The organism is Malikia granosa (assembly GCF_002980595.1).
Taxonomy (GTDB): Bacteria; Pseudomonadota; Gammaproteobacteria; order Burkholderiales; family Burkholderiaceae_C; genus Malikia; species Malikia granosa.
On sequence record NZ_PVLQ01000053.1, the window covers coordinates 1 to 41,979 of the forward strand.

At 66.6% G+C, this 41,979-nt stretch carries 41 protein-coding genes and 4 pseudogenes; 22 read left to right on the plus strand and 23 right to left on the minus strand.

Annotation, left to right across the window (positions count from 1 at the left end; translation table 11 throughout):
- Positions 1 to 531 precede the first annotated feature (531 nt).
- The gene (locus C6P64_RS13115; RefSeq protein ID WP_105749014.1) at positions 532 to 1,464 is read right to left on the minus strand and encodes a LysR family transcriptional regulator; all 933 of its coding nucleotides are present in this window, start codon (positions 1,462 to 1,464) and stop codon (positions 532 to 534) included.
- A gap of 136 nt (positions 1,465 to 1,600) precedes the next feature.
- On the opposite strand from C6P64_RS13115, the gene C6P64_RS13120 reads away from it, so the two are divergent.
- The 7 genes from C6P64_RS13120 to C6P64_RS13150 all read left to right on the plus strand — a co-directional run bounded on the left by C6P64_RS13120 (position 1,601) and on the right by C6P64_RS13150 (position 9,538).
- Entirely contained in the window at positions 1,601 to 2,455 is an 855-nt protein-coding gene (locus C6P64_RS13120; protein ID WP_105749015.1) for a fumarylacetoacetate hydrolase family protein, read from the plus strand.
- 30 nt (positions 2,456 to 2,485) lie between these two features.
- Complete coding sequence (locus C6P64_RS13125; RefSeq protein WP_105749016.1) at positions 2,486 to 4,561, plus strand: hydantoinase/oxoprolinase family protein; 2,076 nt, start codon at positions 2,486 to 2,488, stop codon at positions 4,559 to 4,561.
- On the plus strand, positions 4,561 to 6,357 hold the full coding sequence (locus C6P64_RS13130) for a hydantoinase B/oxoprolinase family protein (RefSeq protein ID WP_105749017.1): 1,797 nt from the start codon (positions 4,561 to 4,563) through the stop codon (positions 6,355 to 6,357). The genes C6P64_RS13125 and C6P64_RS13130 overlap by 1 nt, the downstream gene beginning before the upstream one ends.
- A gap of 96 nt (positions 6,358 to 6,453) precedes the next feature.
- A complete protein-coding gene (locus tag C6P64_RS13135) occupies positions 6,454 to 6,825 on the plus strand; it encodes a hypothetical protein (protein ID WP_105749018.1) in 372 nt (123 codons plus the stop codon).
- Positions 6,826 to 6,837: 12 nt separating this feature from the next.
- On the plus strand, positions 6,838 to 7,932 hold the full coding sequence (locus tag C6P64_RS13140; protein ID WP_105749019.1) for a CobW family GTP-binding protein: 1,095 nt from the start codon (positions 6,838 to 6,840) through the stop codon (positions 7,930 to 7,932).
- Between the two features lie 78 nt (positions 7,933 to 8,010).
- Entirely contained in the window at positions 8,011 to 8,979 is a 969-nt protein-coding gene (locus C6P64_RS13145) for a Bug family tripartite tricarboxylate transporter substrate binding protein (protein ID WP_105749020.1), read from the plus strand.
- A 163-nt stretch (positions 8,980 to 9,142) separates the two neighbouring features.
- A complete protein-coding gene (locus C6P64_RS13150; protein ID WP_105749021.1) occupies positions 9,143 to 9,538 on the plus strand; it encodes a YkvA family protein in 396 nt (131 codons plus the stop codon).
- A gap of 75 nt (positions 9,539 to 9,613) precedes the next feature.
- Here C6P64_RS13150 and ccoG read toward each other — a convergent pair whose 3' ends face one another.
- Complete coding sequence (gene ccoG / locus C6P64_RS13155) at positions 9,614 to 11,011, minus strand: cytochrome c oxidase accessory protein CcoG (RefSeq protein ID WP_105749022.1); 1,398 nt, start codon at positions 11,009 to 11,011, stop codon at positions 9,614 to 9,616.
- 92 nt (positions 11,012 to 11,103) lie between these two features.
- On the opposite strand from ccoG, the gene C6P64_RS13160 reads away from it, so the two are divergent.
- Complete coding sequence (locus C6P64_RS13160; RefSeq protein WP_105749023.1) at positions 11,104 to 12,519, plus strand: aminotransferase-like domain-containing protein; 1,416 nt, start codon at positions 11,104 to 11,106, stop codon at positions 12,517 to 12,519.
- A 133-nt stretch (positions 12,520 to 12,652) separates the two neighbouring features.
- Here C6P64_RS13160 and C6P64_RS13165 read toward each other — a convergent pair whose 3' ends face one another.
- The 6 genes and pseudogenes from C6P64_RS13165 to C6P64_RS13190 form a co-directional block, all read right to left on the minus strand.
- On the minus strand, positions 12,653 to 14,158 hold the full coding sequence (locus C6P64_RS13165; protein WP_105749024.1) for a Do family serine endopeptidase: 1,506 nt from the start codon (positions 14,156 to 14,158) through the stop codon (positions 12,653 to 12,655).
- Between the two features lie 97 nt (positions 14,159 to 14,255).
- On the minus strand, positions 14,256 to 15,617 hold the full coding sequence (locus C6P64_RS13170) for an ATP-binding protein (protein WP_245911732.1): 1,362 nt from the start codon (positions 15,615 to 15,617) through the stop codon (positions 14,256 to 14,258).
- On the minus strand, positions 15,614 to 16,321 hold the full coding sequence (locus C6P64_RS13175) for a response regulator (RefSeq protein WP_105749025.1): 708 nt from the start codon (positions 16,319 to 16,321) through the stop codon (positions 15,614 to 15,616). Before C6P64_RS13175 ends, C6P64_RS13170 begins: the two co-directional genes overlap by 4 nt.
- A 106-nt stretch (positions 16,322 to 16,427) precedes the next feature.
- Complete coding sequence (arsA, locus tag C6P64_RS13180) at positions 16,428 to 18,188, minus strand: arsenical pump-driving ATPase (RefSeq protein WP_105749026.1); 1,761 nt, start codon at positions 18,186 to 18,188, stop codon at positions 16,428 to 16,430.
- 12 nt (positions 18,189 to 18,200) lie between these two features.
- Positions 18,201 to 18,569: an arsenite efflux transporter metallochaperone ArsD gene (gene arsD, locus C6P64_RS13185; RefSeq protein WP_105749027.1), complete on the minus strand. Its 369-nt coding sequence runs from the start codon at positions 18,567 to 18,569 to the stop codon at positions 18,201 to 18,203.
- Between the two features lie 10 nt (positions 18,570 to 18,579).
- Positions 18,580 to 18,756: pseudogene (locus tag C6P64_RS13190) on the minus strand (arsenic resistance protein); the annotation flags it as partial.
- 102 nt (positions 18,757 to 18,858) lie between these two features.
- On the opposite strand from C6P64_RS13190, the gene C6P64_RS13195 reads away from it, so the two are divergent.
- The 9 genes and pseudogenes from C6P64_RS13195 to C6P64_RS13230 all read left to right on the plus strand — a co-directional run bounded on the left by C6P64_RS13195 (position 18,859) and on the right by C6P64_RS13230 (position 26,026).
- Positions 18,859 to 19,902 carry an ArsJ-associated glyceraldehyde-3-phosphate dehydrogenase gene (locus C6P64_RS13195; RefSeq protein WP_105749028.1) on the plus strand — a complete coding sequence of 348 codons (1,044 nt, stop codon included), beginning with the start codon at positions 18,859 to 18,861 and terminating at the stop codon, positions 19,900 to 19,902.
- Position 19,903: 1 nt separating this feature from the next.
- Positions 19,904 to 21,142, plus strand: a complete 1,239-nt coding sequence (arsJ, locus tag C6P64_RS13200) for an organoarsenical effux MFS transporter ArsJ (protein WP_105749029.1) — start codon at positions 19,904 to 19,906, stop codon at positions 21,140 to 21,142.
- Positions 21,139 to 21,468: an ArsR/SmtB family transcription factor gene (locus C6P64_RS13205; RefSeq protein ID WP_105749030.1), complete on the plus strand. Its 330-nt coding sequence runs from the start codon at positions 21,139 to 21,141 to the stop codon at positions 21,466 to 21,468. Before arsJ ends, C6P64_RS13205 begins: the two co-directional genes overlap by 4 nt.
- 10 nt (positions 21,469 to 21,478) lie before the next feature.
- A complete protein-coding gene (locus C6P64_RS13210; protein WP_105749031.1) occupies positions 21,479 to 21,973 on the plus strand; it encodes an arsenate reductase ArsC in 495 nt (164 codons plus the stop codon).
- A gap of 75 nt (positions 21,974 to 22,048) precedes the next feature.
- Positions 22,049 to 23,077 (plus strand): ACR3 family arsenite efflux transporter, encoded by a 1,029-nt coding sequence (arsB, locus tag C6P64_RS13215; protein ID WP_105749032.1) that lies wholly within the window; start codon positions 22,049 to 22,051, stop codon positions 23,075 to 23,077.
- Positions 23,074 to 23,409, plus strand: a pseudogene (gene arsC / locus C6P64_RS18580) (arsenate reductase (glutaredoxin)); the annotation flags it as partial. The gene arsB and the pseudogene arsC, both read left to right, overlap by 4 nt.
- A gap of 84 nt (positions 23,410 to 23,493) precedes the next feature.
- Complete coding sequence (gene arsH / locus C6P64_RS18585) at positions 23,494 to 24,222, plus strand: arsenical resistance protein ArsH (RefSeq protein ID WP_245911734.1); 729 nt, start codon at positions 23,494 to 23,496, stop codon at positions 24,220 to 24,222.
- A gap of 90 nt (positions 24,223 to 24,312) precedes the next feature.
- Positions 24,313 to 25,758 carry a permease gene (locus C6P64_RS13225; RefSeq protein WP_211296847.1) on the plus strand — a complete coding sequence of 482 codons (1,446 nt, stop codon included), beginning with the start codon at positions 24,313 to 24,315 and terminating at the stop codon, positions 25,756 to 25,758.
- A gap of 28 nt (positions 25,759 to 25,786) precedes the next feature.
- The gene (locus C6P64_RS13230) at positions 25,787 to 26,026 is read left to right on the plus strand and encodes a thioredoxin family protein (protein ID WP_105749034.1); all 240 of its coding nucleotides are present in this window, start codon (positions 25,787 to 25,789) and stop codon (positions 26,024 to 26,026) included.
- A gap of 263 nt (positions 26,027 to 26,289) precedes the next feature.
- Here C6P64_RS13230 and C6P64_RS18590 read toward each other — a convergent pair.
- A pseudogene (locus C6P64_RS18590) lies at positions 26,290 to 26,415 on the minus strand (IS5-like element ISCARN85 family transposase); the annotation flags it as partial.
- A gap of 65 nt (positions 26,416 to 26,480) precedes the next feature.
- Here C6P64_RS18590 and C6P64_RS13235 point away from each other — a divergent pair.
- On the plus strand, positions 26,481 to 27,191 hold the full coding sequence (locus C6P64_RS13235) for a class I SAM-dependent methyltransferase (protein WP_105749035.1): 711 nt from the start codon (positions 26,481 to 26,483) through the stop codon (positions 27,189 to 27,191).
- Between the two features lie 70 nt (positions 27,192 to 27,261).
- Here the strand turns inward: C6P64_RS13235 and C6P64_RS13240 are convergent, their stop codons facing one another.
- The 8 genes from C6P64_RS13240 to C6P64_RS13275 all read right to left on the minus strand — a co-directional run bounded on the left by C6P64_RS13240 (position 27,262) and on the right by C6P64_RS13275 (position 31,962).
- A complete protein-coding gene (locus C6P64_RS13240; protein ID WP_105749036.1) occupies positions 27,262 to 27,531 on the minus strand; it encodes a cyd operon YbgE family protein in 270 nt (89 codons plus the stop codon).
- Between the two features lie 11 nt (positions 27,532 to 27,542).
- The gene (cydX, locus tag C6P64_RS18800; RefSeq protein ID WP_105749037.1) at positions 27,543 to 27,698 is read right to left on the minus strand and encodes a cytochrome bd-I oxidase subunit CydX; all 156 of its coding nucleotides are present in this window, start codon (positions 27,696 to 27,698) and stop codon (positions 27,543 to 27,545) included.
- A gap of 15 nt (positions 27,699 to 27,713) precedes the next feature.
- Entirely contained in the window at positions 27,714 to 28,856 is a 1,143-nt protein-coding gene (gene cydB, locus C6P64_RS13250; RefSeq protein WP_105749038.1) for a cytochrome d ubiquinol oxidase subunit II, read from the minus strand.
- A 13-nt stretch (positions 28,857 to 28,869) separates the two neighbouring features.
- Complete coding sequence (locus C6P64_RS13255; protein ID WP_105749039.1) at positions 28,870 to 30,426, minus strand: cytochrome ubiquinol oxidase subunit I; 1,557 nt, start codon at positions 30,424 to 30,426, stop codon at positions 28,870 to 28,872.
- Positions 30,416 to 30,607, minus strand: a complete 192-nt coding sequence (cydP, locus tag C6P64_RS13260; RefSeq protein WP_105749040.1) for a cytochrome oxidase putative small subunit CydP — start codon at positions 30,605 to 30,607, stop codon at positions 30,416 to 30,418. The genes C6P64_RS13255 and cydP overlap by 11 nt, the downstream gene beginning before the upstream one ends.
- Entirely contained in the window at positions 30,604 to 31,179 is a 576-nt protein-coding gene (locus tag C6P64_RS13265) for a cyclic nucleotide-binding domain-containing protein (RefSeq protein WP_105749041.1), read from the minus strand. Before C6P64_RS13265 ends, cydP begins: the two co-directional genes overlap by 4 nt.
- Before the next feature lie 85 nt (positions 31,180 to 31,264).
- A complete protein-coding gene (locus tag C6P64_RS13270) occupies positions 31,265 to 31,612 on the minus strand; it encodes a DUF2946 domain-containing protein (protein ID WP_170073105.1) in 348 nt (115 codons plus the stop codon).
- 140 nt (positions 31,613 to 31,752) lie between these two features.
- Positions 31,753 to 31,962: a hypothetical protein gene (locus C6P64_RS13275; RefSeq protein ID WP_105749043.1), complete on the minus strand. Its 210-nt coding sequence runs from the start codon at positions 31,960 to 31,962 to the stop codon at positions 31,753 to 31,755.
- A gap of 96 nt (positions 31,963 to 32,058) precedes the next feature.
- Between C6P64_RS13275 and C6P64_RS13280 the strand changes: the two are divergent.
- A pseudogene (locus tag C6P64_RS13280) lies at positions 32,059 to 32,289 on the plus strand (LysE/ArgO family amino acid transporter); the annotation flags it as partial.
- 107 nt (positions 32,290 to 32,396) lie between these two features.
- Positions 32,397 to 32,969 carry a flavin reductase family protein gene (locus C6P64_RS13285; RefSeq protein WP_105749045.1) on the plus strand — a complete coding sequence of 191 codons (573 nt, stop codon included), beginning with the start codon at positions 32,397 to 32,399 and terminating at the stop codon, positions 32,967 to 32,969.
- 106 nt (positions 32,970 to 33,075) lie between these two features.
- Here the strand turns inward: C6P64_RS13285 and C6P64_RS13290 are convergent, their stop codons facing one another.
- Positions 33,076 to 33,336, minus strand: a complete 261-nt coding sequence (locus tag C6P64_RS13290) for a DUF5710 domain-containing protein (protein ID WP_105749046.1) — start codon at positions 33,334 to 33,336, stop codon at positions 33,076 to 33,078.
- Positions 33,337 to 33,586: 250 nt separating this feature from the next.
- On the opposite strand from C6P64_RS13290, the gene C6P64_RS13295 reads away from it, so the two are divergent.
- A complete protein-coding gene (locus C6P64_RS13295) occupies positions 33,587 to 34,222 on the plus strand; it encodes an SOS response-associated peptidase (protein ID WP_105749047.1) in 636 nt (211 codons plus the stop codon).
- A gap of 165 nt (positions 34,223 to 34,387) precedes the next feature.
- On the opposite strand, the gene C6P64_RS13300 is transcribed toward C6P64_RS13295, so the two are convergent.
- The 5 genes from C6P64_RS13300 to mdlC form a co-directional block, all read right to left on the minus strand.
- Positions 34,388 to 35,044, minus strand: a complete 657-nt coding sequence (locus tag C6P64_RS13300; protein ID WP_105749048.1) for a Bug family tripartite tricarboxylate transporter substrate binding protein — start codon at positions 35,042 to 35,044, stop codon at positions 34,388 to 34,390.
- Positions 35,045 to 35,273: 229 nt separating this feature from the next.
- Positions 35,274 to 36,248 carry a Bug family tripartite tricarboxylate transporter substrate binding protein gene (locus tag C6P64_RS13305; RefSeq protein ID WP_105749049.1) on the minus strand — a complete coding sequence of 325 codons (975 nt, stop codon included), beginning with the start codon at positions 36,246 to 36,248 and terminating at the stop codon, positions 35,274 to 35,276.
- A gap of 37 nt (positions 36,249 to 36,285) precedes the next feature.
- Complete coding sequence (locus tag C6P64_RS13310; RefSeq protein ID WP_105749050.1) at positions 36,286 to 37,236, minus strand: ketopantoate reductase family protein; 951 nt, start codon at positions 37,234 to 37,236, stop codon at positions 36,286 to 36,288.
- A gap of 13 nt (positions 37,237 to 37,249) precedes the next feature.
- Entirely contained in the window at positions 37,250 to 38,701 is a 1,452-nt protein-coding gene (locus C6P64_RS13315) for an aldehyde dehydrogenase (RefSeq protein ID WP_105749051.1), read from the minus strand.
- A 33-nt stretch (positions 38,702 to 38,734) separates the two neighbouring features.
- Positions 38,735 to 40,339 carry a benzoylformate decarboxylase gene (mdlC, locus tag C6P64_RS13320; RefSeq protein WP_105749052.1) on the minus strand — a complete coding sequence of 535 codons (1,605 nt, stop codon included), beginning with the start codon at positions 40,337 to 40,339 and terminating at the stop codon, positions 38,735 to 38,737.
- 101 nt (positions 40,340 to 40,440) lie between these two features.
- Between mdlC and C6P64_RS13325 the strand changes: the two genes are divergently transcribed.
- Positions 40,441 to 41,328 carry a LysR substrate-binding domain-containing protein gene (locus tag C6P64_RS13325; protein WP_105749053.1) on the plus strand — a complete coding sequence of 296 codons (888 nt, stop codon included), beginning with the start codon at positions 40,441 to 40,443 and terminating at the stop codon, positions 41,326 to 41,328.
- Positions 41,329 to 41,979: the final 651 nt, after the last annotated feature.

The following is a 41,979-nucleotide window of genomic DNA, read 5'->3' on the forward strand; positions in this document are numbered from 1 at the left end:
ACGTACAGGATGGCGTTGACCACCTCGAAGTTGTCCAGCCGCACGTTGCCCCGCTGGCGTGGCAGCAGTGGAGCGATCTGTTCGAATTGCTCGCGAGTCAGTTGCATCGCAACAGTTTCGAGCCAAGTCCACTGCCTTGTCAACTTGCGTTAACAGGCCCTAGTGAAGCGCTACTACAGCACTACTTGACCGCAACGCGATCGCATCGGATTGTCATTTCATCGCTGTCGGACGCCATTCCTGCTCACCCGAGGCGCATTCGATGCCATCCATCGAGCTGTTTGGCATTCCCTTGGCGTAGGAACTGCAGCAAAGCAAAGGGCAGGATAGGTGAAGTGGGCCCACCGCTGCGCGTTGACCCCACTTCACTGTCCCTTGTTCGCGCCCAGGGGCGCTCAACGGGCATCCTGCTCTGCGAGGCTCTCGGCTGCCGCCGGGAAGAAGTCGAACTCGATTGAGCCGAGCCACGTCATCCGCCTGCCCTGGTGCTGCATCGAGGCGATCAGGTGCCGCAGGTGAATCGGCTTGGGCTCAACAGGAGGCTCCGGCCTCGGGCTTGCTGAGTCGCCCGCCCCAGCAGTCGACGGTTTCCTTGATGAGCCGGGCCACGATGCGGCAGGCCTGGGTGATCTGGCCTTGCCTGGGCATGGCCAGGGTCACGTAGCGCTTGAGGTCCGGCTGGATCAGCTTGGCCGCCTGCAGCCGACCTGCACTGAGCTCCTCGTCCATCGAGAACGGGCCGAGCAGCGCATAGAGGCCGTATCTGTCGGCGATCAGTTCCTTTTGCACCCGCAGCGAGTCGGCCTCGACTGCCGCCTGCAGGCTGAAGCCCTGGCTGCGCGCGGCTTCATCGAGGATGGAGCGCCAGTGCGCCGGCCGGCGCGGCAGCACCAGTGGCAGGTTCTCGAGCTGGCTGAATTCCACCGTGTCGCCATCGGTCAGCGGCATGTCCGGGCCCGAGACCAGGTAGGTGCTGGCGGTCGAGAGCAGGACCTCGTCCTGGCTCCTGGGCTGCTCGTAGCGGAACAGGATCGCCATGTCGACGCTGCCGGTATCGAGCAGTGCGTCGAGTTCGCCGCCCTGGCCCTCGCGGATATTGAGCCGGATGCGGGGGAATTCCTGGCGCAGCTGCTTGAACACCTGGGTCATCAGCGGATGCCCGGCCGAAGGCAGGATGCCCAGCCTGACTTCTCCCATCGGGACCTTGGCGGTCTGCGTGATGTCAGCGAACAGGGCATCCGTGTCCTTGATCCAGGCGCGCACCCGGCGTTCGACATCGGCGCCGTATTCGGTCAGCACCACGCCACGGCCCGTGCGCCGGAACAGCGCGCTGCCGCAGGCCTGTTCGAGCTCGGCGATCTGGCGGCTGATGTGCGACTGCACCGTGTGCCGCTGCGCCGCCACCTTGGTGAAGCTGCCCATCTCGGCCACTTCCAGGAAAAGACGGAAGTCACTGATGTTCATGGCCTGGCTCCTGAAATGTCTTTTTTGGCATGTCTGAGATGCCTGTCTGCATTCTATCTGGATGGGTTTACCTTCCCTAGACTGCCTTCCATCTGTGCAGCTCCAGTGTTTGGCACAGGATTCGAGAGGAAGCAAGATGGGTTTTCTGAGTTTTGAATGGGATGGGCGCCAGACCTACGGCGTCCGGCAGGACGAGGGGTCTTACCTGGAGGCGCCAGCCGCCTTCCGCGAACAGTTCCCAGACCTGAAGTCGGTCATCGCGGCAGGCCAGCTCGCCGGGCTCAAGGCCGCCGCACTCGCGCAGGGTGCGGTGGTGCCGGCAGGTCAGGCTCGCCTGCTGCCCGTGATCCCCAACCCGGGCAAGATCTTCTGCGTCGGCCTCAACTACAAGAGCCATGTCGCCGAGATGAAGCGTCCCGACGCCGACCATCCGGCCATCTTCGTGCGCTTCGCCGACAGCCTGGCCGCTGCCGATGCTGCACTGCAGCGGCCGGCCTTTTCCGATCGCTTCGATTACGAGGGCGAGCTCGCCATCGTGATCGGCAAGGGCGGACGCCACATCAGCCAGGCCGATGCCTTCGACCATGTCGCGGGCTACGCCTGCTTCAACGACGGCACGGTGCGCGACTGGCAGCGGCATACCCACCAGTGGACGCCGGGCAAGAACTTCCCCGTCACCGGGGCCTTCGGTCCCTGCCTGGTGCCGGCCGATGAAGTGGGCGACGTCAACGCGCTCACGCTGCAGACGCGGCTCAACGGCCAGATCGTCCAGCAGGCCTCGCTGGACGACCTGATCTTCACCATTCCGGTGATCGTCGAGTATCTCTCGCGCTTCACGCCGCTGGCTGCCGGCGACGTGATCGCCACCGGCACGCCCGGTGGCGTGGGTGACAAGCGCAATCCGCCGCTCTACATGCAGGACGGCGACCTGGTCGAGGTCGAGATCACCGGCCTCGGCATCCTCCGCAACACCGTGGCGCAAGCCGCCTGAAGCATGGCCTCCAGCCCTACACCTACCACCATGGAACACAAACCCCAACTGCGAATTGCCGTCGACATCGGCGGCACCTTCACCGACATGGCGGCCTTCGACGAGGCCAGTGGCAAGCTGCTGTTCGGCAAGGCGCTGTCCACGCACGGCGAGCTCGTCAAGGGCATCCAGGCCACGATCGACAGTGCCGGCATAGACTGGCGCGACGGCCACCTGTTCCTGCATGGGTCGACCATCGCGATCAACACCCTGCTCGAGCGCAACGGCGCCAAGACCGCCCTGCTGATCACCGAGGGTTTCCGCGACATCTACGAGATCGGCCGCGTCAACCGCCCCGATGCCTACAACCTGTTCTTCAACAAGCACGAGCCGCTGGTCAGGCGCTCGCTGCGCTTCGAGGTGGCTGAACGGCTGCGTGCCGATGGCAGCCTGCACAAGCCGCTGGACGAGGAGGCCGTGCGCGAGCTGGCGCGCGAGCTCAAGGTCGAGGGCGTCGAGGCGGTAGCGGTGCTGCTGCTGCATTCCTACCGCAATCCGGCCCACGAGCAGCGCGTCAAGCAGATCATCCAGCAGGAGATCCCGAACGCCTTCGTCTGCGCCTCGCACGAGCTGTCGCAGGAATACCGCGAGTTCGAGCGCGTCTCCACCGCGGTGGCCAATGCCTATGTCGGCCCGCGGGTGTCCGAATACCTGGGGCAGCTCGAGGAGCATCTCGGCAGCAAGGGCTTCGACGGCGACTTCTACATCGTGCAGTCGACCGGCGGCCTGTTCCCGGTCGAGCATGCCAAGGTCGGCTGCGTGCGCATGCTCGAGTCCGGCCCCGCCGCTGGCGTGATCGGCGCGCAGGCGATCTGTGCCCAGCTCGGCATGGGCGACGCGATCGCCTTCGACATGGGCGGCACGACGGCCAAGGCCGGCGTCATCAGCGAGGGCCGGCCGCTGACCACCGGCTCGGCGCTGATCGGCGGCTACGAGCGTGCGCTGCCGATCCAGATCCCGATGATGGACATCCATGAGGTCGGTACCGGCGGCGGCTCGATCGCCCGCGTCGAGACCGGCAACGCCTTGCGCGTCGGCCCCCAGAGCGCCGGCTCGATCCCGGGGCCGGTCGCCTACGGCCGCGGCGGCACCGAGCCGACCGTGACCGACGCCAACCTGCTGCTGGGGCGCCTGGATGCCGAGCATTTCCTCGGCGGCGAGCTCAAGCTTGATCTGGCGGGCTGCCAGCGCCAGATGCGCGAGCGCGTCGCTACGCCGCTCGGGCTCGACCCGACCGAAGCTGCCGATGGCATCCTGCGCATCGCGGTGACGCAGATGTCGCATGCGGTCAAGGCCGTGACGACCGAGCGCGGCCTCGATGCCGGCAGCTTCACGATGGTGGTCTACGGCGGTGCCGGCCCGCTCCATGCCTCGGCGATCGCGCGCGAGATCGGCATCCGCAAGGTGCTGATCCCCTATGCGCCGGGCTATTTCTCGGCCTACGGCATGCTGTTCTCCGACCTGCGCTACGACTATGTGCGCTCGGTGTTCCGCAAGCTCGGCGATGTCTCGTTCGAGGAGATCGAGGCTGCCTACCAGTCGATGGAAGACGAGGGGCGCGCCGCGCTCGCGCAGTCTGGCATAGCGCCCGACGGGGTCGTGATCGAGCGCGCGGCCGACATGCGCTATGTCGGCCAGGAGCACGCCGTCACCGTCGACCTGCCGCTGGCCTTCTTCGAGTCCAGGGACCGTTCCGCGATCAAGCAGCAGTTCGACGAACTGCACAAGGTCCGCTACGGCACCTCGGCGCCCAAGGAGCCGGCCGACCTGGTGAGCCTGCGCGTCACCGTGCTGGGCACGATGAAGAAGCCGCCGCGCCACAGCGTCGAGTCGGGCCGCGCCACGCCCGAGCCGGACGCGCTGCGTGCCGTCAAGCCGGTCTACTTCCGCAACGGCGGCTGGGCCGAGACGCCGGTCTACCTCCGCGACCAGCTGCGCTCGGGCAACCGGATCGTCGGCCCGGCGCTGATCGAGGAGCATGCCTCCACCACGGTCATGCAGCCCGGCGACGAGCTGTGCGTTGATGAACTTGGCAACCTGCAAATTTCCATTGGGAGCGACCGCTGATGAATCCCGTCATCCACCCGGCCAGCAGCGCTGGCAACACCGTCGATCCGGTCACGGTCGAGATCATCCGCAACGGCCTCTATGCCGTGACGGAGGAGATGAAGACCAACCTGACCCGCACCGCCTACAACCTGATCATCTACGAGGCGCTGGACTTCACGGTCGGCCTGTTCACCAAGGAGGGCGACACGGTGTCGATCGGTCTGGGACTGCCGATGTTCATCCGCGGCATGTCCGAGACGGTCAAGGCCAAGATCCGCCATTTCGGCTACGAGAACATCCGGCCCGGCGACATCCTGGTCACCAACGATGCCTACACCACCGGCAGCCACCTGAACCACTTCACCTTCACCATGCCGGTGTTCCACGAGGGCAGGCTCGAGGGCTTCACCTGCTGCATGGCGCACTGGCTGGACGTGGGCGGCACGCTGGGCAACGTCACCACCGACATCTTCAGCGAAGGGATCCAGATCCCGATCATGAAGTACCAGCGCGAGGGCGTCGTCAACCAGGACCTGATCGACATCATCGCGATGAACGTGCGCCTGGCCGAGCGCGCGCTGGGCGACCTGCGCGCGCAGATCACGGCGATCACGACCGGCGAGCGCCGCTACGTCGAGCTGCTGCAGCGCTATGGCGCCGACGCCGTCAATGGCGCCATCCGCCAGATCATGGATTCGTCGGAAGCGGTGGCACGCCAGAACACGCTGTCGATCCCGGATGGCATCTACGAGGCCGAGTCCTTCATGGACGACGACGGGCTCGAGATCGGCAAGCGCATCCCGATCAAGGTCAAGGTCATCGTCCAGGGCGACGAGATGACCGTTGACCTGTCCGATGTCAGCAAGCAGGTGCGCGGCTTCTACAACTCGGGCTTCACCACCGGCATCGCCTGCGCCCAGGTGGCCTACAAGTGCCTGACCACGCCGACCGACTACCCGGTCAACGACGGGTCTTTCAGGCCGCTGAAGGTCATCATGCCGATGGGCACGGTGATCAGCGCCGAGCGCCCCTACCCGATGCGGGTCTGGATGACCTTCCCGATGACGGTGATCGACACCATCTTCAAGGCGCTGGCACCGGCCATTCCGGATCGCTCGATCGCCGGCCACCATGCCGACCTGGTGTTTCCCAACATCCACGGCATCTCGCCCGAGGACGGCCGGCTGTTCATCGTCGGCATCGGGCCGCTGGGCGGCGGCTGGGGCGCCAAGAGCCGCGAGGACGGTGTGTCGGTCACCGTCTGCATCAACGACGGCGACACCCACAACAGCCCGACCGAGCAGCTCGAGGCCAAGTACCCGGTGCTGGTCGAGAAGTACGAGATCCGCCGGGACAGCGGTGGCGCCGGCCAGTACCGCGGCGGCCTGGGCGCCGAGATGGTGGTGCAGGCGCTTGCGCCCTTCACCGTGACGACGCGCATCGACCGCGTGCACTGCAAGCCCTGGGGCCTGGAGGGCGGTGGCGACGCGATGGGCAACGGCCTGGCCGTGCGGCACAAGGGCGAGTGGAAGACCGACCACCCGAACGCCAAGATCTTCAACGTGCGCCTGGAGCGCGGCGATGCCTACAAGATGCTCTCGGGCGGCGGTGGCGGCTTCGGCAATCCGCTCGAGCGCGAGCTCGACAAGGTGGCCGAGGACGTGCGCGAAGGCTACGTGAGTGCCGAGGTGGCTCGCGAGGTCTACCAGGTCGTCGTCGACGAGCGCGGCCAGCTCGACCATGCCGCCACCGAGGCGCTGCGCACGGCGAAGCGCGACGGCGTGGCCGACGAGCTGGCCTGGGACGGCCAGTAAGCCAGGCAGCGGCGGCAGGGCGCGTCAGCCGCGCCGTCAGCCCGCCGCCTGCTGGCAAGGCCAGCCGGCCGCTTCAACCCATGACATGGAATCGAGATGTTAGCCGTGACCACCATGCAAGAACAGGCCGCACGCCTGATGGATCTCTGGAGTCGCCTGTCGGCCCAGCATATCGCCCTGGGCTGCTCCTGCAATATGGGAGGCATCAGCGTCACGCTGGAGGACTTCGAGCGTGACATTGCCGACTACCTGTGGGCCGAGAGCGAGCGCCTGGGCCGTCCGGACGTGGTCGACTTCCTGCTGCAGCCCGGTCCGATCGAGAGCCAGGACCGCGCGATTCGCCTGATCCTGGCGCGGATCGAAGAGGGCGAGGCAATCCCCGAGGTGGCCGACTGGCTGCTGCCGCGCATGAAGAAGACCCTGGAGTCCTTCGCCAGCCTGCACGGCCCCACCGGCGGGCTGACCTGAAAGGAGGTCGCGATGAGTCCGATATTTCCCGCCCTGGTGCCCCATGCGGCCGATGCCGGGCCACAGGTGCCCGTGACCGTGCTGACGGGCTTTCTCGGCAGCGGCAAGACCACCTTGCTCAACCGGCTGCTGCGCCTGCCCGACCTGGAGGGCGTCGCGGTGGTCATCAACGAGTTCGGCGCCGTCGGCCTCGACCATGACCTGGTCGACCATGCGCAGGAGGACATGGTGTTGCTCGCCAACGGCTGCATCTGCTGCACCATCCGCGGCGACCTGGTCGGCGCCTTCGAGCGGCTGGCCGACAGTCCGGCCGCCAGGCAGGGGCGGCTGCGCCATGTCGTGCTCGAGACCACCGGCCTGGCCGATCCGGCGCCTATCCTGCACACGCTGATGGGCGACCTGCGCGTCTCCAGGCGCTGGCGCCTGGCGGGCGTGGCCTGCACGGTCGATGCCGTCAACGGCATGGGCACCCTGGACCGGCAGCGCGAGTCCGTCAAGCAGGTCGCTGTCGCCGACGAGCTGCTGGTGACCAAGACGGACCTCGCCGATGGCGCTGCCCTCGACGGTCTGCTGGCGCGCCTGCGGACCATCAACCCGACCGCCAGCATCAGTCGTGCCGATCAGGATGCGCTGGAGTCGCTGCGCGGACTGCTGGACCGATCACCCTGTGCAGTCCGCGAGATCGTCGACCCGGACTATCAGCCCTTGTCGTTCCGCCCGGTCCCGGCGCCGCACCATCATGCTGTTCACGACGATGGCGTGCGGACCCATTCGATCGTGCGCGATCAGCCTCTGCCCCGGGAGGGCTTCCTTGCCTGGCTCGACCTGGTCGCTTCCATGCGCGGCGACGACCTGCTGCGCGTCAAGGGCCTGGTCAACCTGGAGGACTCCCCCGAGGGGCCCACGGTCATCCATGGCGTCCAGCATGTCTTCCATCCCCCCGAGCTGCTGGATCATTGGCCAAGCGATGACCGGCGCACCCGGATCGTCTTCATCACGCGCGACATCGATGTCGCCAGCCTGGAGGAAACGCTCAACGTGCTGACCAGGCGGCGCAGAAGACGCCCCGAGCAGCCCGTGACGGTCCCGCTGCCGCGGGATACCTGAGGAAGGATTACCCCGACCTTGCAGGCCCAGGCATGTGGCGGGGCCGGACGCCTATTCGTATTTTTCGAGGAGACAAGCATGAAATCAATCACCAGAATCCTGGTCCCGATGTGCCTGCTGCTGGGCACAGCCAGCAGCATGGCGCAGGGCAAGTATCCGGACGGGCCGATCAAGCTGATCGTGCCCTTTGCCGCTGGCGGCGGGGTGGACAATGCGGCCCGGCTCATCGCCAAGCAGATGCAGTCCAGCCTGAATGTCCCGATCATCATCGAGAACCGACCGGGCGCCAATGGCTCGATCGGCGGCAAGGCGGTGCAGACGGCAGCCGCCGATGGACAGACCCTGCTGTTCTCTGCCTCGACCCAGGTGCTGGCCCGACAGGTCATGGCCAGTCCGCCCTACGATCCGCTGACGGACTTTTCCTTCGTGGCCCGGGTGGGGCAGGCGCCCTTGCTGATGGTGATCTCGCCCGGCTTGCCGCAAGGCAAGCTCAAGGACGTGATGGACGCGGCAAAGCAGAATCCCGACAAATGGTCGGCCGGCCTGCCGGCGCTGGGGGCGGCCAGCCATCTGGCCACCTTGATGCTGGCCAAGCAGGGCAATCTGAAGCTGACCACGGTGACCTACCGCGGCACGGCGCCGGCCCTGACCGACGTGGCGGGTGGCCATACCCAGATCCTGATCGACTCCATCGTGTCGCTGCAGTCGATGGCCAAGACGGGGCGCGTCAAGCCCATCATCGTGACCTCCGCTGCCCGCAGCTCGGTGATGCCCCAGATACCGACGGCGGTCGAGAGTGGCTATCCGAAGTTCGTCGCCGAGTCCTGGTACGGGATCTGGGCCCCCAAGGGATTGGCCGACGACAGGGTGCAGCAGCTGAACCGGGCCGCCAACGACGCCGTCAAGGAGCTGGCCAAGTCGGGCGCCCTCGAGAAACTGGGCCTGGAGCCGGTCGTCGAGTCGAGCGCCGACTTCAGGAAATATGCGACCCAGTACCTGGCTGACAATGCCGAATTGCTGAAGGAGTCGGGCTTCAAGCCCGAGTGACCGGCTGGCGTGGCCGAGGGCCTGGGCCCGGCCCAGGCCCAGGCCCAGGCCCTTGCTGCTTCCTGTCGGCTGTCGGCATGGCCTGCGGCGGGAGCCGTCATGCCATTTCCGATCAGGCTGGGTAAACTCAGGCAGCTTCCTGCCCGACCGACTCGAGAGCCATATGGGATTCATCGACACCACGCGTGCCTGGGCGCGCCGCATCAAGCGAGATGCCATGACCTTGTGGTTTGCACGCGCGCACCCGCAGACGCCCTGGTATGCCAAGGTGATGGGCGGACTGGTGCTCGCCTACGCGCTCAGCCCGATCGACCTCATTCCCGACTTCATTCCGGTGCTTGGCTACCTCGACGACGTCATCCTGCTGCCGGTCCTGATTTGGCTGACGGTGCGGCTGCTGCCGCCCCAGGTCCTGGCCGAATCCCGTCACCAGGCCGAGCAGTGGATGGCCGAGCAGGGCGCCAAGCCGCGCAGCCGGGCCGGCGCCGTGGCGATCGTGCTGGTCTGGCTGGTCGTCGCGCTGATGCTGTCGCTGTGGGTCGCCACGGCGCTGGGCTGAGCAGCGGGCGTTCCAGTTGCAGCCTGGCCTGGGCTGTTGCCGGGGGGCCTGTCCCGGCTGGGACAGGGGGGCGGGTCAGCGAGGCACGAGGAAGCTGCTTTTTTCCCTCACCTGGGGACCTGCCTGCTCGCCCTCGAGCTGCTCGATCACGAACTGTATCGGGACGGTCTGGCCGGCCAGCGCCGCGGCCTGCTGGCCGGCCAGGCGCGCCGTTACCGTGACGGTCTGCTCGGCCACCGGTCCCAGCTCGATGCCGGGCGGGGTGGCCAGCGTCAGGCCTTGCGGACCGACGACGTCGATCCGGTAGCGCTGCACGCTTTCCTGGCTGTTCATGATCTGCAGGCGATAGACGTTCTCGACCGCGCCTTGCTCGACCAGCCGTGCCAGCACGCCCCGGTCGCGCATCACATCGACGCGGAAGGGGCTGCGCTGGGCCAGGCCGGTCACGAAGGCCGCGCCGATGGTCAGCAGCAAGGCGCCATAGACCAGCACCCGCGGCCGCAGCGCCCGCTGCAGCACCCGGTCCCGGCCCCAGCCTTGTTCCAGTCCGGTCTGCGAGGAGTAGCGGATCAAGCCGCGCGGACGTTCGATCTTGTCCATCACCGCGTCGCAGGCGTCGATGCAGGCGGCGCAGCCGATGCAGTCGCTCTGCAGGCCGTCCCGGATGTCGATGCCGGTCGGGCAGACCTGGACGCACAGCGTGCAGTTGATGCAGTCGCCGAGGCCGGCTGCCTGGGCATCGGTACCGCGCGGGCGCGAGCCGCGGGGTTCGCCGCGGGCGCTGTCGTAGCCGATGATCAAGGTGTCACGGTCGAACATCACGCTCTGGAAGCGGCCGTAGGGGCACATGTGCTTGCAGATCTGCTCGCGCAGGTAGCCGGCATTGCCGTAGGTGGCCAGGCCGTAGAAGCCGATCCAGAAGGTCTCCCAGGGCCCGGTGTCCAGCTGGGTCACGAGTCCGCCCAGGGTCTGGATCGGCGTGAAGTAGCCGACGAAGGTGAAGCCGGTCCAGAGGCCGATCGCGATCCAGGTCGCCTGCTTGCCAGTCTTGCGCGCCAGCTTGGCCGCCGTCCACGGCGCGGCATCGAGCCGGATGCGGGCGCTGCGGTCGCCCTCGAACAGCCGCTCGACCCAGAGGTAGATCGCGGTATAGACCGTCTGCGGACAGGAGAAGCCGCACCAGACCCGCCCGGCCACCGCCGTCACGAAGAACAGCCCGAGTGCGCAGATCACCAGCAGCAGCGCCAGGTAGATGAAGTCCTGCGGATAGAGCACCAGGTCGAACAGGTAGAAGCGGCGCGCGTCGAGGTCGAACAGCACGGCCTGGCGATCGTTCCAGTTCAGCCAGGGCAGGCCGTAGAACAGCAGCTGGGTCAGCCAGACCAGGGCCCAGCGCCATCGGCTGAAGCGTCCGTGGCTGGCTCGGACATGGATCTTGATGGGGGCGGTCTGTGGGGGCAAAAGCTGGGACATGGGGCAATCGACTCGGAAAAGCCTCACTGTGCCGCGCTTGCATCTGATCGGTAAGATTCAGTTTTCTGAAAAATTACCATATCAGTTCAAGCATGAAGCTGTACCAGCGCTACGCCGAAGAGATTGCCGACCTGATCCGAACCCAGGTGCTGCGTCCGGGCGATCGCCTGCCCTCGGTGCGCCAGGCGCGGCGCAGCCGCCAGATCAGCGCCTCGACGGTGTTCGAGGCCTATTACCTGCTGGAGGCGCGCGGACTGGTCCAGGCGCGCCCCCGCTCGGGCTACTACGTCAACGCGATCCAGCCGAGCAGCGAGCCGGGCACCGCGCTGCCCGCCGCGCAGTCGGCCGTGGTCGAGATCAGCGACCTGGTGTTCGAGGTGCTGGGCTCGACGCGCAACCCCGATCTGGCGCCGCTTGGTTCGGCCTTTCCGTCGCCGCTGCTGTTTCCGCTCGAGAAGCTCGCGCGCGGCCTGACCCCGGCGATGCGGCGCCTGGCGCCGGAGCGCCTGACCGAATACCTGACCATCGGCGACGAGCAGCTGCGGCGCCAGATCACCCGGCGCTACGGGGTCGAGGGCCTGGGCATCGACGCGCAGGAGCTGGTGATCACCAACGGTGCCATGGAGGCACTCAACCTGTGCCTGCAGGCGGTCACGGCGCCTGGTGACGTGGTCGCGGTCGAGTCGCCCACCTTCTACGCGGCGCTGCAGGCGCTCGAGCGGCTGAACCTGCGGGCGGTCGAGGTGGCGACCCATCCGCGCCACGGCATCGAGCTCGACTCGCTGGCCGAGGTGCTGCAGCGTCATCCGGTCAAGGCCTGCTGGTTCATGCCCAGCTTCCAGAACCCGCTCGGTAGCCTGATGCCGCAGCAGAACCGGCAGGCCCTGGTCGAGCTGCTGGCCCGGCATCAGGTGCCGCTGATCGAGGACGATGTCTATGGCGAGCTCTACTTCGGCCTGCACCGCCCTTTGCCGGCCAAGGCCTACGACCGGCAGGGCTGGGTCATGCACTGCAGTTCCTTCTCCAAGAGCCTGGCGCCGGGCTATCGCGTGGGTTGGGTGGCGGCCGGCCGCTTCGCGCGCCAGGTGCAGCGCCTCAAGCTGATGAGCACCCTCTCGACCGCCATTCCGCCGCAGTTGGCGCTGGCGGACTTCCTGCACAGCGGTGGCTTCGACCGCCATCTGCGCCAGATGCGGCAGACGCTGGCCGAGCGGCAGGCGCTGGCCTTGCAGCTGATCGCCGATCATTTCCCGCCCGGCACCCGGGTGACGCGGCCCGAGGGGGGTTATTTCCTCTGGGCGGAGCTGCCGCCCGCAGTCGATGCCCTGCGCCTGCAGCAGCTGGCCCTGGAGCAGGGCATCAGCGTGGCGCCCGGCCACCTGTTCTCGGCCGACCAGCGGTTCAGCCATCACCTGCGCCTGAACTACGGCCATCCGGACCTCGATCGCCTGAAGTCGGCCATGCCCGTCATTGGCCGGCTGGCATCCGGGCTCTGCGGCTTCGAGTGAGTTCGGTCGAAGCTGCCGCCTGCAGCGCTGGTTTCCCTATCTCCACCGCGTGGGCAACGACGGCTCCCAGCATCACCAGCAGCAGCTTGGCGCGCGGGGTGATGCGCAGCTCCGGCAATGCCGACGACATAGATCACGACAGCGCGACCGGCACGAAGATCTGCTGCTGCCCCCTCAGGATCAGCAGCGCGACCGTCTTCGGCTTCGCGCCCAGCGCCTGGCGCAGCGTGTCGATCGAGGCGGCAGGCTGGCCATTGACGGCCAGCACGATGTCGCCGCTGGCCACGCCAGCACGGGCCGCCGGCCCCGACACGCTCTCGACCTGCAGGCCTTGCGTGATGCCCAGCGCGCGCAGCTCGGTGCTCCTGAGCGGTCGCAGCGCCAGTCCCAGCTGCAGCCCGGACGTGCCAGCCTTGTCGCCCGCCAGGCTGGCCTCGGCCTGCTCGTCCATGCCGCCGAGCTTGACCTCCAGCGTCTTCCAGCCATGCTCGCGCCAGACCTTGAGCCGGGCCAGCTCGCCGGGGCGTGACATGCCGATCAGCGACGAGAGCTGTCCCGAGCGCAGCACCGGCTCGCCGTTGACCTCGGTGATCACGTCGCCGGCGTGCAACCCATGGCGCGCCGCCGCGCTGCCGGGCAGCACCTGCGACACCAGCGCACCGTCCGGCGCTGGCAGGCCGAACGACTCGGCCAGCGGCTGGCTCAGGTCCTGCACCGAGACGCCCAGCCGGGCATGCGAGGCCTTGCCGCTGGCCACGATCTGCTCCTTGACCTTCAGCGCGACATCGATCGGGATCGAGAAGCTCAGCCCCTGGAAGCCGCCGCTCTCGCTGTAGATCTGGGCATTGATGCCGACCACCTCGCCCTGGCCGTTGAACAGCGGGCCACCCGAGTTGCCGGGGTTGACTGCCGCATCGGTCTGCAGGAAGGGCACGACCACGTCGCCGGGCAGCGAGCGCCCCTTGGCACTGACGATGCCCTGGGTCGCGGTCTGTTCCAGCCCGTAGGGGGCGCCGATCGCCAGTACCCGGTCGCCGACCTCGATCCGGCCCGGGTCGCCGAGGCGAACGGTGGGCAGGTCCTGCGCATCGATGCGCAGCACCGCGATGTCCGTGACGGGATCGGCGCCCAGCACCCGCGCCGGGAATTCGCGCCGATCGGACAGGTGGACCGTGACCTCGCGGGCTTCGCGTACCACATGGGCATTGGTCAGGATCAGGCCGTCGGCGCCGACGATGAAGCCCGAGCCCTGGCCGCGGAAGGGCGTCGCCTGCGCGCCCCGGCCCGGCATGCGAAAGCCGGGCATGCCACGGAAGAACTGCAGGAAGGGATCGAGCTCGGGTGAGTCGGCCGGCTCGTCGGCCGACACCTTGTGCAGGCCGGAGACCGTGACGCCGACCACCGCCGGACCGTAGCGCTTCACGATGGCGCGATAGTCCGGCACCAGGCCCTGCGCATCCAGGGTGGGCACCAGCGGCAGACTGGCTTGCGCTTCGGCCGCTGCCGACGGGGCACTGCGGGCCGTGGCCGCCGGGTCGGTCCCGCCCAGCCAGTGGGGCAGGCTGAAGGCGGCGCTGACGCCTGTGATGCCGATGCTCAGTGCCGCGACACCGGCGGCCAGCAAGGTACGCTGTTTCATGGGGTTCCTCTCATCGTTCGATACGCGGAGCAGTCCGCACGCGATCGATGTTGGGCCAGCGAGCTGATGCCGGCATTAGGCCAGCATGAAGCGAGCGTTAAGGCGCGGCCGACGAGGAGTCGGACGCCGAGTGGGCGGCTGTCGGCCCGCCGAAGCGCACCGTGACGCGCAAGCCGCCCAGCGCCGAGGCATCGAGATCGACCCGGGCCTGATGCCGCTCGGCGACCGCGCGCACGATCGCCAGTCCCAGGCCGCTGCCGGGCACATCCGTGCCGGCGCGCCGGTAGAAGCGGTCGAAGGCACGCTCCCGCTCCTGCGCCGGAATGCCGGGTCCCGAGTCCTCGACCACCAGCGTCGGGGCCATGGTGCCGTCCGGCGCTGCGACACTGCCGAGCTGCACTTGCACCCTGGCTGCGGCCGGGCTGTGCTGGATCGCGTTCTCGACCAGGTTGCGCACCAGCGAGGCCAGGCTCGGGGCATGGCCCAGCATCTCCAGCGGGCCGCTCGAGAGCAGCTCGACATCGGTGCGCTTGACGCGGGCCATGGGAGCCAGGCTGGCGACTTCGCGTCGCACCAGCTCGTCCAGGTCCAGCGCCTGCATCGCCTGCGCCGGTGCGTCCGGCTCGTTGCGCGCCAGCAGCAGCAGCTGCTCGACCAGCCGGCTGGCGCGCTCGATGCCCTGCGCCAAGTCGTCCAGCGCTGCTTCGCGCTGCGGGCCTTGGTGGGCCTGGCGCAGCAGGTGCAGCTGCAGCTTGAGCGCGGTCAGCGGCGAGCGCAGCTCGTGCGCGGCATCGGCCACGAAGGAGCGCTGCGCCTGCCAGGCGGTCGCGAGCCGATCCAGCAAGTCGTTGAGCGCTTGCGCCAGTGGAGCGATCTCGCCTGGCAGCCCCGCGAGCGGGATCGGCTGCAGGCTGGCGGCATCGCGCGCATGGACCTCGGTGGCCATGCGCTGCAAGGGGCGCAGGGTGATGATGGCCAGCCACCAGGCAGCCAGGGCCAGCAGAGGGGCCAGCAGCAGCAGCGGCGTCACGCTGCGCAGCGCCGAGTCGGTCGCCATGCGGCGGCGCACCGCCTCGGGCTGGGCCACCTGTATCACTCGTCCCGGCGTAGCCACGCTGTAGGTGCGCCAGAGCTGTGAGCCGGCACGGATGTCGGCATAGCCGAGCTGGGCCCGGTTGGGCAGCATTTCGTGGGCCTGCGAGGCATAGATCACGCGCCCGTCCCGCGACCAGATCTGGATCACGAAGTCGAGCCGCTCGTCGCTGAGCAACTGTTCGCCAGGCGCAGCCACCTCGCCCTGGTCGCGCAGCGACAGCGCCATCTGGCGCAGCTGGTAGTCGAACAGGGCCTCGGCCTGTTCCAGCGTGTTGCGGTAGGCCAGGCTCCCCATGACGACGGCGGCGCAGGCCAGCAGGAACAGCAGGGCCAGCAGCAGGCGCGCGCGCAGCGAACGGATCACTGCGGCCCCGCTGCCGGCTCGCTGGCCAGGAAATAGCCCACCCCTCTCATGCTCTGGATGAAGTCGCTGCCCAGCTTGCGGCGCAGCTGATGGATGTAGACGCTGATGGCGTTGCTCTCGACCGCCTCGCTCCAGCCGTAGAGCCGGTCCTCGAGCTGGGCGCGCGTCAGCACCGCGCCGGGCCTGGCCATCAGCGCTTCCAGCACCGCGAATTCCCGCGCCGACAGCAGCACCGGGCGGCCGTCGAGCGTGACTTGCCGTGTTGACGGGTCCAGCCGGACCGCGCCGTGGCACAGCACCGGCTGGGCATGGCCGCCATGGCGCCGCGTCACCGCACGGATGCGGGCCGAGAGTTCGGCCACCTCGAAGGGCTTGGTCAGGTAGTCATCGGCGCCGCTGTCGAGGCCCAGTATCCTGGCCTCGGGTGCATCGCGCGCGGTGATCACGATCACCGGCGTCGGGTCGCGACGGTCGCGCAGTTCGCGCAGCAGCGTGATCCCGTCGACCTCGGGCGCGACCAGGCCCGATTCGGCGGATGCCGGCAGGCCGAGGTCGAGCAGGATCAGGTCGAAGCGCTCGCTCGCCAGCGCCGCGCGCGCCGCCCGGATGTCGCGCACCCAGTCGACGGCATGGCCTTCGGATTGCAGCACGGCGCGCAGGCCGCTGCCTATCATCCGGTCGTCTTCCACCAGCAGCAATCTCATGGGGCTTGCATTCCTTGTCCCAGCGCAACCAGACACCAGGGTGTCCAGGGATCGAATTCATCCGGCCGAGTTTAGCGGGCCCGTGGAGCAGGGCGGCACCGAGCCATCAGCCTCCTGTGCGCGAGACCAGATGCTCCAGCCCCGCGACGCCGACCGGGGACTCGGCCAGCCACGGGATCAGCGCGCAGCGGCGCGACAGCTCATCGGCCACGCGGCGGATGAACGGCACCTCGTAGCCGCCGCGCTGGCACAGCACGGGGTGGGTCGTGCCGCTGGCGAGCAGCGACTGGTTGATGACCCAGGCATGGGGCTCGATGCCGGCGCGGGCCAGGTCTCGGCCCAGGCGCTCGGCCTCGTGCACCGGCGTCGCTTCCGGCAGCGTGACGATGAGCACCCGGGTATAGGCGGGGTCGCGCAGCCGCGGCAGCAACTGGCGCACCGCGTCCGGCATGTCGCCCTGGGTCCGCATCACTTCGCGGTGATAGGCCTCGGCCGCGTCGAGCAGCAGGATGGTGTGCCCGGTCGGGGCCGTGTCCAGCACGACGAAGCCGTTCTTTCCCTCGTCCACGGTGCGGGCGAAGGCCCGGAACACCGCGATTTCCTCGGTGCACGGCGAGCGCAGGTCTTCCTCCAGCATGGCGCGGCCACCGGCGTCCAGCTGCGGCCCGGCCTTGGCGAGCACCTCCTCGGTGTACTGGCGCACCTCTTGCGCCGGGTCGATGCGCGTGACTGTCAGGCCCGGGACGGCGCCGTCGATGGTGGCCGCGATATGCGCCGCCGGGTCGGTGGTCGACAGCACGACCCGATGGCCCTGCCGGGCCAGCGCCACGGCAATGGCCGCCGCCACGGTAGTCTTGCCGACACCGCCCTTGCCCATCGTCATCACGACGCCATGCCCGGCAGCCGCGATGTCCTCGACCAGGCCGCTCAGGCCGGGAGGCAAGGCGGTCGCCGGCATCTCATGGCTTGTCGGCGCAGCCAGGGTTTTCGGGTGGGCCATCTCGCGCAGCGCGTCCAGCCCGACCGTGCCGCGTGGCAGGAAGGGGATGCTCGTGCGCGGCAGCAGCGCCAGGCCGGTCGGGACATGGGCCAATGCATCAGCCGCGCGCGTTGCCATCGCGCTCGCGATCGGGTCGCCAGAAGCCGCATCCGAGAACAGGCCGTTGACGACCAGGGTCTGGTTGCGGATTCCCAGCTCGGCCAGCTCGGCGCGCGTGCGCTCGGCTTCGCGCAAGGACGCGCTGTCGGCGCGCGCCACCAAGACGACGGTCGTCGCGTCGGCATCCGCCAGCCGCGCCACGGTCGCGGCATAGAGCGTCTTCTGCTGCTCGAGGCCCGCCAGCGGGCCGAGGCAGGAGGCGCCGCCCGTCGACGAGGAGATGAACTCGTCCCAGGCCGACGGCAGCGTCAGCAGCCGCAGCGTGTGCCCGGTGGGCGCGGTGTCGAAGATCACATGGTCGAAGTCGGCGGTGGCGGACGGGTCGCCCAGCAGCTTGGAGAACTCGTCGAAGGCCGCGATCTCGACCGTGCAGGCGCCCGAGAACTGCTCCTCCATGCTCTGGATGGCCGCCGCCGGCAGCAGGTCGCGATACGGCGCCACCATGCGCTCGCGGTAGGCGTGCGCCGCCGCCTCCGGGTCGATGTTGAGGGCGGACAGGCCGCTGGCTCCGGGTATCGGTGTCGGTACTTGGCCCAGCTCCACGCCCAGCACCTCGTCGAGGTTGGAGGCCGGGTCGGTGCTGACGATGAGCACCGATTTCCCGGCCTCGGCCAGGGACAGGCCGGTGGCGCAGGACAGCGAGGTCTTGCCGACGCCGCCCTTGCCGGTGAAGAACAGGAAGCGGGTCCGGATCGAGGGCAGGGCCATGGCGCCTCCCGCTCAGCAGCAGCCCGAGCCCGGCGTGCAGCAACTGCCCAGCTTGATGCGCGGCTTCTCTGCCGTCGTCAGTGCGATACCGAGCTTTTGCGCCAGTTGCTGGCGCGACGGGTACATGCCGGTGGAGGCGATGTGGCCGTCGATGGCGATGATGGGCAGGCGGTCCATGCCACCTTCCATCTCCTTGACCACGGCTGGGTTGGCCACGAAGGCTTGCGGCTGCTGGCCCAGGTTGTAGCGGGTCACGGCCACGCCATGTTCTTCGACCCACTTGAGGTCGGCGGCGAATTGCGCCAGTACCGGGTCCACGTCCACGCCGCAGACACCGGTCGAGCAGCACATCGCGGGGTCGAACACTTCCAGCTTTTTCATGACTTTCTCCTTATGCCTGTCGGATCTCATGCCAGCCCTTGAACTGGTTGACAAATTTCACCACCAGCAACATGACCGGCCCCTCGATGAGGACGCCGACCACGGTCGCCAGCGCAGCGCCTGACTCGAACCCGAACAGACTGATGGCGGCGGCCACGGCCAGCTCGAAGCAGTTCGAGGCCCCGATGGCCTCGCCCTGGACATTCGGGTCGATCGACATGTCCTTGTCACAAAATGCTGCAATAATTCAATAATATTCAAATTATAGCTCTCGTCCTGGAGTCAAGACATGAAAGTAGGTATCAATGGCATGGGCCGCATCGGCCGTCTGGCGCTGCGCGCCGCCCTCGGCGCGGCCGAGCGCCAGTCCGACGATCCGCGCGCTGGCAACCGGCTCGAGGTCGTGCACCTGAACGAACTCAAAGGTGGCGCTGCCGCCACCGCCCACCTGCTGGCCTTCGACACGGTGCAGGGCCGCTGGCGCGCCGACATCGAGGCCGAGGGCGACGACTGCATCCGCATCGGCGAGCGCCAGCTGTCGTTCAGCAGCCACGCCAATCCGGCCGACATTCCCTGGGGCGAGCTCGGGGTCGAGGTGGTGCTCGAATGCACCGGCAAGTTCCTGACGCCCGAGACCCTCCAGGGCCACCTGGACCGCGGCGCCAAGCGCGTCATCGTCGCGGCCCCGGTCAAGACCGGCGGCGTGCTCAACATCGTGGTCGGCATCAACGAGGGCCAGTACGACCCCGCCAGGGACCGGATCGTGACAGCGGCCTCCTGCACCACCAACTGCCTGGCGCCGGTGGTGAAGGTCATCCACGAGAACATCGGCATCAAGCACGGCCAGATCACCACCATCCACGACCCGACCAACACCAATTTGGTGGTCGATGCGCCGCACAAGGACCTGCGCCGTGCCCGCAGCGCGATGGCCAGCCTGGCGCCGACGACGACCGGCAGCGCGACCGCGATCGCGCTGATCTATCCCGAGCTCAAGGGCAAGCTCAACGGCCACGCGGTGCGCGCGCCGGTGCTCAACGCCTCGCTGACCGATTGCGTGTTCGAGCTCAAGCGCGAGACGACTGCCGAGGAAGTCAACGCGCTGTTCAAGGCCGCCGCCGAGGGCGAGCTCGCCGGCATCCTGGGCTACGAGGTCAAGCCGCTGGTCAGCGCCGACTATGCGCGCGACACGCGCAGTGCTATCGTCGATGCGCTCTCGACCCTGGTCACCGACGGCACCCTGCTCAAGGTCTACGCCTGGTACGACAACGAGATGGGCTACGCCTGCCGCATGGTCGACCTGGCCTGCCACATGGAACAGGTCGGCATCTGAGATGAGTGCCGCGCGCCACTACGCCATCGTCACCGCGGCCTACTGGGGCTTCACGCTGACCGATGGCGCCCTGCGGATGCTGGTGCTGCTGCACTTCTACCGCCTGGGCTATTCCTCCGTCACGCTGGCCTTCCTGTTCCTGCTCTATGAAGCGGCCGGCATCCTGGCCAACCTGATCGGCGGCTGGCTGGCGACCCGCTACGGCATCACCCGCATGCTGACGGTGGGCCTGGCGACGCAGATCACGGGCTTCACGCTGCTGTCGCTGCTCGACCCGGGCTGGACCGCCGCCATGTCGGTGGCCTGGGTGGTGGCGTCGCAGGGCATCTGCGGCGTGGCCAAGGACCTGACCAAGACCGCGAGCAAGTCGGCGATCAAGGTCACGCAGGCGCAGGCCAAGGAGCAGGGCGCCGGCCAGCTGTTCAAGTGGGTGGCCTGGTTCACCGGCAGCAAGAACGCGATGAAGGGCCTGGGCTTCTTCCTCGGCGGCCTGCTGCTGCAGACGCTGGGCTTCCAGGCTTCGCTGTGGGCGATGGCCGGGCTGCTCGCGCTGGTGCTGCTGGGCGTCGCGACCTCGCTGCCAACGATGATGGGCAAGAGCAAGGCCTCCAAGTCGGCCAAGGAGCTGTTCGCCAAGAACGCCGGCATCAACGCGCTGGCCGCCGCGCGCGTGGTGCTGTTCGGCGCGCGCGATGTCTGGTTCGTGGTCGGCCTGCCGGTGTTCCTGTATTCGCTCGGCTGGAACTTCACCGGCGTCGGTACCTTCCTGGCGGCTTGGACCATAGGCTATGGCCTGGTGCAGGCGGCCGCGCCCAGCCTGGTCAAGCGCAGCGCCGACGGCCTGAGCCGCGAGGTACCGGCGGCACGGCTCTGGTCGGCTCTGCTCGCGCTGGTGACGATCGGGCTGGCGGCTGCGGTCGCGCTCGAGCTGCCGAACCTGGAATGGATCGTGGTCGGCGGCCTGGGCCTGTTCGGCTTTGCCTTCGCGGTCAACTCGTCGGTGCACTCCTACCTGATCCTGGCCTATGCCGGCAGCGAGAAGGCGGCCGAGGATGTCGGCTTCTACTACGCCGCCAATGCGCTCGGGCGCTTCATCGGCACGCTGCTGTCGGGCCTGCTGTACCAGTGGGGCGGGCTGCTGTACGCGCTGGTCGGCTCGGCGTTGATGCTGGTCATCTGCTGGCTGGTGACGCTGGGCCTGCCGACCGTCCGCGCCCAGGCGCCAGGAGTGGCGGCATGAACGATACCGAAGTGGTCAAGGCGCTGGGCGCCTTGGCGCAGGAGTCGCGCCTGCGCCTGTTTCGCCTGCTGGTGGTCGCGGGTCGCGAGGGTGCTACGCCCGGTCGCATGGGCGAGGCGCTCGGCATCGCGCCGACCTCGATTTCCTTCCACATGAAGGAGCTGCTCAACGCCGGCCTGGTGAGCCAGGCGCGCGACGGCCGCCACATCATCTACCGCGCGCAGGTCGATGCCATGAACGACCTGCTCGGCTTCCTGACTGCCAACTGCTGTGGCGGCGAGCCCTGCCTCACTACCCCCCTCCCCGTGCAATGCACCTCCTGTTGAAAGCCTGACCATGACCCCCCGCACCTTCAATGTCCTGTTCCTCTGCACCGGCAACTCGGCGCGCAGCATCATGGCCGAATCCATCCTGCGCCTGCAGGGCATGGGTCGCTTCCAGGCTTACAGTGCCGGCAGCCAGCCGGCCGGTCAGGTCCATCCCTATGCGATCGAGCTGCTGCAGCGCAATCACTTTCCCCTGGAGAACCTGCGCAGCAAGAACTGGGATGAGTTCGCCGCTGCGGATGCGCCCAAGATGGACTTCGTGCTGACCGTCTGCGACAACGCCAAGGCCGAGCTCTGCCCGGTCTGGCCGGGCCAGCCGATCTCGGCGCATTGGGGCGTGCCCGATCCGGTGGCCGTTGAAGGCGACGAAATCACCAGGCGCAAGGCCTTCTCCGACGCTTTCCTGGTGCTGAACCGTCGCATTTCGCTGCTGGCGAACCTGTCCTTCGACAAGCTCAGCCGGCTGTCGCTGCAGACGGAACTCGACCGGATCGGTCAGGCCTGAAACGACCAGGTCTGAGACCACAAGGCCTGGGCTCGCATGAGTCCGGGCTTTCGACTTTTGCAAGAGGTAAGCCCCATGGGTCTGTTTGAACGATTCTTGACGGTCTGGGTCGCGCTCGGCATTGCCGCCGGCGTGGTCCTTGGGCTGGTTTTCCCTGGCCTGTTCCAGGCGGTCGCTGCGCTGGAGTTCGCCCAGGTCAACCTGGTGGTCGCGGTCTTCATCTGGGTCATGATCTATCCGATGATGATCCAGATCGACTGGCATGCGGTGCGCGATGTCGGCAAGAAGCCGCAGGGCCTGCTGCTGACGCTGGTGGTCAACTGGCTGATCAAGCCCTTCACGATGGCGGCGCTGGGCGTGCTGTTCTTCCAGCACCTGTTCGCGCCTTGGGTCGATCCTCAATCGGCCAGCCAGTACATCGCCGGCATGATCCTGCTCGGCGTGGCGCCCTGCACGGCGATGGTCTTCGTCTGGAGCCAGCTGGTCAAGGGCGATGCCAACTACACGCTGGTCCAGGTCTCGATCAATGACCTGGTGATGGTGGTGGCCTTCGCGCCGATCGCGGCCTTCCTGCTCGGCGTCACCGACGTGACCGTGCCTTGGGAGACGCTGGTGCTCTCCACCGTGCTCTACGTGGTGCTGCCGCTGGCTGCCGGCATGGCAACGCGCCATCTGCTTCAGCAGCGCTCGACGCAGGCGATAGCCGACTTCACCGCCCGCCTCAAGCCCTGGTCCATCGTCGGCCTGATCGCCACCGTCGTGCTGCTGTTCGGCTTCCAGGCCGGCACGATTGTCGAGCAGCCGGGCGTGATCGGCCTGATCGCGATTCCGTTGGTGCTGCAGACCTACGGTATCTTCTTCATCAGCTGGTGGGGCGCCAGGTGGCTCAAGTTGCCGCACGAGGTGGCGGGGCCGGCCTGCCTGATCGGTACCTCGAACTTCTTCGAGCTCGCGGTCGCGGTGGCGATCTCGCTGTTCGGCCTGAATTCGGGCGCGGCTCTCGCCACCGTGGTCGGCGTGCTGGTCGAGGTGCCGGTGATGCTGTCGCTGGTGGCCATGGTCAATGCCTGGAAGCCCAAGGCAGTCGCAGGAGTCATCCGATGAGCCTCATCACCATCTATCACAACCCCGGCTGCGGCACCTCGCGCAACACGCTGGCCCTGATCCGCAACAGCGGCGTCGAGCCCAACGTGGTCGAGTACCTCAAGACCCCGCCGAGTCGCGACGAGCTCAAGGTGCTGCTGCTGCGCCTGGGAATGACCGTGCGCGAGCTGCTGCGCCAGAAGGGCACGCCCTACGAGGCCTTGGACCTGGGCAACCCGAAGTGGAGCGACGAGCAGCTGCTCGACTTCATCGGCCAGCATCCGGTGCTGATCCAGCGCCCGATCGTCGTGACGCCGCTGGGCGTGCGGCTGTGCCGGCCGTCCGAGGCCGTGCTCGACATCCTGCCGAATCCGCAGCAGGGACCGTTCACCAAGGAGGATGGCGAAGTGGTCATCGATGCCGATGGCCGGCGCGTCCTGCCTGCCGCGCAGTCCTTGGCGGATCTGCCGCAGCTGGCTGCCGAGCATTTCCGTGTACCCGACCCACAGCAGTTGCGCCCGTTGACACCCTCCGCCCACGCGCCGCGTTTCCTGCTGCTCTACGGTTCGCTGCGCGAGCGCTCCTTCAGCCGCCTGCTGGTCGAGGAAGCGGCCCGCCTGCTGCAGGCCATGGGCGCCGAGACCCGGATCTTCAATCCGAGCGGGCTGCCGCTGCCTGACGACGCGCCCGAAACGCATCCCAAGGTCAAGGAGCTGCGCGAGCTGACCCAGTGGTGCGAGGGCATGGTCTGGTGCTCGCCCGAGCGCCATGGCGCCATGACCGGCATCATGAAGGCGCAGATCGACTGGATTCCCCTGAGCGTGGGCGCGATCCGGCCGACCCAGGGCAAGACGCTGGCTGTCATGCAGGTCTGCGGTGGCAGCCAGTCCTTCAATGCCGTCAACCAGATGCGGGTGCTCGGGCGCTGGATGCGCATGCTCACCATTCCCAACCAGTCCTCGGTCGCCAAGGCCTTCCTCGAGTTCGACGAGAACAACCGCATGAAGCCGTCGAGCTACCACGACCGGGTCGTCGACGTACTGGAGGAGCTGGTCAAGTTCACCCTGCTGACGCGCGATGTGGCCCCGTATCTGGTCGACCGCTACAGCGAGCGCAAGGAAAGTGCCGAGGCGCTGATGAAGCGCGTCAACCAGGCCGCAATTTGAAACAGTCAGTCTTGCTGCCCTGCAGTCCATGTCGGAAATGGCTTGCCCTGCGCATGGGCCAGAACTAGGATTCAAAAAAGGGAGCATCCAGTGGACTATTTTTGGCATCTGATGGGGGGCGGCGCTGGTAACCTGGCCGCCTATCTGGCGGCACATGTGTTGCTGTGCCTGCTGCCGGCCTTCTTCATCGCCGGCGCCATGGCCGCGCTGATCCCCAAGGCCAGCATCACGCGCTGGCTCGGGCGCAACACGCCGGCCCAGGTCTCGTATCCGGCGGCTGCCGCTGCCGGCTCGCTGCTGGCGGTCTGCTCCTGCACCATCGTGCCGCTGTTCGCTGGCATCTACCGCAAGGGCGCCGGCATCGGGCCGGCCATCACCTTCCTGTTCTTCGCGCCGGCCGGCAACATCATGGCGCTGGCCTATACCGGCAGCATCCTGGGGCCGGAGTTCGCTGCCGCCCGCCTGCTGCTCTGTCTGCTGTTTGGCGTCGGCATCGGTCTGCTGATGGCCATGCTGTTCTGGAAGGATGACGCCAGCCATGATGCCCAGACCGACACTCTGTTCGCCGAGCAGGCCAGCGTCGGGCGAGCAGCGACTGGCCTGCTGCTGTCGCTGGTCGCGGTCCTGATCGCCGGCACGCTCAAGCTCTGGCCGCTGACCGAGACCTTCGCCCGCTTCAGCTTGCCGCTGTCCTGGGCCGCTGACTGGCAGGCGACTCTGTCCGCCTGGGTGCCCTTCGATGCCGCCAAGGGCGAGGAGGGCGTGAGCTTCCAGGGCTCGGTGCTGATCGCGCTGCTGCTGCTGATTTCCATTACCGCCTGGAAGGGCATGGAGAACATCATCGAGGGCCCGAACCGCTGGACCTGGGTCACGCTGGGCCTGACCGCGACCACGCTGCTGGTCGCCGCGCTGCGCCTGGTGCCAGTCGCCAACGGGCTGGAAGTCGGACTGACCGGTCGCGTGCTGGCCGTGGCGGCTTCGCTCGGGGCCTGCTGGCATTTTGCGCGCCAACTCAACGCCGACGACTTCCAGGCCTGGATGTGGGAGGCATGGCGCTTCGTCAAGCAGATCTTCGTGCTGCTGGTGGTGGGAGTCTTCATCGTCGGCATGGTGCGCCAGATCATCCGGCCGGAATGGATCGAGTCGCTGGCCGGCAGCAACACGGTGCTGGCCAACGCGGTCGCGGTGTTCTTTGGCGTATTCATGTACTTTCCGACCCTGGTCGAGGTGCCGGTGGCGCGCATGTTCCTCGACCTGGGCATGCACCCTGGCCCGCTGCTGGCCTACCTGATGGCCGACCCTGAACTGAGCCTGCAGAGCATGCTGATGGTCGCGGCCGTGATCGGGCGTCAGAAGACCGCCGCCTACGTCGGCCTGGTGGCGCTGTTCAGCATCTGCGCCGGCCTGCTGTACGGTGCCTGGGTCGACGGTCTGGGCTGGCTGCCGCTGAGCCTGGCCCTGGGCCTGTTCATTGCCGTCCTGGCGGCCGGTCTGGCCTGGCTCCGCCAGCGTCAACGCAAATCGGCTCCCGTTTGAACCACCTGACCCATCGAAGGAGAACACCATGCTGACTGTCAAGATTCTCGGCCCCGGCTGTGCCAACTGCAAGAAGCTCGAGGCCGTGGCGCGCGAGGCTGCTACCAACGCCGGCATCGAGGTCGATTTCGTCAAGGTCACCGACATGAATGAAATCCTGAACTACGACATCCTGCATACGCCAGGCCTGGTGATCAACGAAAAAGTGGTCAGCAGCGCCCATATCCCGACCGTGGCCGAGGTGCAGGGCTGGCTGACCGGTGCCTGAGCCAACAGCGCCGGCCCCAGTTGCCGTGCCGCCTCCATGGCCTGTGCGTCACAGCTCAGTGGCGATGTCCATGGCCCAGCTGTGCAGGTCATGGATCCGGCTGATACCCGGCAGGCTCGTCAGGTAGCCGTGCATCGCCGGCGGGTCCGCGCTGTACGGACGCCGTCAAGCAGCAGGCTCACGGTCGAGCCAGTTCCAGTCCTGCCACGGCGCCAGGCCGCCAGCCTCCACCATGTCGGCCGAGACCCGCGCGTCGGTCTGATCGTCGAGTCCAGGCTCACCGCTTCAATGCGAACCTGCATCAGGCGCTGCCTCTGCAGGCGCTCGAACACGGCATCGAGCATACCGGCCTTGGTCCAACGGCTCATTCGCGTGTAGATGCTGTGCCATGGGTCTAAATACAGATGGGGGTATCATCCCAGGCCAGGAATCCTTGAACCTTCTTCATTCCCAGATGTACGCTGCCGACCAACTTCCCCTGCTGCAGAACGAACTGGAACTGCTGGCCGACCTGGTACCCCTGCCAGGGCTGCGCCTCATCGAGCTCGGCTGCGGCAACGCCAGGCTGGCACGCCAGCTGCTGCAACGCTTTCCCGCCTGCCATGTCACCGGGCTGGAGGTGGATGCCATCCAGCACGCCAGGAACCTCGCGCAGCCGCAAGCCGGGCTCGACTTCCTGTCTGCCGGCGCACAGGACATCCCTTTCCCGGCGGCCAGCTTCGACCTGGCGCTGATGCTCAAGTCCCTGCACCATGTGCCCCTGCCGCTACTGCCGCAAGCCCTGTCGGAAGTGGCCCGGGTCCTGAAGCCGGGCGGCCACCTCTATGTCTCGGAGCCGATCTACGACGGCGCCCTCAACGAGCTGGTCAGGCTGTTCAACGACGAGGGCGTGGTGCGAGCCGCGGCACAGGCCGCGCTGGATCAGGCGCTGGCCACGACGGGTCAGTGGGAAGCGGTGACCGAGCGCCGCTTCGCGCAGGCCGTGAGCTATCGCGACTTCGACGAGTTCGAGCAGCGCATGATGCGCCCCAGCTTTGCCCAGCATGACCTGAGCGACGCCGTGATCACCCGCGTGCGCGCGGCATTCGAGCCGCACATGGGCCCGCAGGGCGCCCGCTTCGTGCGCCCGATGCATGTCCGGCTGCTGCGTCGTACGGGTCACTGAAGCGCGGCCGGGATAGCCCTGCCCAGCTCCCCGCTCAGGGCGGCAATCCCAGCACCGAGCCGGCCGGTTCTCAGCCGGTCGACAGGCGCACCAGCAGGGCCGCTGCCAGGGCGATGGTGCAGGCCCAGCCGGAGAACAGCCAGCGCCAGAGCCTGGTCTGAGGTATGAAGCCGACCCCGCGCACGAAGCCCGCGCTCATGGCCCAGAAGGCCAGCGTCGCCAGGCCATGGCTGGCCTGGCCTTGTGCATCGGCCAGGTAGACCGGAGCGATCGAGCCCAGCAGCATCAGCACGATTGCTACCAGGAGGGAGGGCCAGTGCAGCCCGGCTTGCGTCGACATCGCAGTCAGCCTCAGTGCCCGACCGGACTGTCTGACACCGGATCGGGGGGCAGCCCCTGCGCTGCGAAAGCGGCCTCGCGCGCTTCCTCGTTCTCGCCCCACATCGCGTTCAGGATCGCGAACAGGATGGCGAAGCCCACCCCCAGCATCCAGGCAAAGTACCACATGGTTTTCTCCTCGTTTCAGTAGGCGCTGTGCTCGTTGGCGCGGATATGCGACTCGGTGACCTTGCCGCGCATGACGCGGTAGGCCCAGCTGGTGTAGATCACGATGAGCGGCATGAAGATCAGCGTGGCCACCAGCATCAGGCCTAGGGTCAGGTGGCTCGAGACGCTGTCCCAGACCGTCAGCGAGGCGTTGGGCATGGTGCTCGACGGCATGATGAAGGGGAACATGGCGGCACCCGCCGTGCCGATCACGCCCGTGATAGCCAGCGACGACAGGATGAAGGCCAGGCCGGTGCGGCGAGCGATCAGCAGCGCCATGGTCACCAGCGCCGAGCAGGTGGCCATCACCGGCAGCAGCCACAGCAGCGGTTGCTGCTCATAGTTGCGCCACCAGCCGTCGGCGGCACGCACGACGGTCTTGGCCAGCGGGTCGGGCATGGCCCCGCCATCGACCACCGAGGTGATGACGTAGCCTTCGATGCCGCCCAGGCGCAGCCAGAGCCCGGCCAGCAGGAAGCTGACCACCGTCACCATGGCGGCGATCAGCGCGCCGCTGATGGCCCTGTGCTGGATTCGGCCTTCGGTCCGGTGCGCCAGATAGACCCCACCATGCATCGTGATCATCGCGCTGCTGACCACGCCCGCGAGCAGGGCGAAGGGATTGAGCAACTGCCAGAAGCTGCCGGTGTAGGTGGAGACCAGGTAGTCGTCGAAATGGAACGGCACGCCTTGCAGCAGGTTGCCGAAGGCCACGCCGAAAATCAGCGGCGGCACGGCGCCGCCGATGAACAGGCCCCAGTCCCAGACGCTGCGCCAGGTGGCATTGTGGATCTTGCTGCGGTAGTCGAAGCCGACCGGGCGGAAGAACAGCGCCCACAGCACCGCCAGCATCGCCCAGTAGAGGCCGCTGAAGGCGGTCGCGTAGACCAGCGGCCAGGCGGCGAAGATGGCGCCGCCGCCGGTGATGAACCAGACCTGGTTGCCGTCCCAGTGCGGGCCAACGGTATTGATGACCACCCGCCGCTCGATATCGTTCTTGCCGACGAAGGGCAGCAAGGTGCCCACGCCCATGTCGTGACCGTCCATGATGGCGAAGCCGACCAGCAGCACGCCGACCAGCAGCCACCAGATGACCTTGAGGGTTTCGTAATCGAACATGGAAGCTTCTCCTTCAGGCGTGGACTTCGTTGTCGTAGCGGCCAGTTCCCAGGCTGCCAGGACCCTGACGAGCGAACTTGACCATCAGGTACATCTCGACGATCAACAGCACGGTGTAGAAGCCGACGAAGCCGGCCAGCGAACCGTACAGGCTCTCGACGCTGAGGGTCGAGACGCTCAGGTGCGTGGGCAGCACGCCGTAGATGGTCCAGGGCTGGCGACCATACTCAGCGACGAACCAGCCGAGCTCGCAGGCGATCCAGGGCGCCGGCAGCATCCACAGCGCCCACTTGAGCAGCCAGGGGCGCTTGATCATGCCGCCTGGCTTGAGCGTGCTCCAGAAGCTCAGGGCGAACAGGGCCAGCATCAGGAAGCCCAGGCCGACCATGACGCGAAAGCCCCAGAACATCGGCGCGACGCGCGGCACGGTGCTGTCGACCGCCCGCTGGATCATCTCGGGCGTGGCCTGGCGCACATCGACGACATATTTCTTCAGCAGCAGACCAAAGCCCAGGTCAGCCTTGTGTTGCTCGAACAGTTGCAGTGCTGCGGCGTCCTGGCGGTTCTTGCGCAGGGCCTCGAGCGCGACCACGGCGTGGATGCCGTTCTCGATGCGACGGCGATTCTCGGCCTTGATCTCCTTGATGCCCGGAATCTCCTTGTCGAGCGAGCGCGTGCCGATCAGGCCCATGACCCAGGGAATCTCGATCGCCCAGTCGTTGGCCTGCCTGGCCTCGTTCGGCCAGGCCACGACGTTGAAGCCAGCCGGTGCCGGCTCGGTCTCCCACATCGCCTCGATGGCGGCCATCTTGGTCTTCTGCGCCTCGCCGACCATGTAGCCCGATTCATCGCCGAGCACGATCACGCTCAGCACCGAAGCCAGTCCGAAGGCCGAGGCGACGCGGAAGCTGCGCTTGGCGAACTCGACGTTGCGGCCCTTGAGCAGGTACCAGGCCGAGATCGACAGCACGAACATCGCGCCCGTGACGTAGCCCGCCGAGACCGTGTGCACGAACTTGGCCTGGGCATCGGGGTTAAACACCACGGCCCAGAAATCGGTCATCTCCATGCGCATGGTCTGGAAGCTGAACTCGGCGCCGACCGGGTTCTGCATCCAGCCGTTGGCGATCAGGATCCAGAGCGCGCTCAGGTTGGTGCCGATCGCCATCAGCACCGTCACCAGCAAGTGCTGTGTCTTGGGCAGCCGATCCCAGCCAAAGAAGAACAGCCCTATCATGGTAGACTCGAGAAAGAAGGCCATCAGGCCCTCGATCGCCAGCGGCGCGCCGAATATGTCGCCGACATAGTGCGAGTAGTAGGCCCAGTTGGTGCCGAACTGGAACTCCAAGGTGATGCCGGTCGTCACGCCGAGCGCAAAGTTGATGCCGAACAGCTTGCCCCAGAAGCGCGTCATGTCCTTCCAGACGGTCTTGCCCGTCATGACATAGACGCTCTCCATGATCACCAGCAGCCAGACCATGCCGATGGTCAAGGGGACGAAGAGGAAGTGGTACATCGCGGTTGCGGCGAACTGCAGCCGCGACAGGTCAACCAGTTGATCAGAAATCATGACCTTGCTCCTTGCTTGACTCAGTGGTGGGGCGCAGCAGCAGATGGCTGGAAGCCTGCTCGGCATCCACCTTAACTTTCTGGTCGGCCAGGAAAGCCCACCAGATCGCGGTCAGCAGCAACAGCTTGATGACAATGGTCCAGGCCAGCTGACGCAGCAGCGGATGAGTTGTCGCCTTCATGTCGCCAGCTCCAGCGATGCCTTGGCCGCAGCGCGGCGCGGCCGGTTGCGGGGCAGCAAGCGGCCCAGCACGCGGCAGACGGTCTCCTTCTGGGCGTCGATCGCACGCGCCAGGTCACTGAGAACGGGCAGCTCGCAGCGGATCGCCTCGATGGTGCGTGGCGGCGCCGACTGCAGCTTACGCCAGTCATGGCCCAGCAGCTGCAGCATCTGCGACAAGCGGTCCGAGACCGCACCCGTGCGCAGCTCCGCCATGTCGATGCTGCGACTTTGCTGCAGCAGCAGCGCCTCGCGCATCAACAGTGACCGATCAGGCTCGCCATCCAGCCCGACCGGCTCGAGCCGGCAGGTGGTCAGCGCACAGGCCTCGAGCGCATAGGGGCGCTCGCACAGCGATTCGATCCCGATCAGGTCGCCAGCGACGGCAAGCTGCACCAGCCTACCACCTGCGGCAAGAGGGGTCTGAAGCGCGACCAGCCCCTGCGTCACGCGCCAGAGCGGGCCGGCTTCGCCTGCGGCAAACACCATGCTGCCGCGCGCATGATCGCGCGACAACCCATTGTCCTGAAACATTTGAAACTCCTGGATTGATCCGGGTCGTAGCGCTGAACTGGCAGCGAGCTCGACCCAACTGCCCTGTTGCCGGGGCGAAAATTGATCAGGACAGGAGGGAGGGCGGTCCGCGCGAGAGCGCGGTCAACCAGACGGCCGAGGTGCGCGCCGCCTGGTAGAAGGCGGGCGGCATGTCGGCATGGTGCTGGACCCGTGGCAAGGCGACGGGCACGGGTGGCAGCCAGGGCTGATCGTCGTGCAATTGGCAGAACGGGCAGTCCTGCATCTGGGCTGCGCGGGACTTGTCCGTGCCGTTGGAGCTGTCGGCCTTGTCGGTCGGCACTCGGACCATGCCGGTCGAGGTGCAGATCTCGATCGCATCTCCAGCTCCGGCCGATGCGCGCATGGCCTGGGCGGCCAGTGGCATCAGCGCGTTCAACACCAGCACCAGCATGGAAAGCCATGCGGTGAAACGCCGGGTCGAACAGTTTCGCAACATAGTAACGATTATAGATCCCAAGCTGCCAGCCTGGCCGGGCGCCGATGGCCTTCGATTCTGCGCGCTCCTTGACTCCTTGACCGACATGCCAAGGGTCAGTCCTGGATCAGCTCCGCTCTTGCCGAGCTGGCCACGGTGTGACTCAGCGAGTCCATCACCCGGGAGGCGATCCTGGCCTGCTGCCAGTACAACGGCACGTCCAGCGGAGAGCCAGGCACCAGCTCCACCATGCCACCACTGTCCAGATGGATCTGCGGATGCAGGGCCCAGCCCAGGCCTACCCAGGGTTGCCGCGACAAACGCATGGGGTTAGGGCAGGGTGTGGGAGTGCAGGTCGACTGGGCTACCGCAGTGCCGCTCGATCTAGCGCTGCTGCAATTCGTCCTTGGCATTGAACTTCAGGCCAGGGGCTGCGCCGAAGTGCCATCGTGCACCAGGCAGTGGCGTTCACGCTGCTCGACCCCCATGTCTATCTGGACATGGGGCTGCTGGTCGGCACCCTGGGTACCCAGCAGCCGATGCCGCTGCAGGGCTGGTTCGTCGTGGGTGCCGGCACCGCCAGCCTGTTCTGCTTCAGCTTGCTCGGCTTCGGTGCCCGCCGGCTGGCACCCTGGTTCGCCAGGCCGCGGGCAGGCCCCGCTGGCGGCCCACTGGCGCCAGCAAGCGCTGCGGGCTGATCGTGCGCAGACAGGACAGTGCCGGAACCGCTAAAGTCCTGTCCATGTCATCACCAGCCACCATGCCCGAACATTTCACGCCCGTCCCGCTGGACAAGTGCTACCGCCTGATGAACCACGGCCCCACGGTGCTGGTGTCAGCCCGCCACGACGGGACGGACAACGTGATGGCCGCCGCCTGGGCCGGCGTGCTCGACTACGGCGACGTTCCCAAGGTGACGGTGGTACTGGACAAGGCCACCCGCACCCGCGAGCTGATCGAGGCCAGTGGCTGCTTTGCGCTGCAGCTGCCCTGCGTGGCCCAGGCCCAGCTGACCGTGGCGGTTGGCACGCACAGCGCCAAGCAGATGCCCGACAAGCTCAGCCGGCTTGGCGTGCCCATCTTCAACGCTCCCGGGCATGAGCTGCCCCTGGTGCAGGGCTGCGTCGGCTGGCTGATCTGCCGCCTGCTGCCCGAGCTGCACAATCAGCAGGCCTACGACCTTTTCATCGGCCAGGTGGAAGCCGCCTGGGCCGACGAGCGGGTGTTCTGCCAGGGACGTTGGCATTTCGACGCGGCCCCGGACGAGCTGCGCACGCTGCACCATGTCGCCGGTGGCCAGTTCATCGTGGCCGGAAAAACCGTGCAGGGGTGAGCCTGCCGGGCGGCCGAAGAAGATGCACCAAACCCAGGCTGCAAACGCCTGGCTCCAAGCATGCATTGCGCGGGTGGTCCGGTGGTCCGCGCCGCGACCGGCTGGCTCAGACCTTGGCGCTGTGCTCGCAGTCTTCCCAAGGCAGCACCTGGCAGCCGCAGCCAGCGACAACCGGACCGCCCGTGACGACTGGCCCGTTCGACTGCCCCGAGCTGGGGGATCTGGGCGAGTCGCTGATCCAGCGCGCGAACGGCGTCAGATTGGCCACGTTCTGGATGTACCAGCATTTCTTCTTCGGGTCCCAGCGCGCGCCGAGCGCCTTGGCTTCGTCCTTCTCGGCGAAGGGAGTCTTGAGGTTGATCCGCATTCCGCTATTGTCGGGGGCAGATCGCATGGCTGATGGCCGGAGGTGGTCGCTGCTGCCAAACAACGGGGTCAGATTTCCAGTGGCGGCCAGCGCCGTGGTTGCATGACTGGGCCTGGTACCCGGTGAATCCCCAGCCGACGTGGCCAAGCTTGTGGAAAAGTACGGAAAAGATCAGGCAAGTCCTTGTTTCGATTCGCCTTTCATGCGGCGCTCAAAAAACAGGCAAGCATGGCCTTGCTAGGATGGCGGCATGTGCAGCCATTACCAAGCCACCATCGATCCCGAGCTCTACCGCCGGCACTTTGGCGTCGAACTGCCAGAGGGTGCCGAGCAGCATGACCTGTGGCCGGGCCATGGGGGCAGTTTCATCCGTCGGCCGCGCCCCGAGGATCATGGCGGCGCTCCACCCGAGCGCGAGGCGATGGCCGGCTTGTTCGGCCTGATCCCGCACTGGGCCAAGGATTCGACGATCTCGCGCCGCACCTACAACGCACGCAGCGAGACGGTAGCCGAGAAGCCCAGCTACCGGGACGCCTGGCGGCTTGGACGGCGTTGCATCATCCCGGCCGATGCAATCTTCGAGCCCGACTGGCGCAGCGGCAAGGCGGTAGCGACGCGGATCGCGCGCGCCGACGGCAAGCCGATGGGGTTGGCCGGCATCTGGACCGGCTGGCGCTCGCCCGATGGCCGCATCGTGCGCAGCTACAGCATGCTGACCATCAACGCCGACGATCATCCCTTGATGCGGCAGTTCCACAAGCCGCAGGACGAGAAGCGCATAGTGGTGATCCTGCCGGATGAGCGCCACCACGACTGGCTGCATGCGCCACTGGGGCACGCAGCCGGTTTCCTGCAGCAGTATCCGGCGGAATGGATGAGCTCATAGACAGGAGCTGCGCAGCCATGGCGCACCTGGGACTTGGGGCATGCTGGGTGATTGCTTGAGGTCTGCAACTATCACACCGATTGAATCATTTGGCTGATGCTGGTTGAGGCTGGAAGCTGCATTGCTAAGCAGGATTGTCGGCTGGCTGCAGTCGAACCGAAGTGGTCAATCAACCGGCGAGCACCTTTGGCCCGCCTTGATATGCGGGATGGCGACGCCAGGATCGAAGAGAAATTCTAACTGCCCTGCAAGCAGGTCGTTCAGCGCGGGTGCTGCACCACGGTACGGAACATGTATAGCAAATACCTTCGCTTGAGACTTCATCATCTCTGCAGCCAGATGCGGCGAGCTGCCATTGCCGGGAGAACCGAATGACAACTTTCCCGGCTTGGCCCGGATATGGGCAAGAAATCCTGTGGCGTCTTTGGCTGGAAAGCTCGTCAAAGTCACCAGAAAGACGAGAACACGTGCTGCAGTTGCGACCGGCACCAGATCCTTGGTGGGATCGAACGGCATTTTCGGATAGATGTGCGGATTGACCGATACCATGCCACCCGAGCTCATCAACAGCGTATAGCCGTCTGGCGGCGCTTTTGCCACCGCCTCGCCGCCAATGTTGCTGCCCGCGCCACTCTTGTTCTCCACCACCACGGGTTGGCCAAGCGCTTCTTGCAAAGGCTGCGTCAGCGAACGGGCGATCTGGTCCGCAGCGCCGCCGGGCGGGAAGTTAACGATGATCTTGATGGGTTTGGAAGGCCATGCATTCGCCGAATGCCAACCCGGGCAGCGCAAGGGACAGCGCTGCCAGAGCAGGCCATCCACGCATGCCGCGCATGCCGCTCGACTGTAATGCGAGAAGAAGAAATGTTGTTCACGTGTGTGTTCAAGGAGTTGGTTGCGCGAGGGCTCTTTGTCATCGGCGGCGCAGGCACCGCTTGCGGGTGCTGCAGCGTTGAAACAATGGCGGTGATTCTCGGCCGATCTCACCGCCTCTAAGCACGGCCGTCGACCCGAACAGAACGGCAGTTATGGCGGCCGTAGCCCGTCGAACTCAATCCAGCGATATGTTGCGATCGCGGATCAGACGTGGCCAGAACTGGCCCTCCTGGGCCCAATGCTTCTGCATAGCGATGGGGTCGGAGGGCGTCGCCTCGATCCCCATGGTGGCGAACTGGGTGCGCACGGGATCGGACTGGATGGCCTTCTGCAGCTCGGTGCTGAGCTTGGCGACGATGTTCTTGGGCGTGGACGACGGAACGACAAGGCCTTGCCACGCCACCGCCTCAATGTCCGTGTAGCCCAATTCCATCAGGGTCGGCACGTCGGGCATGGACGCCAGGCGCGACTTGGAAAAGGTGGCCAGCGGCTTGAGCTTCCCGGCCTTCATCATCTGCATGCCCGCGGCCGAGTCCACGACCATCAACGGTAGCTGCCCACCCACCACGTCCTGAATGGCGGGCGCCGCACCACGATAGGCGACGTGCACCAGGTCCAGGTTGTTGCGGGCCTTGAGCATCTCCATAGCAAGGTGGTGCGGGCTTCCGACGCCCGGGGTGGCAAAGCTGAGCTTGCCAGGGCTGGCTTTCGCGGCAGCGAGCAACGCCTTCGCGTCGACATAGCCGGCGTTCGGGTTGACAGCTAGCAGCAGCGGGAACCGCGCCATCATGCCAATGGAGGTGAAGTCCTTCTGAGGATCGTAGGAGAGCTTCTTGAACAGTGCTGTGTTGAACACCAGCGTGCCGTTGTCAGCAGTGAACACGGTATAGCCATCACCGGGCGACTTGGCCACATTCTCGGAGGCGATTACCGTGGCGCCACCAGGCTTGTTGTCAATCAGCACGGGCTGGCCGAGCTGCGTGGATAACTGGGTGCCGATGGCGCGAGCTAGCGCGTCCGAGCCCCCGCCGGCCGCATAGGCCACGACCCAGCGCACCGGTTTGGAGGGGTAGTTGTCGGCCTGGGCCACGCCAAGGCAGCTGCTGGCCAGGAGGGCGCCGGCTATCAAGAGGGAACGTCGAGTACGCATGGTTGTCTCCGGTTTTGAGGAAAAATAGAAAGAAAGCTCAATGGATGACCGAGCCTGCGGGCGCGGTGCCGGCCTGGCGGGCCTGCACGAGCCGCACGATCTGCAACAAAGTGCGCGTGCAAGGAACGGGAATGTCGTGTGCTGCTGCGGCAGCCACCACGGCGCCGTTGATGGATTCGATTTCGGTGCGTCGGCCCGCCAGCACGTCCTGCAGCATCGAAGGCTTGTGACCCACGTGCCGCCCAATCGCATCTGCCACTCGCGCCTTGCAGGCATCAGCATGGACCGTAACGCCCTGCGCCTGCGCGACGGCCAGGACCTCGTCGACCACGCAAAAGGCCAAAGCCGGTCCATCGTCGATCGCGCCGAGCTGGTCCACCGTGCACTGGGTGGCGGTGCAGATGCTGTTGAGGGCAGCGTTGAAAGCCACCTTCTCCCAGATGGCGGTCCACACCGCCGCATCCACGGTGCAGGCCAGGCCGGCTTCGTCGAGCGCTTGTGCCACAGTAGCCACGAAAGGCCGGTCGCGGCCGTCCGCCGACATAAGGCGCACGACGCCCTGTCCATGCGAGTGCACATGACCAGGCCCCACGAGGTCTGCGGGCCATGTCGTCACGCCGAGGAGGATGCGCCCTAGTGCGGCGTGCTGGCTTATGACCTCCACATTGCCCAGGCCGTTCTGCAGTGACAGCACGTGTGTCTCTGGACCGATCAGGTGGGCCACGCCGGCCAGTGCGCTGGCGGTGTGCAGTGTCTTGGTGAACACGAGCACCAGATCTGGCACGCCGTCGGCCTCATCCGGTCGGCACGCGCGCAGTGCGCGGATGTGGCGGTCACTCTGGTCAGTGTGCAGCCGGAGCCCCTGCGACTGGATAGCTTGTAGATGGGCGGCATTCACGTCGACTAGCGTTACCTCGTGGCCTCGCTCGGCCAGCAAGCCACCGAAGAGTGAGCCCATGGCGCCAGCGCCGACCACCGTGATCTTCATGCGGTTCGTCATGTCAGAACGGGTAGTGGCGTTCGGCGGTCTGCACCGTGATCCAGCGTAGCTCGGTGAACGAGTCGATGCCTGCGCGGCCGCCGAAATGGCCGTAGCCGGACTCCTTCACGCCGCCGAACGGCATCTGCGGCTCGTCGTGCACGGTCGGCGAATTGATGTGGCAGATGCCCGACTCGATGCGCTGGGCCACGTTCCAGGCTTTAGCCACATCGCGGCTGAAGACCGCGGCAGACAGGCCGAAGGCGTTGTCGTTGGCGCAGGCGACAGCTGCGTCCACCCCGTCCACGCGCACAATGGGCTTGACCGGCCCGAAGCTCTCTTCCTGATAGATCAGCATGTCGGGGGTCACGTGGTCGAGCAGCGTGGCAGGCATCAAGGTCGAGTCCGCCTTGCCGCCGCATACCAGCTTGGCGCCCTTGGCTAGTGCGTCGTCAATCAGTGCGTTGCAACGCTCCACGGTGCGCATGTCGACCACCGAGCCCAGCACCACGGGACCCTTGCGCGGATCTCCCAGGGGCAGTGCCTGCGCCTTGGCGGCGAGCTTGGCCACGAAAGCGTCAGCGATCTTCGCGTCTACGATGATGCGCTCGGTCGACATGCAGATCTGACCCGAGTTAGCGAAGGCGCCAAAGGCCGCGCCATTGACGGCAGCATCCAGGTCCGCATCTTCGAGCACCAGCAAAGGGGCCTTGCCGCCCAGTTCGAGCACTGCCGGCTTGAGGTGCCTGGCGCACAGCGCGGCGATGATCCTGCCCACGCGCGTGGAGCCGGTGAAGTTGATGCGGCGCACCGCAGGGTGCGCAACCATGGCCTCGACAACGGCGCCGGCATCGGCCGGGTCGTTGGTCACGAAGTTCACTACGCCCGGCGGCAGCCCCGCCTCCTGCAAGGCTTCAATGATCAGGCCGTGGGTGGCCGGTGAAAGCTCGGAGCCCTTGAGCACTACGGTGTTGCCACAGGCCAGCGGCGTGGCCACGGCGCGCACACCCAGTATCACAGGTGCATTCCACGGTGCCATGCCCAGGACCACGCCCGCGGGCTGGCGCACGGCCATGGCCAAGCTGCCCGGCACATCGGAGGGGATGACCTCACCGCCGACCTGGGTGGTCAGCGCGGCAGCCTCCTGCAGCATGCCGGCCGCCACGTGCACATTGAAGCCTGCCCAGATAGCCGAGCTGCCGGTTTCCGCCGCCATGGCGGCCGTGAAAGCGTCGGCCTTGGCTTCCAACGCCGCAGCCGCCTTGAGCAGCAGGCCACGGCGGGCGCTGGGGCCCATGCGCGACCAGGCTGGGAAGGCTCCGCTTGCGGCTTCGACCGCGCGCACGGCATCGGCTGCGGAGGCGGCGGGGGCCAGCGTGGCGACTTCGCCGTCCAGCGGGTTGTGTCGTTCGAAGAAGCGCCCTTGACTGGCCAGGCATTTTTCGCCGTTGATGAGGAGTTGTATCTGCTGCATATGTGTCTCCATGGGTGGGAAAGAAAGGGCGGCTCAGGCCACGACGAGTTCGATCAGGCAGGGCCCTGGGTGCGTCAGCGCGCTTTCCAGCGCGTGGCGCAGCACCTCAGGCCGGTCGACGCGCTGGCCCGGCAGACCGTGGCCCTTGGCCAGCGCAACGAAGTCCAGGCCCTCTAGGTCGGTGCCCTCGGGCTTGTCACCAGGCGCATAGCCGAACACGGGCGCGAAGTCCTGCAGAGCGGCGTAGCGCTGGTTGTTCAGGATGATGAAGCTGATAGGCAGCTTCAGCTTGGAGGCCGTGAACAGGGCCTGGATCGCGTAGAGGCTGGAGCCGTCGCCGATCAGCGCGATGACGCGGCCTGGCAGGCCAAGCTTCTGGCGACCGAGTGCCACGCCGATGGCAGCCGGCATGCCATGCCCCAGCCCGCCGCTGGCCATGGTGTAGAAAGAGTCGGAGCCCCGCATCGGTAGGCACGCCTGCATGACGCCGCGCGAGCCAGGCGCTTCCTCGACCACCACGTCATCAGGGCCGCGAGCTGCATCCAGTGTCTGCAGCACGAATGCCACGGACATCGGCATGGACGGCTCGGCCTGCGGTGCCTGACGACGGGGTTCCGGTGTCGTGCGGGGAGTGGTCGGTGCCGGCGCGGCCAGCAGCGCGGCGACGGCAAGGTGCACGCTGGACAGAATGCCCGTGCCCGCGGGCGTCCAGGCCGCCACCTGCGGATCGTCGACGACCTGCCACAGGTCTGTGCCGACCGGAACGTGGGGACCCTGGCCTTCCACGTGGTAGCTGAAGGCTGGCGCCCCGAGCACGACTACGAGGTCGTGGCCTGCCAGCGCTTCGACGATGCGCTCGCGCATCGCGGGCAGAAAGCCCGAGAACAGCCGGTGCTTCTCCGGGAAGCCGCAGCGCGCGCTCATCGGGGCCGTGTAGACGGCTGCCTGGTGCCGCTCGGCCAGTGCCACTACCGCATTGACAGCGTCGTCGCGGTCCACTCCTGCACCGACCACGAAGGCCGGGCGCTGGCTGCGGTCCAGTGCCTGCACGAGTTGCGCCAACATGGCCGGATCAGGCGACACCGTATGGCTCACCTGGCGGACCGGTACCCAGTCGGTATGGCGGTCCCAATCGTCTGCGGGGATGGATATGAACACCGGGCCGCAGGGCGCCTGCATGGCGATCTGGTAGGCACGCAGCAATGCAAGAGGCACGTCCTCGGCGCGCGCTGGCTCGATAGCCCATTTCACGTACGGCCGTGGCAACTCGGTAGCCTGGCTAGCCGACAGGAAGGGATCGAAGGGCAGGATGGAGCGCGCCTGCTGACCGGCCGTCACGATCATCGGCGTCTGGTTCCTGAATGCAGTGAAGATGTTGCCCATCGCGTGCCCTACCCCGGCGGCCGAATGCAGGTTGACCATGGAAGCATTGCGCGTGGCCTGCGCGTAGCCGTCCGCCATGCCGACCACCACGGACTCCTGCAGGCCCAGCACATAGCGAAAGTCCTTGGGAAAGTCGCGGAACATGGGGAGTTCCGTCGAACCTGGGTTGCCGAAAACGGTGTCGATGCCGAGGTCGCGCATCAGGCGCAGGAAGGCCTCGCGCACGGTGGGACGGTTGCTGGTGTCAGTGGGCATGGTGTTGTGGGCGATGGGTGTCGAAGTACGCACAGTGTCGAGAACCTGAGACATCCTGACAACAATATGAGCTTACTAAGTGATATTGGATAATCCAATAAATGGAACAGCTCGACCTAAACCTACTGCGCGTATTCGACGTGATTTACCGCACACGCAACGTGAGCCGCGCTGCTGAGCTGCTCGGCATGTCGCAGCCGTCCACGAGCCAGGCGCTCACGCGCCTACGCCTGGTTTTGGGCGATCCGCTGTTCGAGCGAACGCGGGGGGGTGTGAGGCCGACGTTACGCGCCGAGGATCTGGCCCGCTCCGTGCAGTCAGGGCTCGCGCAGATTGAGGAAGGCCTCGCTTCGGAAAACGCTTTTGATCCAGCACGGTCCACGGCCGAACTGCGCATCCACCTCACGGACATCGGCGAGGCCCGCTTTCTGCCATCGTTGATGCGCGAGATGCGGTGCGTGGCCCCCGGGATCCGGCTACGGGCCAGGACCTGGCCGCAGCAAGACATCGGCGGTGCACTGGACAGCGGCGACATCCATCTGGCCATCGGCTTCCTACCCGAGCTCACCACCTCGGCCCATGCGAAGCTGCTGACGGACCGTTACGTTGTCCTGCTACGCGCTGGGCACCCTGCCGCCGGGCAGACCAGGCTGACGCTGCGCAATATGCAATCGCTGGACTGGATCGCGGTGCGCTCGCACGCGCAGACGCTGGAGATGCTGCAGGCGGCAAACTTGGACGGCAAGATCACACTCACCACCTCGACTTTTCTTGCGCTGCCGGACATCGTGAAGAACACCGACCTCGCTGTTTTGATGCCGCAGGCGATCGCGCGGGAGTTTACGCCGGCCAACGGCTTCAAGCTTCTCGACACCGAGCTGCCTTCCAACGACTTCACGGTCTCTGTGCACTGGAGCCGGCGGCATGCGCATTCGCCCTTGGTCCGGTGGACACGGGAAGTACTGCTGCGCCTCTTTCAACGTGACTAGCTGTACGCAGCTGTGGGTCAAGTTGGACTGAACACCTCCATTGCTGGCTGAATTGCAGGAACTGCGGACGGGATCATGTTGGCATGTCTGGAGCTTGCGGATGAGAGTGGAACGGCCGCATATCAGCCACAGCTGAAACTCGAAGTCTTCACATCCAACGACCGCTCCTGGCCGATACCGGTCAGCCATCAGACCTTAGCCGACGACCGCAACCCCTTCGAGGCGGAACAAGCCGATCCATGCATACGTCCCCGCTCAGGGGGCAGCCACTGCCACCATGATCCCGTTGCGCCTGACCATGGGCAGAGTCCTGGGTGGCTTGTTCCTGGCCAGTTCTGGGTGACCAGGTGACCGTGAGCGGGACCACCGTGACGGCTCGGCTGGATTCAAGTCCTGGATTGTTTCTATATTAGAAATACTAAGAAAACAAAACCGTTATTTATCTATTTTGAAGGAAATTCTACAGTTGAGTCCATCGACAGGGCCATGCAGCCAGCCTTCCAGGCTGCAGCCCTTCTGGTTCAACCTGAAAGGAAACTGATCATGCAACGCACCTACGCCTCCATCCTCGCGCTCACCCTGGCCGCCTTCTCTGCCGGCTCGGCGCTGGCCGGCGATGCTGCTGCCCCTAAGACCCGCGAGCAGGTCAAG

Coding starts and splice junctions, on each gene's coding strand:
- C6P64_RS13115 (WP_105749014.1), bottom strand. CDS start 1,464: ATGAACATCAGTGACTTCCGTCTTTTCCTGGAAGTGGCCGAGATGGGC.
- C6P64_RS13120 (WP_105749015.1), top strand. CDS start 1,601: ATGGGTTTTCTGAGTTTTGAATGGGATGGGCGCCAGACCTACGGCGTC.
- C6P64_RS13125 (WP_105749016.1), top strand. CDS start 2,486: ATGGAACACAAACCCCAACTGCGAATTGCCGTCGACATCGGCGGCACC.
- C6P64_RS13130 (WP_105749017.1), top strand. CDS start 4,561: ATGAATCCCGTCATCCACCCGGCCAGCAGCGCTGGCAACACCGTCGAT.
- C6P64_RS13135 (WP_105749018.1), top strand. CDS start 6,454: ATGTTAGCCGTGACCACCATGCAAGAACAGGCCGCACGCCTGATGGAT.
- C6P64_RS13140 (WP_105749019.1), top strand. CDS start 6,838: ATGAGTCCGATATTTCCCGCCCTGGTGCCCCATGCGGCCGATGCCGGG.
- C6P64_RS13145 (WP_105749020.1), top strand. CDS start 8,011: ATGAAATCAATCACCAGAATCCTGGTCCCGATGTGCCTGCTGCTGGGC.
- C6P64_RS13150 (WP_105749021.1), top strand. CDS start 9,143: ATGGGATTCATCGACACCACGCGTGCCTGGGCGCGCCGCATCAAGCGA.
- ccoG (WP_105749022.1), bottom strand. CDS start 11,011: ATGTCCCAGCTTTTGCCCCCACAGACCGCCCCCATCAAGATCCATGTC.
- C6P64_RS13160 (WP_105749023.1), top strand. CDS start 11,104: ATGAAGCTGTACCAGCGCTACGCCGAAGAGATTGCCGACCTGATCCGA.
- C6P64_RS13165 (WP_105749024.1), bottom strand. CDS start 14,158: ATGAAACAGCGTACCTTGCTGGCCGCCGGTGTCGCGGCACTGAGCATC.
- C6P64_RS13175 (WP_105749025.1), bottom strand. CDS start 16,321: ATGAGATTGCTGCTGGTGGAAGACGACCGGATGATAGGCAGCGGCCTG.
- arsA (WP_105749026.1), bottom strand. CDS start 18,188: ATGGCCCTGCCCTCGATCCGGACCCGCTTCCTGTTCTTCACCGGCAAG.
- arsD (WP_105749027.1), bottom strand. CDS start 18,569: ATGAAAAAGCTGGAAGTGTTCGACCCCGCGATGTGCTGCTCGACCGGT.
- C6P64_RS13195 (WP_105749028.1), top strand. CDS start 18,859: ATGAAAGTAGGTATCAATGGCATGGGCCGCATCGGCCGTCTGGCGCTG.
- arsJ (WP_105749029.1), top strand. CDS start 19,904: ATGAGTGCCGCGCGCCACTACGCCATCGTCACCGCGGCCTACTGGGGC.
- C6P64_RS13205 (WP_105749030.1), top strand. CDS start 21,139: ATGAACGATACCGAAGTGGTCAAGGCGCTGGGCGCCTTGGCGCAGGAG.
- C6P64_RS13210 (WP_105749031.1), top strand. CDS start 21,479: ATGACCCCCCGCACCTTCAATGTCCTGTTCCTCTGCACCGGCAACTCG.
- arsB (WP_105749032.1), top strand. CDS start 22,049: ATGGGTCTGTTTGAACGATTCTTGACGGTCTGGGTCGCGCTCGGCATT.
- C6P64_RS13230 (WP_105749034.1), top strand. CDS start 25,787: ATGCTGACTGTCAAGATTCTCGGCCCCGGCTGTGCCAACTGCAAGAAG.
- C6P64_RS13235 (WP_105749035.1), top strand. CDS start 26,481: ATGTACGCTGCCGACCAACTTCCCCTGCTGCAGAACGAACTGGAACTG.
- C6P64_RS13240 (WP_105749036.1), bottom strand. CDS start 27,531: ATGTCGACGCAAGCCGGGCTGCACTGGCCCTCCCTCCTGGTAGCAATC.
- cydX (WP_105749037.1), bottom strand. CDS start 27,698: ATGTGGTACTTTGCCTGGATGCTGGGGGTGGGCTTCGCCATCCTGTTC.
- cydB (WP_105749038.1), bottom strand. CDS start 28,856: ATGTTCGATTACGAAACCCTCAAGGTCATCTGGTGGCTGCTGGTCGGC.
- C6P64_RS13255 (WP_105749039.1), bottom strand. CDS start 30,426: ATGATTTCTGATCAACTGGTTGACCTGTCGCGGCTGCAGTTCGCCGCA.
- cydP (WP_105749040.1), bottom strand. CDS start 30,607: ATGAAGGCGACAACTCATCCGCTGCTGCGTCAGCTGGCCTGGACCATT.
- C6P64_RS13265 (WP_105749041.1), bottom strand. CDS start 31,179: ATGTTTCAGGACAATGGGTTGTCGCGCGATCATGCGCGCGGCAGCATG.
- C6P64_RS13270 (WP_170073105.1), bottom strand. CDS start 31,612: ATGCTGGTGCTGGTGTTGAACGCGCTGATGCCACTGGCCGCCCAGGCC.
- C6P64_RS13275 (WP_105749043.1), bottom strand. CDS start 31,962: ATGCGTTTGTCGCGGCAACCCTGGGTAGGCCTGGGCTGGGCCCTGCAT.
- C6P64_RS13285 (WP_105749045.1), top strand. CDS start 32,397: ATGCCCGAACATTTCACGCCCGTCCCGCTGGACAAGTGCTACCGCCTG.
- C6P64_RS13290 (WP_105749046.1), bottom strand. CDS start 33,336: ATGCGGATCAACCTCAAGACTCCCTTCGCCGAGAAGGACGAAGCCAAG.
- C6P64_RS13295 (WP_105749047.1), top strand. CDS start 33,587: ATGTGCAGCCATTACCAAGCCACCATCGATCCCGAGCTCTACCGCCGG.
- C6P64_RS13305 (WP_105749049.1), bottom strand. CDS start 36,248: ATGCGTACTCGACGTTCCCTCTTGATAGCCGGCGCCCTCCTGGCCAGC.
- C6P64_RS13310 (WP_105749050.1), bottom strand. CDS start 37,236: ATGAAGATCACGGTGGTCGGCGCTGGCGCCATGGGCTCACTCTTCGGT.
- C6P64_RS13315 (WP_105749051.1), bottom strand. CDS start 38,701: ATGCAGCAGATACAACTCCTCATCAACGGCGAAAAATGCCTGGCCAGT.
- mdlC (WP_105749052.1), bottom strand. CDS start 40,339: ATGCCCACTGACACCAGCAACCGTCCCACCGTGCGCGAGGCCTTCCTG.
- C6P64_RS13325 (WP_105749053.1), top strand. CDS start 40,441: ATGGAACAGCTCGACCTAAACCTACTGCGCGTATTCGACGTGATTTAC.